We start from the raw sequence: 57,671 nt of genomic DNA, 5'->3' as shown, positions 1-57,671 counted from the left end.
CGGGTCGTCGGCATCATCCTGCTCGCCGTCATCGTGGCGCTCTTCGCAGTCGGCGGCATCGCCGGCATCCGCCGCCACCCGTACGGCGCGCTCTTCCGTCGCTTCGTCCGGCCGCGGCTCGCCCCGCCCGCCGAGCTCGAGGCCCCGAACCCCGACCTTCGCCCAGCAGGTCGGCCTGTTCGTCACCGCCGTCGCGCTGCTCCTCGCCCTGCTCGGCGTGCCGTACGCGGCACCGATCGGCGCCGCCGTCGCTCTGATCGCAGCCTTCCTCAACGCCGTGTTCGACGTCTGCATCGGCTGCCTGCTCTACGTGTGGCTGGTCCGCGCGGGCGTCTTCCGTCCGCGACGCGGCATCGCCTGACGGCGGTCGACCGGGAGGCCCGGCTCACCTCCGCCCCGCCACCCGCGCTGCCGACATGGTCGCCTCCAGAGCGGTGGGCCGGCCCCACGAGAACGACCAGCCCGACGGCGGAGGCCTCCCCATGGCAGCCTCCGACGCCGGCCCGGTCAGACGGCGAGCGCCTGCTCACTGAGCGCGACGAGGTCGTCGGCGCGCAGGTTCGGCCAGCCGTGCAGCAGCTCCCGCCACTGGGCCGGCAGCGTCGATGCGCCGTACAGCGCACCCGCGAGCCCGCCGGCGATCGCGGCGACGGTGTCGGTGTCGTTGCCGGTGCGGACTGCGCGGACCAGGGCGTCCTCGAGCGAGGAACTCTGGCGCACCGCGGCGTAGGCGGCCTGCAGCGCGGACACCACCCACCCGTTCGACTCCGTGAAGTCCACGGGCTGCGAGTGCTCGGCCGTGACGATCCGGTCCACCCACACTCGGCGCCGGTCGAGGTCGAGCAGGTCGACGCCACGCAGGAGGTCGAGCTCGCCGGTCAGCACCGCGTGCCGGATCGCCACGCACCAGAGCACACACGCGTCCCCGCGTCGGACTCGTAGTGCGTCAGGTCGCTGATCGCGCGAGCCGCCGCCGCGAGCCGTTCCTCTTCGCCGACGTCACCGCGCAGGTAGGCGAGCACCAATGGTGCGGTGCGCATGAGCGACCCGTTGCCGGCGGAGCGGCCCTTGTACTCGTGCTCCTGCCGGGCCGAAGCCCGCGCGACGGAGGCGATCCGCGCCTCCAGACCGGTCAACACGTTGCGCGTCTGGATGCCGACGTCGGGCGCGTTGACCGACCACGCTGCCCAGGCGGCCACCAGGCCGTCGAGGGCTGGCTCCGACGCTGGGTCGCCGCCGCGGGCGACCGTGCGGAGGATCGGAACGGCCATGCTCGTGTCGTCGGTCCACTCCCCGGCGCCCAGCCGAAGGAGCCGCCGCCGGTCATCGTGATCGGGGTCGGCTCGGGCACTGCCGGTCGGAACTCGTACCCGGCACCGAGGGCGTCGCCGGCGGCGGAGCCGAGGACGGCACCGACTGCTCGGTCGTGGATCTGCGGGGTGGTCATGTGGACCTCCGGATCAGGTTTGCGCGAGATTGCGTAAAACCGATCCTGCACCACTCGTCATGTTTGCGCAAGTGTGCGTAAACTCACCGGCATGACCGACGAGTACCGCGACGCGAGCGGCCGACGCCTGATGGACTACCCGCGACCCTCCGTCGCCGTGGACACCGCCGTGCTGACCGTCCCCACCGGCGGACCACTGTCCGTCGTGCAGGTCCGCGATGCCGCCGAGGGCGACTGGCGCCTGCCGGGGACGTTCGTGCACGAGGGCGAGCGGTTGGCGGACGCGGTGCTGCGGTCACTCCGCGAGAAGGCGGGCGTGAGCGGGCTCGCACCACAGCAGCTCCACGTGTTCGACGACCCGGCGCGGGACGACCGTGGGTGGGTGCTGTCGGTGGCGCACCTCGACGTGGTGCCGGCTCATGCTCTGGACCTGGACGAGCCCCAGGGACGACTCGCGCCAGTGATCGAGGCGCGCGGGATGGTGCACGGGCACGACGACATCCTCGGGTTCGCGGTCGCTCGGCTCCGTTCCGTCCACGGCGACGCTCCGGATCCACACGGGCTGCTCGACGAGCCGTTCACGATGTCGGAGTTGCGGCAGTTGCACGAGGCGGTCCTCGGCGAGCGCCTCCTGCCGGACTCGTTCCGGCGAGCCATGCTGCCGAAGTTGACCGCGACGGACACGAAGCGGGCGGACGGGCCAGGGAAGCCAGCGACGAGGTACACGGCGATCCGCTCGTAGGGTGGGGGCATGGGGGAACTCGAACTGACAGCACGGCGAGCCTGGCGACGGACGACCCTGCTCGCACTGATCGGAACCGTCGTCGGCGCCGTCATCGGCTGGTCGCTGGCCACGACCGAGTCGGGCGCCGTCGCCGTCGCAGTCCTCACCGTCGTCGGCTTCGGCGCGTCCGTCGGTGGCCTGACCGGTACCTTCTCGATCCTCGCCACGACGATCGGGATGTCGACCGCGATGCAGGCCACCACGGCGGGGCTCTCCCTGCCGGCAGGCGCATGGTGACGCAAGCGATCAAGACCGGCAGCCCGATCCAGCCACCCGAGTCCGACCTCGCCCTCCGAGCGCGCGAGCACGCACGACTGCTCTCCACCTACCAGCCGCTCGCCCTCGCCCAGTTCCTGCTGCTCTACGTCGGCATCGCCGGCATCCAGTTCCCGAGGCTCGCGGACGACGACGTCTTCGGCTCGGCGTTCTCGCGGTTCCTCTGCGCAGCACTGCTCATCACCGCACTGGTCATGACGCCGATCCTGCTGCGAGCGGTTCGTCGGTCGCGGCGGTACCTGCGGGCGGCGACCGTCGTGGCATCCCCGTCCCCGCGGGCCTGACGAGCACGACCACCCGGGTTCGCTTCCGCCGCTCATCGAGTGAGCAGAAAACGTCGAGTCCGCCGCGGCGACTCGACCTTTTCTGCTCACTGAACGCGCGAGCCCCGCCGCGCAGCCACCCCGCCACGCGTAACACGCAATTTACTTTCACCTCTGGCGTTCGCGTACGAAAGACGCTTTCATAGCGGGATGACGATCACCGAGCGGCCCGACCGGGTCGAGCGCGCCGACGCCTTCGCCCTCGTCCGCACCCAGTCGGTCACGATGCCGTCGAGCATGCGCGCCATCGCCGACGCCGTGCTCGAGGACCCGGCAGCCGCAGCCACCACGAACGCCGCCGAACTCGCCGGCCGCGCGGGTGTCTCCCCCGCCACCGTCTCCCGCTTCGCCCAGCACCTCGGCTTCGCGAACTTCGCCGGCCTGCAGCGCAGCATGACCCGGGCCGTCGAACGCGGCATCCACGAGCGCGAGCACACCGAGATCCACGCCGGGGTCGCCGTCGACGACGACGTCGCCACCGTCATCGCGAAGGTCACCGAGGACGTCCGCGCCGTGATGGCCGACACCCGCGCCGCGCTCGACCCGCACGCCCTCGAAGCCGCGGCCGCAGCGGTGAGCAGTGCCCGCCGCGTCGTCCTGTACGGCGTCGGCGCGAGCGGCATCGTCGCGCGGGACCTGCACCTCAAGCTCGAGCGCATCGGCGTCGTGAGCTCGATCGCCGACGACCCGCACAACGCCCTGACCCTCGCGAGCGTCATCGGTGAGCACGACGTCCTGGTGCTCGTCAGCCACTCGGGCTCCACCACCGAGACACTCGAGGTCGCCCACGCCGCCGCAGCCCAGCGGTCGACGATCGTCGCGATCACCGGCCACGCCAACGCCCCGCTCGCCACCGCGGCCCACCACGTCCTGCTCGGCGTCGCCGGTGCCGAGAGCGCCCTCCGCCCCGCCGCTATGGGCAGCCGCATGAGCCAACTCGCCATCGTCGACGCCCTCTTCATCGTCGTCGCGCAGCGCACCGACGAGCGATCCCAGCCGCTCCTCGCCCGCAGCCGCGACGCCGTCCGCACCCACCACCGGAACTGAGCACCACCATGACCACTAAGCACGACAGCCACGACGCCCTCCGCGACGAACTCGCCGCCCTCACCACCGAGGCGACCGACCACTCACTGGACGACATCGACACGATCTCCACGCTGGAAGCCGCCCAGCGCATGAACGCTGGAGACCGCAGCGTGCCCGCGGCACTGGAGCCGTGCCTCCCGGCCATCGCCCTGGCGGCAGACTCGATCGCCGCAGCCTTCGCGCGCGGCGGCAGACTCGTCTACGTCGGCGCCGGCACGCCGGGCCGGCTCGGCGTCCTCGACGCCAGCGAGTGCCCGCCCACCTTCAGCACCGACCCGAGCCAGGTGGTGGGGCTCATCGCCGGCGGCGACGTCGCCCTGACCACCGCCGTCGAGGGTGCGGAGGACGACGAAGCAGCGGCCGTCCGCGACCTCGCCGCGCTCGGCCTGACGGCCGACGACGTGGTCGTCGGGGTCAGCGCGTCCGGCAGGACGCCCTACGTGATCGCAGCCATCCTGGAGGCCCGGCGCCGCTCCGCCCTGTCGGTCTCCGTCGCGTGCAACCCCGACTCGGCCGCGGGGCGGGAGGCGGACATCGCGATCGACGTCGTCGTCGGCCCCGAGTTCATCGCCGGCTCGACCCGCCTGAAGGCGGGCACCGCGCAGAAGCTCGTGCTGAACATGCTCACCACGCTCGCGATGGTGCGCAGCCACAAGACGTACGGCAACCGCATGGTCGACGTGCGGGCCACGAACGCGAAGCTCGTCGCGCGGGCGTTCTCGCTCGTGCAGGACGTGACCGGCGCTGCTTCCGCCGACGTCCAGGCGGCGCTGGATGCCTCGGACGGCGAGGTGAAGACCGCCATCGCCGTGATCCTGACCGGCGCCTCGGCCGCTTCGGCCCGTGAGCGCCTCGTCGCTGCTTCCGGTTCGTTGCGCGCCGTGCTGTAGAGCTCTTTCCCCCTTTTCCGTTTCCTTTCCCCCGAGGAGCACAGCAATGCCCGATGCACAGCAACTCGCCCAGCAGATCCTCGACGCCGTCGGCGGTTCTGCGAACATCGCCGACGTCGAGAACTGCATGACCCGCCTGCGGGTCGAGGTCGTGTCCGACTCCTCCGTCGCGCTCGACGACCTGAAGGCCACCGACGGCGTCATGGCCGCCATCGCGGCCGGCTCGAACCTGCAGATCGTGCTCGGTCCGGGTCTCGTCGACCGCGTGGCCGACGGCCTGGAGGCCCTGCGCGCGGCCGCCCCGTCGGCTGCGGCTGGTGGGTCTGGTGCGTCGCCTGAGGAGCTCGCTGCTCGCGGCGCGTCCATCAAGGCGACCGCGCGGTCCCGTTCCGACGGCCGCACCATGCGCGCGATCCGGAAGATCTCCGCGATCTTCATCCCGCTCATCCCCGCGCTGATCGCCTGCGGGCTGATCGCCGGGATCAACGGGATCCTGACGAACCTGGGGTGGGTGCCTGCGCTGACGCCGTTCCTCGGCGTGCTCTCGTCCGGCTTCCTGTCCCTGCTCGCCGTCTTCGTCGGGATGAACGCCGCGAAGGAGTTCGGCGGCACGCCCATCCTCGGTGGCGCGGTCGGCGGCATCATCGTCGCGGCCGGCGTCGCGAACGTCACCGTGTTCGGCGAGACCCTGGCTCCCGGGCAGGGCGGAGTGCTCGGTGCACTGGCCGGTGGCATCCTCGCCGCCTACGTCGAGCGCTTCATGCGCCGGGTCACGCCGGACGTCATCGCGCTCATCGTGGTGCCGACCGTCACCGTGCTCGTCGCCGGTTCGGTGACGCTGGGGATCCTGATGTCCGTCGCCGGTGTCGTCTCGGTCGCGATCGGGACTGCTGCGACCTGGCTGCTCGCGAACGGTGGGGCCTTCGCCGGCTTCGTACTCGGAGGGCTCTTCCTGCCGCTCGTCATGACCGGCATGCACCAGGGGCTCATCCCCATCCACACCACGCTGATCGACCAGACCGGGTGGACCGTGCTGCTGCCCGTGCTGGCGATGGGTGGTGCCGGGCAGATCGGTGCCTGCATCGCGCTGTGGGTGCGGTTCCGGTCGAACGCCTCGCTGGTGCGGACCATCCGTGGTGCGCTGCCGGCCGGGTTTCTCGGCGTCGGAGAGCCCCTGATCTACGGTGTGACGCTCCCCTCGGGCGGCCGTTCATCACCGCGTGCATCGGTGGGGCGTTCGGCGGCGGTGTCGTCGGGCTGTTCGACCAGCTCGGGCACTCCGTCGGGGCGATCGCCATCGGGGCGTCGGACCTGTCGCTCATCCCGCTGCTGAACGGGTCGTCCGGCTACGGGTGGGCGTTGCTCGGGTACGGGTCGGGGCTCGTGGTGGCGTACGTCGTGGGGTTCGTGGCGACGTTGTTGTTCGGGGTGTCGGAGTCGGTGCGGGCTGACCTCGAGGCGCAGTCGGCTTCCCCGTCCGGCGACCCTGTCGCTCCAGACGCCCCGCTCGACGTGCAGGTCACGTCGGCTGACTCCGTGGGAGCTGCGCGCTGACGCGATTGGGCGCGAGCGCGTACCTGGCGCAAGGCCCGCTGACTGGTCCGACCTTCGAGGCCGCCGCGGCCGCCGCGGCCGCCGGAGCGACGCTCGCGTTCACCTCGTTGCACATCCCGGAGGACTCGCCTTCGGGCGCCCGAGCCGCTGCGACCGCGGGCGTGTCGGCTGCTGCGTCCTCGGGGTTGTCGGTCGTCGCGGACGTCTCCCCCAATACCGCACGGTTGCTCGGGGATTCGCCATGGGAGTTCCTGCGGTCGATCGGAGTGGCTCGGGCGCGGATCGACTTCGGGTTCTCGGTCCCTGAGATCCTCTCGATCGCTGCCGTCCTGCCGATCGCCCTCAACGCGAGCACGCTGCGGGCCGCCGACCTGGCGCCGTTCGCTGACCTGGACGTCGAGCTGATCCACAACTTCTACCCGCGAGAGTGGACCGGGCTGGCGCTGTCGTCCGTGGCTTCGTCGGTCGCCGATGCCCGGCAGTTCGGTTGGCGGGGAGACACTGCGGAGAAGTCCCGATCAAGCTCTGGGACCTTCCCCCGGATCGTCGATTCGCCCAGCCTGGGCGAGTTTCTTCGCTTCTGACAGAGCGAACCGACGGCTGCAATCCAGGCAGTCGGGCGCTTTCGATTCAGATTGGTACCGGTGGGAGTTGAACCCATAGGCCGCGGCCCCAGCACGCGGGCCAAGCGGCGCGATCCCTAAACTGGCTGGGAACATGGGCGGAGTTGCTCCCACCTTCACACTTCTCGAAACCGGCGTTCCGTTGGCTTTGTGACAACCCCCTGCTCAAGCAGGGCGTTACGAGCCGCCCAGTACTCGGAGTCAGACACGCCGAGGGTCTCTCGAAGCTCTCGGTTGGTTCGAGGAGTTCCATTTGCGGGAAGTAGTTCAACCAAACGGTCAGAGATGACCTCCTTGCTTGACGCCCCCGTCTTCCAGAACCCCGTACCGTGCCGCTTTTTTACCAAACCGCTTCCCCTCCCAAAATAAAGACATCAAAATGCGTTAGTCATGCCTATCACGAACCACAATTCCTCGCGGAACGGTTGATGATTGCCGCCGCGACGACCGCTAGCAGCTAGACAAACGTTCCAGTGCCGGAGGGTTTTTCGTCACCCTTGTATTCAGCACACGCGAACGCCGCCACAGGCGGTAGATCAAGAACGCCCCCACTGTCGACGCCGGTCGCCGACCTTGCCCATGCGAGCATAGTTGACGCTGGCTCGCTCAGTCATGGACGGGGCATACCCGGCACGAGGGCGACGAACCAGATAGACGGCTCGGCACCGGGAACAGTAGAGCTCTGGGACGCCCTGAGGTGGCGGTTGCTCACACCTTCCACGAGAAGCTCCGTTACCGCCCGCTTACCGGCGCAGCCGACGGGGTAGAGCGGGAGAGCCCCAGATGCCCGTAGTGACGGGGATCTGGAGCTCTTTGCGTTGGCGGGGCTTTTGGGATTCTCGTTTAGCCGGTATGGCAGCTGAGATGCACGAGAGCGCGCCAGGACGGTTGCATAGGGCGGAGGGGTGCTCTTGCATACGGACGAGGGTAGCGAATGGGCATTCCGGCCTAGGTTGGTCCCGCCATTTCAGCTGATCATCCGAGCAGGGACGCGAACTCTTCGTCGGTGAGGAACGTCCTGCCGCTCTCGGCGGCGTAGTCGACGTTGTCGACGATGATGCTTGCGCCCGCGGGATCGTAAGTGTCGTACCGGTGGTCGGGGCTCACGAGCACGCAGGCCGGGATGATGAACTCAGCAACTAGGGGCTCGGCTTCCGCCGCTCGGCGGAGAAAGCTCACACCGGAGATGCCCTCGATGAAGTGCTCGGAGGCGCCGAACGCAGGCAGGAGCCGTTCGACGATCTGCTGAATGAGTCGAACGGCCTCGAGCGCGATTGCGCGTGCGCCGGTGTCTTGCAACTCGGGAAGATTGAAATGTATGGCGTCATTGCGGAGGCGGTGCAGCATCCGGAAGTGTCGCTGCAGGTCGGTCGTGAGGACTCCCCAAGCAGCAAGTGTCCGGATCGCTTTAGCCCAGTTGTCGGTTGTCGCCTTCTTCACGTAGCGGGTCGCGGCGTGGTCGGCGAAGTGCGAATCACGCATCCGAAGGATGAGTTGGTTGAGCAGGCGTTCGCCGAGGGCACAGGCGGCGGTGAGTGCTGGGTAGTACGCCCCGATGACGAACGCTGCCCTGGCTTCGACGAGGAAGCGGGTATGCACTGACAGGATCGATAGTGTGGGCCCGAGCGCGAGGAAATCATCGAGTTTGCGCTGGGCGTCCTGTGATCCGAACTCCGCCTCAAGCCCGCCACGGAGCGTCTGCACGCTCTCCGAGTGAAGGTGGTGAGCCTCTTCTCCCCAGCCTTCGGTGGGCTCTAGTTGCAGCGTCCTGGCCCGCAAGTCGAAGAACATCTCGACCGGACGGTAGCGCCGCACTTCGTCGAGTTCAGATCGCGCAGCGCCCGCAACGACGGGTGAGTAGCTCATAGCGAGGATTGTCTCGGATCGAACGCTCGCAGGCGAGTCAACTGGCTTACCTACCCCCTGAGCGGCGAGAGGTCCGGCCGCGCGGCGCTCCCAAATTCTGCGTCCGCGGTCGTGCGGTGCGGGATCGGTCCTGCCCTGGATGCCGGCCGAGCCGAGGTCCCCCCCCCCCCCCCCGTGGGTGCTGCTGCCCACCTTCACTGATCGCCGTGCGAGCCGACTGGACGACATATGCGCAGGCCAGCGTTCACGGGCCATCTTGCGCCGACGTCGTCTTCACAGTACGGGCGCCTCGATGGCACCGCCGCCACGGCTGCCGTCCGGCGTACAAATCGGTTCGTGCGCCCGCTGAAACTTTCGATCAACCTCATCGCTTACGTTCAGAGGGGCAGATCCCCCCCCCCCGGGAACCGTCGGCGGCGACGCCGTCCCTCCCCGCCAATGCGGGGCGGCGGGGAACCGCGACAACCTATGATGAGGCAGTGACCGGCAGAGACGCCCCTAGTCAGCCCGCATCGCCTCCTGAGCGGCGGGCGGGGTCAAGTGGCGGCTCCGCGAATGACCTCGGAAGCGACCACCGCGCTGGCGTGGCTGCGTTCCTCGCTGCCGCAGCGCTGACGGACAACCCGGCTGTTGAGGATGAACCGGGGATCATCGGCGCAATCGATCTCGAAACCGATGAGCCTACGGATGACTTGCTCGTCACGATGCAGGACGGCAGGCGTTGGTTCGTCCAGGCGAAACGCTCTGGAACCATCGGTACTTCGCTTGACGAGACGGCATCGCAGTGGGCGGCGCAGGAGCTTCGTCCAGGCGACAGCCTTGTTATGGCTTCTGCGACGTTCTCCCAACCGCTTCTAGACGCGCAGGCCGTAATGGTGCACGACCGGTCCGGGCGCGGGGTACCGCCGAACACTGCCGCTCGTCAGAATCTCAAACGCGTCACCGATCGACTCGATGCAACTCAACCGGGCCTTGGGGCAAAAGCCCGCGACAACGCCCGCTTCTTTGAATGTGACACGTTCGACAACGGCCACCACGCAGCGATTGCAGCAGCTCGATTAGACAGCGTCGTTGGACACGGCAAGGGCCGCGCCGCGCTGAACGTGCTGATCCGCACCTTTCAGCGAGGCGCCGGCAGGCGGCAACGCACCGTGCTTGATGACTGGATCAGAGCGCTCGAGGATGGCCAGGTTCCAATCGTCGCCACAGCATCTGGGTCAGCCGGACAACGTCGCTCCCTTCATCGAAGCGTGCTCGCGGACTACCGCAGCACTCTCGCGGGACGAGTGGATCGACTGGATCTCGCAACGGTCGTTCCCGGAATGCGGCCGGTGACGATACTCAATCTGCTCCATTCGTGGGAGCTGGAGCGGCCCACACTCCGAAACCGTGGCCGCACCCTCACCGCGCCCATCGATGGCGTGTGTCGCCGCGAGCTTCGTGTACTCATCGAGGGACTCCCCGGCATGGGAAAGACCACCGCTCTAGAACAGCTCACCGCCCGGTTGGCCGCCGACCCGGACGCGCCGACTCCGCTCTGGGTGCGGTTCACTGCGCTTGCCGCCGAAACCGAACGACCCGAAGATGTCACTCTGCACCGACTCGCGGATATAGCCAGCCGACGGGCGAACACGCAGGATCAGCACGCAGTCCGAGACGCTCTGATCATCGCTGCCGAAGAAGGAGACGCCGTCTTCCTCATCGACGGCCTCGATGAGTCCTTCGCGAAGCTTCACTCGGTCGCCGCTGGACTGGAAGAACTCATCCCTGCGCTCGATCCCGAAAACGGCTGGATCGTAACCTCACGCCCCGACGCGGCACGGTATCTCAAGATCGACATCCTCGACATGGAGCGAACGCTGCTTCGGCACCGCGGCTCCCACGAAAAAGTCGTGAGCGCAATCTTGCACAACGCAGCCAAGGAACGAAGCGTGGCCGAGGCGGAACAGGCAGGCTGGGTGAGCCAACGCGCAGAATGGCAAACAAGCCCAGGCGAACGGCGCCGCGACCCGCTGCTTGAAACGCCAATGGTGGTCTCCCTCATCGCGTCCCACGCCGCGCGACATGACTCCCCTCCGAAGTCCGCGATCGACCTCCTACCTTCGGTCCTGTACGAACGTGCCGCGTCTCAGCCGACACTCCGTGGTGCCGCCGCGCCGGCGGAAGGTTGGAACTCGAACATCGCCGGGGACATGGCCCTTGACGTCCTCCTAGCCGTCGGACACCGCCTCGGCACAGCAGAAGCCATCTCATCTGCCGAGGCCATGCGCGAGGCGGTCACTTCGCTCGCTGCATGGGAACTGCCGAAACCGACAGCCAACGCCGTCGCCAAGCAACTGTTGTGGTTCTGGGACGAACGAGCGGCCGTGTTGCTGCGCGACAACGACGAGGTACGAGCGAGGTCCAGGCGGTGGATCGACGCGGCGGATGCGATTTGGGTTTCCCGACAGGACACCGCTGCGCTCAACGCCTGGGTGTCCGAACGGCTTACAGCGGCGGGTACTCTCGACGCCTTCCCACCCGCACTCGCTATCGACCCGCGCGTTCTGCAGGCCATCATCGAAGTCGCTGCGGAAGCAACGGACATCGGTGCGAGCGCAGCCGCGGTACTCGCCGATTGGGCAGCACGAGGCCGACTAGGCGCTGCAGATGCGGCTGCTGCGTTCTCCGCCCTCGTGTCGGCTCTCACCAGAAATGCGCCTCCTTCACCGGTCGGTGAAGTCTCCTCCCAAGAGGAGGAACCCGACCGGGTTCGACTGCGGTTGGTCGCGCTCGCAATCCCGCTTGAGCAGGCGGATCGAGCCGCCCGAGACACCTTCCTCAATGCCATCGCCGTCTCCGGCATGGACCAGCTCGTCCTGCGGGCGATCGCCGCTATGAGCGACGCCATCTCGGACCGTGCTTCCACGCCTCCGGCTGCCGCTTTGGAACTCATAGGGGCCGTTCACTTCCCTGAAAAGCGCGACCCGATGAAGCGCGATCAGCACACTGGCGTATACAGCTTCACGTCACGGCCACGACGCCCACCGGGACTGATCGACTTCGCCCGTCACCTTGTCGGCTCGGAGATTCAGATTGACGACGACCAAGCCCAGTGGCTGTTTCGTGCCGCCGGCACCGGATCGCCAGACGATTGGGTGCAGCTGACGACGGCGCTGCAGAATCGAGGATTCCGGAGCACGAGCCCGCTGATCGACATGAGCCTCTTCGAGCGCATCGCGAAGAGCCTGAAGTCACACGCCGAGCTGGTCTGGTACCTCAAACCGCTGACTCAACTCCGGGTGACGCAGCTACCACCAGACTGGCGACTACGCAGCCTGTCAGCCCTGCTTCGCGCGCTGTTTGAGCACGAGCCCTCCCGCATCACCGGCCAAGTAACCTCCCGGCTTCCCGCACAAATCGATGACTGGCTGACAACAGCCGCACGCTATTACGCTCTCTCGATCGACCAGCTCGCCGCGGACGCCAGCTATGTACTCGCGATGTCACTCGCTCCCGAAAGACGGGCTGCCCTCCTGCTCTGCGAAAGCAAGAACCCGCCTCAGGAACACCCGGAGGTGCTTGACCAAGATGACTGGAGCACCGTCGCGAGGCTGCTGTCAAGCGAGTCGGAGTGGATCAGTGACACCGCTCTGAGCATCCTCACCACTGCCAGACGCAGCCTCTCCCTTCCAACCGATCAAGCCACATCCCTGGCTCTTCCCGCGCACGTTGCATTCAACTACGCGCTGGCGCATGTGTGGGCTGCTCAGAACCCGCTGGACGCGGCCCGATCTCTGCTGGACGACGGGCGGCCCGCATACCGCCGAGCCGCCGCCGCTGCTCTTCGCGTCGTCACCGCGGACGATGCGTCTCGTACTGCACTCGCCGCGCTGAAAAGCGACCCGGATTGGTCCGTTCGGGTAGCTGCCGGCGCCGTCCAAGAGGAAGCCGAAGGAGCAGTCTTCTGGTCGTGCCCCGACTGCGATCACGAGAACCCTGGAACCGTCGCCGTCCCGTGCGAGCGATGTGGAGTGAGCGATCGACCAGACGCGGCCTACGAGCCGTTCTAGGTCTAAAAGGCTCGGCGGGCCTCTGAAGGGCGCAACCACGGCGGGCTGATGCGCTGATCGGCGTGATGAGACGGCTGTCGCAGACGCGGCCGTCTCATCACGAATTAGGGCGCCGTCTGAACGGCTGACGCGACACCGACAATCACCGCAGCGAATACGACGACGCCAACGAAGCTGTAGAGCGCCGACTGGAACGCCGCGAACTTCGCGTCCGCGATCCGCGCGAGCGCGCGCGCCTGCTCCCACGCCATCGACGCCGACGCGGCCTTGAACGTGTCGTCATCAGGACTGAAGAGCGCCACGCTCGGCCAGGCGAATGCGTTCCTGCCCCCGCTGACGTCACGCCGCGGCACCAACGCGCTGACGAGAAACCACAGCGTCACCACCGCTGATACAACAAAAGCGACGGCGACCACTGCGACCACGATCCGCCACCCTCAGATCCGCCGAAGATCGCCGTCAGGACTGCAGCCGTACGTGAAGCCGTGATCGTGGAAACGGCACCGAATCCGGCAGCGAGCACCGTCGCCTTCGTGTCAGCGTTCTTGATCCACGCGCCGAACTCGGTGATGGCGCTCTTCGCGTACTCGAACGCAAGCTTCTCGTCGGGAAGTGTTCTCGAAGTCCGGCTGGTGCGCATGCGCGAAGCCTACTTGCAAGTCGCGAGCACAGCGGTCAGAGCATCGCGTCCGGATCGTTGACCACCGTGAGGAGGTCCTCGTCCGGACCTACAGCATCGACGCGCCTTGACTGCTGCTCCTGCAACACGGCCTCGTCGAGTTCCGTTCGCCGTCGACGGAACGGTCCGTGATGCGCGTTGCCGAGGAACAGGTTCACCGGCGTCTCTCGCTGCAGACTCGCGGCATGCCCCAACGCGATGATGTGTTCGCAGCCCTGATCATCGACACCGTGCACGTCCCACAGCGCCTGGTCGTAGGCGTCGCCGCTATCGATACCGGACGGCTCGTTGCGGTGACGGTCCCGATCGATCGCGTACATCGGGTACCGTCGGCTGCCCCAAACGCCCTTGAGATCGTGTGACCCGAGCCAGGTCAGCGGCAGCCCCATGGGCAAGCCGGACACCTGCGCCTGCGCCAAGATCCAGGCTACCTCCAGCGAGAGCGTGAAGTGGCGCGGCGACCGCAGCGTTGACACGCGGAATCCGGTGTCGAAGCTCGGCCCGAGGTAGTCGTAGAAGTACTCTTCTACATCCTCGGCCGCGACCGCGCGAGCGGACTCGATGATGCCTGCTTCCTGAGGCGCGTGGATGTTCCCACGGGTCGTGTGTGAATCGAGCGTTGGCCGCAGTCGCGCGCCAACCTTCCGGTTTGGCCACGGTGTGACGGCAAGGAACGCGGACCCTTGGGCTAGTAGGTAATCCGAGGCGCCCTCTTCCTCGGCCTCAGCCGATCGGTCGCTGCGGTGCTTCCCGGTGTCAGTGGGGAGGCTGGTATCGGTCTCGCGGGCGATCGATACCTTCTTGCGACGGGTTTCGTCGTACTCGTCCATTGCCGTCAGCCACGCGGTGATGCTGACGATCACGTCTGTCTCTGATGAGACCGCGACCTCAAAAATCAGCTCATCGCCGACTGCTTTCCACAGTTGCGGTTCGAGGCTTGCGGCGGCTGGCGATCGCCTTAGCGCTCGGGCGAACGCTCCGGGGAACTCGGAGTAGAAGTCCAAGAACGAGGTGATCCACTCGTCGTTGCGCTCTTTGAATCGCGTCGAACCGACGAGGTCGCACGTCAGGAAGAGCCGCGAGCGCGGCTCCGGGAACACGTCACTCACGCCAGTTTCAGGCTCTGCGCTCGGATGTCAGCCGCCGCGGTCGAGACCTCGAACGCATCCGCAACCTGGAAGAGGTCACCGCCGAGCCGCTCCCAGGCTTCAACGAACCGAGCGCGCGGCATGAGCAGTGACGCCGCGAAATAGTTCGCTTCCGTTTCCGCACGGGAGCGTCCGAATCGCTTGTATCGCCGCTTCGGCATCTCCAGTTCGTCAATCTTGAAGAACCGGTAATGAAGGAAGTAGTGACCGAGTTCGTGCGCGATGGTGAACCGATCGCGTCGCCAGGACGTCAGCGCTGGCAAGTAGATGGTGAAGTCGCCCTTTGTGCGCACAACCAGGGACTCTTCCGTGTCGCCAACTTCCAGCTGACCGCCGAGCGTTTGCAGGAAGGCCTGCAGGTTCGCTGCGGCGCCCGTCGCGAAGAGTTGATGGTAGTCACCGAGACGGTCCGTGTACGTCTCGATCTGCGCGCGCGTGAGGCCAGCGCCGACGACCGAGGGATCATCGGGAGCCACCGTCGCGAAGGTCATGAGCGGAGTCTATGCCGGACCCCCGACGTTTCGGCCTGTCGCCCTGCAGTGGCGCCGATGAAAGCAGTCGAACCACGGTCACGCGGCGCGGTCTGATGATGCGGAGAGTTCGCACCGCGCCAACGGTCCCCCATGCGGCCGACACGCCGGGGTACGTCGTGAATGTCGGTGACTCACGTCAGGATGGACGTGACGAGAGGGCGCCGATGCTGTCAAACCAGAGCGAGTTCACAAGACACGTCCTCGAGGCGTACGACAACCGGAACACTGTGTTCGCGTCCGGGACCCGGGGTCCCCTCGCCAAGAGTCAGACATCGCTGCCACCCGAACTGCGTCACCTGAGCCTCGGAGACCGGGTGACGCGCCCGGTGGCGAACGTGTTCATCGATCTGCGAGAGTTCACGGCGCGGTCCTTCTGGGACGACCCCGAAGCTGTCGCGGACCTCGCAGACGCGGTCCTGTCGGGTGTCGCCATGGTCGTCGAAGACATGGGCGGCTGGGTCGTTGGACTCCGCGGAGATGGGTTGTACGCCGTCTTCGGACTCGACCCGTTCGTGAGCGAACAACTGTCGATCATCACCGCCGCGGCCTGTTGCGCTCGCGCGCTCTCGGAAGTACGCGACAACCTCAACCCCTGGTTGATCGCGCGGGCCATCGAACCAGTCCGGGTCCGGGCAGGCGCTGACTACGGTCCCGTCGTTTTCATCCGCAGCGGTACGCCCCACGCCAGCGAGGTGAACCCGGTCGGGTTCGCCGCCAACTTCGCATCCAAGTGCGAGAAGTACGCGCTCGCATGGGAAGTCGTCGTAGGAGAGCGTTTCTCGGGCAGCCTCGGCACCGCAACCACCCACCATGACAAGTCGCCGAAGGTGTACCAGCGCGGAGCAGAGCGTCGAACCTACAAGTTCTTCGACTTCAGCTGGGAACTCCTGGTCTCAGCACTCCCCGGATTCGCGGACGACGTCCGCGCCGTAACCCAGGACGCGGTCCGCTAAGACTCCGCACCGATTGGACTCTCATGACACTGCTTCAGGCTCTCCGCTCGATCGGCTACGACGCACCGCGATGGGTCTCCCCATCGGGACGCGTTGTGTTTTCCGACTCGGCTGCCGCCACACCAGTGAAGCCGCACACGTTCCATGGCGGCGCCACTCTCGTGGAAGCCGCACCCACGGCTACCGACACCTGGTGGAGCGACCCCGAATACATTGCTCGTGAGGCAACGGCCATGATGGCATTCCCCGGCTTCACCCAGGTGCAGTTCGACGACCAACCCCCCGGCTGGATCGGAACGATCGACACCGGCTACGGCCGTTTCGAGATTCTCGTCCAACACCGTCGAGATCACGGGCTGCCGCATGTGGTGCCGGTGAGCCCGCGTCGCCGTGAGCGGCCGCTCGGTCGCTCCATGATGCCCTCCGACCACTTGTACGACAATGGCAACCTTTGCGTCGCCGAAAGCGGCGACTGGGACGCATCGACGGACAGCACAGCGACCGTCGTGGCCTGGGCTGCGCACTGGCACGCCTGCTACGTGGCGTGGCGGTCCGGCGGCGGAGTGTGGCCGACGACCGGACTCCGAGCCCCGGATACGAACTGAGCTGGCGGGGCTTCGCAGCCGCGAGGCGTTCCAGACTCGACCCGGCAGCGCCAGACTGCGCGACCAAGTCCGTCGCCTACGACCGTCGCGACCTCCGGTCCGAGTCTGCGCTTGGTGGAGATTGCTCGGATTCTTCGCGAACGCCTCGGCAGCCGCGCTGCGAAGGCACCGCGACGGGAGATGCCGATCGTCGTCGCCCGCGCGCTTGCGCGATTCAACCCCGGCCTGCGATTGCTACTTCCGCAGCTCGGCTTCAATCTGAACTCCACGAGCGCGAAGGCGGAAGCGGTCCTCGGTTGGCGCCCGCGGCGGTAGCCGATTCCGTGCAAGACACCGCCGAAAGCATCCTCAGCCATCGGGCCGCTGCACGATCGGACGCACTCCCATACAACCGCGAGGGAGCGCCCCCCCCCCCAGAGTCGCATGTGGTCGCGCTACGCCGTCGCGGCGCGATCGAGGATGCTGTCGTAGTCGCCGGCGATGCCGAACGCGTGAACGAGATCTCCGACGAGCCGTTCGGCGATCTGATGGGGCGCTTCGACGATCTCGGTGCTGTTAGCGAGGGTCACGGCCTCGTAGGTCTCTTCGTCGTAGACCGGCAGCTGGTAGCTGTTGAAGCGACTGTTCCCAGTGTGTGCGCGGAGGCCGTCAAGGCCGTCGAGGCGGATCCCGAACCCCCACGGTCCGCGATAGGGAAGTACTCCAGCGAGGCGTGCCGCGTACCCGATGATCCGAAATGTCCACGCGACAGGAAGATCATCAATTAGGAACGGCACGTCGCCCGCGATGCGCGGAGCGTTCGCCGTGTAGCTCAGCCGAGACACCAAAACACGCACCGAGCCGGATATTTGCAGTTCGATGTCGGTCGGGTCTTCGCTCCCCATCCAGTCATGCGGTACGCGGCCGTTCGCGAGATTCGTCAGCGCGATGCCTTTCGCGCGCCGAACCGAAGCGTTCAACTCATGAGGACTTGGGGACGCGGACGCGACCCGTTCGGGAACCATCGCTTCAGCTGCGGTGATCAGCTCCAGTCCACGGCGTAGTTCACCACGGACCAGCGCTCGGCCGATGCCTGCTGGTGCGGCGAGCGGCTCCGCGACGAGAAACATCGTGGTCGATGGGATCGGGAGGGGTTGACGGTCACGCTCTTGCGCAAGCGCGTCGTGCACGACCGACTCGGACGTGTTTCGTGCAGCGTGCAACCTCACGACCTCGGCGTCTGCGAGTTGCCGCTTGGTGCGCTCCGAACGCCCGTAGTAGCGTCCGTCAACCATGTGGGGAGCGCCGGGACTGGGTGGAACCTCGATGACGAGGTAGCCATAACCCGGGCGGTCCAGACTCGATGACAGACGAGCGAACATGCAAGCTCGGCTCCGGACGGTTGTCGGCGATTTGCTCGGCCCGCTCGGACGCGTTCTGAAGCGGTATCGGGGACAGTGTGAAGGTGCCTGTACTGGTCTCGTCCACGCCAACGATAAGTACTCCCCGTCGAGCCCGAACGACGCGAGATCGCGAGCGGTCTCCTTCAACGCCTGCGGGCTGCTGCCCAGTTCGCGCTTAAAATCCAGGAAGTGACTCTCCTGCACACCACCCACCTCCAGCGAAGCGCGTAGTTCCGATTCTGATGTCGGTATCCAAGCCACGCATCAAATACTGCCGGAGCATGGCTTTCGACGCGCCCACCAGTGCGGCGCGAATCCACATGTTCTCGGGCAGGCTCGCTGGTCGGGCGCTTCAGCTCGGATAAGCGGCCTCGGTCGCCGACGGATGAACGTTCCGCGGGTCGAGCGCACGCAACGTCGGAGAAGCACAGCGGCGCCGTCGTGCGTCCTCCTCGCCGAGGCGGAGGACGACACGACGGAGCACGCCACCAGCTATTGCGACGAGCGGGTCCCGCTTTCGGCCGCCGAGCTGCCCTGCTCCAGCCTCGGGCTGGGCTGGGACGGGGTTCACCGTCTCGGCAGCTTCATCGGCCGGTGAATCGGTGGAGGACGACGCTGCATCGACCGCGGGAGCGGGGACGTCTGGCTCCGGTTCGGGGACGACCGTCATCGGGTTCTGAACGAACCGCGGTGCGGGCTGGGTGCGCGGGGCTCCTGCGAGCAGCGCGTCAGATCCGGCGAGCCGCTCCTGCAGAAGGTGCTTCTTCACGACGTCCGGTACCGTCCAGCCGTCGTGGTTCTGGATGGCTCGTGCGAAGCCGAGCACTCGGTCCTTAATTGACTGGAGCGTGTTTGGATCGACAACCTGCGTGCCTTCGGGGGCGTGCCGTTTGTGGCGTAGTAGTGAGAGGGGTGCACGAACACGGGGATTCCGGTCGACGACGGGTAATTTTGCTGGTACCAGCTCACATGCCCCGACGCTTGGTCCAGTTCATGCTTGATGATGCGGACATCTTCCCGCGTAACACCGGTCTTCAGTTCGACCAGGAGGTGCTTGTCCTCGGTGATGGCCCAGAGTACGTCGGGGCCGGTTCCGTAGATCTTGTGCTGGCCGCTCGGTTGTGAACCCGAGATGCCGTCCGAGTTCCTCGAACGCCGCCTCGGCCGAGTCGGTGCGGTCTTTGTCGTACTCCATGCGTTCGAGCAGGCCGTTGAACCCAAGCATGAGTTCAACTCCTGAGTCGTACTTGTCGGCGAGGTACTTTGCAGCGGCGTCCGCCTGCGCAGCGGAGGGACGCAGCGTCCGGATCGGGATCGCGGTCAACGGCATGGTCACATTGATGTTCGCTAGACGTGCTTCCATCAGGATCGTTTGAGCGCGGTCATGATCTTGCAGGTTCGCGTAGGCCGCTGCCTGCTCCTTGTACCAACCCTGCTCGTATGGCGGTAACGTTCTGATCCCGTCAAGGAGAGTTTGGGCTGCCCGATCGGGTTGGCCGGCGCGCGCGAGGTCGAACGCGCGCCTGGAAGCGGCGGACTCCGGCCCGATCAGCCCGGTTTTGTTATACTCGACGCCGGCCATTTCCCGGGTTGACACCTTCAACCACGCAGGGTCGCGGCGCAGGAACATATCGAGGGTTTCACGGATCGACTCCAGCCCCTCCCCTTGGATCTGAGCTGAGAGCTGCTGGCTGAGCTTGATTTGAGCCTCGGTAGCTGGTGAGTAATGCTTCCGCAGCTTCGTGGCACGAATCGACATCGCAAGAGTGCTGCCCATCAACAGGACTGCGCAGTGATCTTCAGCATCGCGGATACCGCGCCCCATCCCCTGCTCGATACGTTGCGTCTGCCGCGCGGCGAACGTGTCAGTCCCGTCGAGAGCCGCTGCCTCGCGAGACTCCCCCGGTGTGAGGGGGAACGGCACGCCATCGATGACGAGCAGGCGGCACGCATCGCCTGGCAGGTCAACCCCGTCGTACTTGTTGACAAGGACAACGACGCCCAGCCACTCGCCAGCGCGCAACCGCGGTGCGTTTTTCTTCAGGTCGTCTACGTGCCAGATGTGGTCTGCGCGGTCTCGCCACAGGTCGGCGCGGGAGTCAGACGGCACCAGCACGACAGCATTAAGCCGCTTCGTTTCCTCTTCTGCGCCGCTGCCGCTTCGCTTGCCGCGGGAGAAGTCATAGACGAGATCGCGGACCGCGTCCTCGGACAGCGTCGGGTTCAGGGCGAGCGGGGCAAGGATGAGCCGGTCGCCGAGGTCCGCTGCGCGTTCCGGGGTGACCGGAGTCTTGACATCGGCCTCCGTCGCGCCGAGGTCGGTGACGAGGACGCCGTCGTCGGCGAGTGTCGCGGTGAGGTAGACGCGACGCTTCGCGTTTGCGAAGGCGGGGATCAGCTCAACGGGCGAGCACGGCGGCCGGATTTCAAAGCTGGAAGCGGTGACGGTGGCGTTGCAAAGTTCGAGGACCTGATTGACCAGCGGCCATGAGAAGAACAGCCACTTCAGCTTGTCGTCGTCAGCGTGGTCTTCGAGAATGTCGCGAACCCGGTTGGTATTGGCCTGCCAGCTCCAGAACGGGACGGGCACCGGCGCGGACGGCTGCCCCTGGTCGATCGCCCGCCACCCGGAGGGGCTCTGCGCCTTCAATGCGTCGGCAAACAGATCGGTGATCTTCTTGAACGCCGCGTGACTGGAGGGCACCGTCGTGCGGAACTGTGCCTCAGCGATTGCGAGGGCGGAGTGCGCGTCGTCCACCACGACCGTTCCAAGCGATTGTGTCGGGCGCCCAGTTCCGGCGACGCCGAAGGAGCTGCGCCCATTGATCAGCTTCGCGAACGTGGTGACGAGCACCGCTTCGCCGACGCGGAAATCGTCGCTCCGCGCATCCTGTGTCGTCGGGATCTGCAGTCGCTTGGCTTCAGCGACCACCTGCTCCGCCAAGTAGGTGTCCGGGGTGAGGTAGACCGCGGGTCCGACACCTTCGTTCAAGCTGGACTGCGCGATCAGCAACCCGATGGTTGTCTTGCCGCCCCCGGTGTTCTGCTTGATGACAGTGTCGCGGCGGGTCCGCCGCTGGTACCAAGCCTTGAGCACCTCGCCTTGTTCGAGGCGCAACCGCGGGAAGGGTTTCGACGGTATGGCGGCGAAGATATCTCGCGGGTCAGTGACCACGTTGCCGGCCGCGTTGCCGAGCCTGTTGAGGTCGAGAGGCAAGGTGCCCTCCAGTTCGTCAGTTGCGCACGCGCGGACGCGTCGTGGCGCGAGGATGATTCAAGTATCGGATGCGACTAGCCGATACATGCCGAATTCGCAGCCGTGTCGACCAGACACCGCGCATCCCGGCTGCAGCCCGTGCCGGCCCACGATGACCGGCCCGTGCTGAGCGATCAGGGCTTGCGCACACCGATGGTCAGTAACAGGTTCTATCGAGCGCGCTGGTCGGCGGTGGCGATGACGACAGCCACCCGCGGACCACGTGCTGCAGCGTAGAACCCTTCCCGATCCAAGAGATCGAACAGAACGCCAGGAAGCGCGCGTCCCTACGCCGCGACAGCCGCTGTCTCCGACCCGTCGTCGACTGCCATCTCCGCGGCCCCCTCGAATGCAACTACCTGAGTCAGCGGTCCGCGCACATCATCCATAGCAAGGAGCCCCGGAGCGTAGTTCAAGAAGACGCGCTCGGCTGCAGCGGGCGCCCCTGTCCCGTGGGGGTAGTTGCCATCCGAGAGCAGCACCCTCGAACCGTGACCGATTCGGCCAAGGGCGCCCAACAGCTGCGGGTGGGTGATCGGGGTCAGTAGCATGCTCGCTCCCGTGGACTAACTCATGAATCGAGGATGGCACCCTGACTGCCGCCAGTCACCGCCTGCACTACTCGAGATTTCGCTCACTGGAAGAAGGCATCGCCGTACCCTGAGGGTTTGCCGCCGCCGGGACCGACATGCACCGCGTTTCAGTTCGGCGGCGGAGGCTAGGAATCGACGACTAGGCGAACGAACGGAGTCCGCTCCTGCCGACCCGGGACCGGTTAGTGCGCGGCCTCGTACGCCTCGAGGACTGCGCCGCTGATGCGTCCGCGGGGTGCGACCTCATGTCCGTTCGCAGCCGCCCACTCTCGGATCTTCGCCAGATCGGCCGAACTCGATCGGCGAGATCCGCCCGATGCCGCCGCTCGCCCGGAACGGCCACTGCCAGCGACGTCACGACGCAAGCAGGACGCGCCAATTGCTGCTGACATCCGATCTCGCCGACCGACACGCCCGGGCCAGCTACCACGAGTGGCCTTGGGCGTCGACGAATCAGGTCGTCGGTGGCCGCGGGTCCGCCGATCGTGACCAGTCAGTCAGGGCGCCCGACGTCGAACAGCCGTGTTTGGTCAGCGCTCGCACGAGTAAAGGTCGCCGGAAGTCCTCCTGAACCAGCGCTTCGTCTGAACTGCTCCGAGTCTGCGCAGCGCAATACTTTCCACTTAGAGGGGCTTTCTCGCAAAGTATTGCGCAGTCCGGGCCTTCTCGCTCGTCGCCAAGGATTCGGCAAGCGAATGACGGTCTGGTCGTCAGCACGTCCGAGCGCATCGTCGAGGATCGGGCACACACGCCGACACAACCAGCCAAGACCGACGATCAGCCGTACGAGGCGCTCCGCGCCAAGCGGGGCGAACTGCGCCTTCGCAACAGTTACATCGTTTCGGAGTCTGCTCCTACGGCGGCCAACCGCATCGTCCCGAGGAACTACGACTGGTCAGGAACTCCGCCCGCTCGGTTCAGTGCGTCTGTCCGGAGCGTCCGGGCATCGTCGTGCATCGTGACAGGGGTGATGTCAAGCACGCGCTCGATTATCATCCGGAGAAACGTGTTCGGGAGGAGGCGCCGATCGACAGCTTCGGTCTGGACGGTGACTGGCGGAAGGGACTGCAGTGCTGCGTCCACCTCACGGTCCGACAACGCAATGTGTTCTTCCTCATCGTCCAGCTCTGCGTCCGTACCCGCGTCTTGGACGATCCCGTCGGGTTCTTCCTGGTCTTCGTCGGGCACCGTGACATCTGACCCGTACTCCATGAGCAAGAAGCAGGTTGTGTGGTAAGCGTCCTCTTCGCGGCCGAGTTTCTGGATGAGGTCGTTGAGCCAGCGGAACGTGAGTTCATCGCGCTCATCTCGAATGTCCGAACGAACCGCCATTAGGAACCCGAGCGCTGCCAGTGGGTGACGCAGCCGCAGATTCTTCGCATCGCCGTACGATTCTTCAATGCGGTTGGGTGCGTTTTTTCCGTAGGACGAATCCATCCGCTTCGTCGAAATCAGCACTTCCGGCCCGGTTGCCCAGTCCGTCATGATGACATCAACCTGCTTCAGGTAGTTCTTCCCCAAGATCGAGGCGCTCGATGCGGTGACCTTTTTGATGGCGGACTTTCGAGTGAGCCGCTCCCGAAGTTCCGTCTGCTGCTTCTTCGGGAGGGACCGCAGCAGGGCCGACACCGGTCCCGGGAGGATCCGCGGGTGCTCTGCGCGCGGCCAAACCGCGTCGGGTACAAACCCAGCTCGACGCAGTTCGAAGGCGAGCCACACATCGAGAGCCAGCGCGGGCACCCCGGAGCGGACGGTCGCGCCCAAGTAGAGGGGGACAGCCAACAGGCGCTGCAACGTCTCGATGTCAGCCTCGTAGTCGAGACCCGTCGCCGTGCTCCGCCAAGGGTTGACGTACTCGCCATCTACCTTGGCGTCCTCAACGATCCGGTCGAAGATTGCCCACGCTTTGTCCTTCGCGGTCGGTGCGGCCACGTTTCCCCTCGTCGCACGACGTGTACTCAGGACTGCATGCGCTGTCCGGGCGTGCTGCACGTCGTTCTCGGTTAACTCGTTCGAGTCAAGCAAGAGTGCGGCGTCAACGAGCTGCACCGCGCCGAGAAGGTCGGCATCGGTCAGTCGCTTCTTCACGGTCGGGAGGATCGCCCGCAGCTGCTCAGCACGTCGCGTCACCAGCGCCAGTGACGGCATCAACCATCGGTCGGCTTCCTTCGGCTCCAGCTTTAGGATGCCGCCGCCATAGGCGCGTCCGACGATCTCGGCACTCAAGAGGGTGATCGAGTTCAGAGACGCGACCGGTAGGAGTTCCCGGCCCAGGTCGCGGACTTCTTCACGGAGGTAGACGCCGTGTACCGAGTTCAGATGGTAGGCACCAGCCTCATTTGTTGTCAGTCGTGCCGTGTCCGCGTTCATGCAGGTCAGCAGCAGATCCGCCGGTGGGACAAGCGGCACCTGGTGCCACACCTTGCGTGTGCGGCACTTGTAGCCCTGGTCGACGCCAGCGGCACTGCCAACACCGACATAGCTTCGGGCTGCATCTCGAAGGGGCACGCGTGGGCGGAACAGCCACGTAGCTTTGCCTTCCCGACCGAGTGCTCGCATGTCGGCGTCTGTGAGTTTCAGCCCTCGAAGATGGCCGCTGCCTGGTGGGGACACTCGCAGAAGGTCGTTTCGTTGCAGCCCAAGTGCTTGAACTCTCGCTGGGGAGAGTGTGAAAAACTTGTTGTTGCCCGTTACGATTCCGAGAGTTGTATCGCCCCAGCGCTCAAGGCATTCGAACTGCCCCTCGGAGACAACCCTCTCCAGGATGGCGTATGCCATCTCACTGACGAGGCCGCCTCCGGTCCACTTGCCGGATGGGTCAGCTGGAATCCACTGATCGTACTCATGCTGATCCGTAAGCGTGTCGGCGTTCCGAGTTTGGCGGATCGTCGTGTGCGCGGCGGGCCCCGCAGCGTACCCGTCTGCGAGGAGCAGAACGACGTCTGCTTCAGCTTCAGGGAAGACCTGCTCGTCGAACAGCACGATGTCGACAGTCGCGAATTTCTCGAACAAGAACCGCCGTACCGGTGCGGCGTAGTTCACGGAAAGCAGCTCGGCTGGCAGTACGAGACCAAGCCTCCCGCCCGGTGCGAGGAACATCGCGCTCTGTACGACGAACGCCGCCCAGCTCGATGCCAGGCCAGTGAGTGGAACTCCGGCTCGGAGCGCGGCTGCGCGCGACCGAGTCCGTGCTTCTCCGGACCAGTCTTGGAAGCGAACGTAGGGCGGATTGCCGACAACGGCGGTCGCGGTTCCCTCCGCGTCAAGCGCGAAGAAGTCGTCGACAGCGATACGTCCGTCTCCGCCCGCAGCTGCCACTCGTGCCGCGCCTACCTGAGCGCTGTGCTCGTGAATCTCGACGCCATGCACGACTGGCGTCCAAGACTGATCCGCGCGGAACGACCGAAGCCGACGAACCGCTTCCACGAGGAACTGTGCGTCACCCGCGGAGGGTTCAAACACCACCTCGTCCGCAGTCCTGACAGCCCAGTCCACGATGAACCGAGCGATTGGCTCTGGTGTGAAGAACGCTCCGCGAGCCTTTCGCAGGTCCGGTGTGTCCAGGGGTGAACCGACTCAGGGACCATGGCTCCATTGTGACGGGTTGCGCCGACATCGGCTGCGAGCTGCGCACACCAGTCCTCGGGTTTCGCGGGCCGCGCGAGCTGCGGCGGCTGCCTCAGTGTGGCTCGTCACTGCGCGTGCCCGCGGCGATCGTCCGTGCACACCTCGCGCCGTCACGCCGCCATCCTTCCTTCATCAGCAACCGCAGAGAGGTAAATGCCGACACGACGAGGGGCTGACCCAGCGATTCGGAGCGCATCCACCTTCAGGCCGAGAGCCCTGAGTCCCGCTCGCGCAACACGGGAATCACCTCGGATTCGTCGGGGAAAGTCCGGACCCGGCGAACCCGCTGCCTCCCACAGGACGCGGGCCGCGCCGCGCGTCACTTCCAGATACTGACTGCACCCGAAGCCGAGATCCACAGCGCCATCCGCGAAGTCAGCTTGAAAGGCAATCACCTGCTCGTCTGCGACAAGCATGCGAGGTTCCTCCCCGAACCGCTGTCGAATCTCGTCAGAAAGGTGCTGGCCCACGAGGTGCTTCCGGATCATCGGTTCGGGCTCCAGCCCCGAGTCCGGAACGCAGCCCACGGCCGTCAATTCAAAGACCCCAGTCACCGTCTTACGCCCCACAACTGGCAACGACAGTCTCTCAACCCAGGCTTCTCTTTTGGGACCCGCAGCGGTCACTTCCGAGATCACAATCACCCCAACCGGCCGCTCGCGTTCGACATCTGCAACGAGAAGTCGCAGGCGCCGAACGGCTTGAGAAGCCGGCGGGATCACAATCGTCTGCGAGGCCGACAGCCAGTCGGCGCCGCCCGCCGCACCGATCGCGACTCGGTGCAAACGAAGCCGCCTGTCCGAGCCCTCAGAGCTTGAATTCCTTGCGGCCGGTTTCTGCAGATCCCTGGGGCTCGCACGCAGCACCGCGCCGAACGCAGTCAGCCGCACTCCTTGTCGACGCAACTCCCTGCGGAACGCCATCTGCGGAGAGAGGCGCCTCGGCGATTCATTCAGCCTCTTGCTCGTGCGCGGAAGTCCCAAAGCCCGCACAGCATCGCCGCCAAGCCGCTCAATGGCGCGGCCGCATCGCGTCTCCCTCACGGTACCCGTCGCGATGAGAACCGCGAAGGCCGAGCCAACCTCGAACGAAGCAGTCGCTTCCGCCCTCCCCTCGCGACACCAGCGGCGACCACGGCCTGCGCAGCAGCATGGGGTCGCCGCGCCGATCAACCGCCTTGCATACGACCGCCGTCCACGACAGCTCCGCACGAAAACCCCAGATCAGAAAGGACTGGTAGGCCCTTTTTCGAGTGAACGCGCTTGGCACTCGACTCAGCGTCTCGAACGGGAAGGGAGAGCACCCAACTCTGCCGTTCTGGTCTCCGAGTGGCGCAGGGCCTGGGGCGTGCAGGCCAACTACCAGATCGGTGAGGCTGCAACTACCAAAAGCCTCTTGGCGGTACCGGTGGGATTCGAACCCATCGGCATGGCCCTCACTTCTTCGACGCCCAGCGAGGCCATCTTTCACCTCGATTTCTTGCCTCGGGCGTGTCGAATCAGCCACTGTTGTGCCCGCGAAGCGGCCTCCCCTCAGGCGTGGGGCCGCCGCTGAAGCATTGCGCCTCGTGGGATGCAAGTGAGTGGATTGCGCAGGTCGGTGCTCTCACCGTTCAACTCCAGCGCTGCACGCCGGATGATCGGTCCGTCCGTTACGTGGACGACATCGACGTCACACTCACCAGCTGCGTAGACGAGCCGCCCTTCCCCCAACCCGAATCTCCGGCAGTACGCCGCCATCTGGTAAAGATCAGCGTTCGGGTACTGCCCGTGCTTCTCGACCTTGTACTTCACGTCGATGCACGCCCGCACCTCGCCGTCGACGAGCCGCACGAGGTCAGGCGTGATTTTCACCGTCCCCTCGACGTCGAGCGTCGACTTGTACTGCGACACCAGCACTCCCCCGTACGGCTTGAACGCCTCTCGGAGCGCAGCCGACAGGAAGTCCTCGAACACCGACCACATGTCGACAAGGAACCCCGACGCGACGACTGACCCGGCGCGCTGCTCGACCGACGACCCCGACAGCACGAGCGACGCCAACGCCAGCGCCGACGAGTACCGCGCGTTCCGCCGATCCGCCCGGACCACGGGCACGGGCGCCCCGACCGGGATCACCGATACCCCGTCGAGCACACGCACGATCCGCCGCAGCGCCCCGAGCACATCGGCCGGTACACCCGGAAGGCGCAACAACCGCGTCGCTGCGGTCAGCAGCACCTGGTTCTCCGCGATGTCCTCGACGTAGTCGTCGAACGAGACCTCGACCGGCAGCGGCTGTCCGCCCCGCCGCGTCAGCTGGTCAGCGATTCGCCACCGACCGCGGACGAGCGGCAGCGCATCCTCGCGCGTGACATACCCACGGAGCGGGCCACCGGCCAACGCCCGCGAGGCCTGCCGCACGAACGCGTGCGCCAACGCCGGCACGAGGTCCTCGTCTTCCTCGAACTCGAAGTCATCCTCGGTCCAGATCGGACTCCCCGCCCGCGCGTACCCGAGCATCGCGAACAACCGGCGCATCGGCGTCTTCGGCTTCAGCCACACGGTGTGCCCGGCAATCCTCACGACGCCGACCTTCCGCACACCGCTCACGCGGTACTCGTCGGCGCCGAGCGTCGGCGCGACCGTCGCGATGTTCCTCGACGCGAGTTCGACAGCCACCGCCCGGCGAAACCGGTCCGGGAGGTGACGGGCGACCCGTTGCGTCCGTCCACCATCTCGGATGCTCGGGGCGTGGACGCGATCATCTTCCGCGACAACACCGGCGCAGGATGGCACCGAGCCGCCCGGGGTGAGCTGACGAGGACCCCCTGACCGTCGCCGCCGAGCGCCCCAGAACGGGTGCTCCCGAGTCGGCCCGGCATCCACGAGGATGGTTCAGCACTAGACGTCCCGGGGACGACGAGTGGTCCGCACAGTCAGCATTTCGAGGGGCAACACCATGACGATGGCCGGAGAATCCGCAGGGGTCGAGGCACACCGCCAGCGCAGCCACGCACGAGAACTCCGCCGCCAGGCGGACGACGCCGAGCAGCGTGCCGCCCGCTTCGAGATCGCGCATCGCACCGAAAGCGAGACCGCCCGCATCCTCGCGCCACTCGCCGGCATCGGCTACCACCTCCTCGCCGACCGCCGCTGGCCAGGCAGCCGCACAGCGCAGGTCGACATGGTCGTCGTCGGCCGCGCCGGCGTCTTCATCGTCGACACGAAGGCCTGGCGCGAGGTCGCGGTCCACGGCGACCGGATCACCCGCGGCCAAGAGGACGTCACCGACGACATCGCCCGCCTCGCTGACCTCGCGTACAGCACCGAGGCAGCATTGGCGGACACGGGACTGGCGCCCGGCGAGGTCCATGCGGTTGCCGCACTCGCCGGCCAGAAGCGGATGCACGCTCGCGTCGCATCGGTCGACGTGATCGGTGCGCACGACCTCGTCGGGCACATCACCAAGCGCGGCGCGCGACTGTCGGCGTCCCGCGTCGACGAGGTCCTCGCCGCGATGCTGCACCACTTCCCCGTGATCGGCGACGGCGGGGCAATACCGCCCCAGGTCGTCGTCCCGGCACCGGTACTCCCCCGCGAACCTGACGTCCTCGTCCCGACGATCGACACCACGGACGAGGAGCTGCCCGACCAGCTCCTCGACGGCGTGCTCGAAGCACCGATCGAGGACTGGATGGCGTTCCTCGACCCGGCACAGGCCAAGCTCGTCCGCCGCAGCTTCAACGGCCCGGCCCGCATCCGCGGCGCTGCCGGCACCGGCAAGACCGTCGTCGGCCTGCACCGCGCCGCGTACCTCGCACGCGCGACCAGCGGCCGCGTGCTGTTCACGACGTACATCAGCACCCTGCCGAAGGTCCTCGAGTCGCTCCTTGAACGCCTCGCGCCCGACATGGTCGGTCGCGTCGACTTCATGGGCGTCCACGCGTTCGCGTCTCGACTCCCTGAAGGAACGCGGCATCGCGTTCCGCGCTCCTGGACGGGAGGCCCAGCTCGCGTTCGACGACGCGTGGAACGCGATCCGCGCCTCCAGTCCATTGCGGTCGTCGCGATTCTCGCGCTCGTACTGGGAAGACGAGATCAAGCACGTCATCAAGGGCCGCGGCCTGACGCGGTTCGACGAGTACGCGGACCTGGCCCGCGTCGGGCGCAAGCACGCGCTCCCACTGGAGACGCGACAGGCCGTCTGGGACCTGTACGAGGCGTACGCGCGCAACCTGCGCGAGCGCCGGGCGCACGACTGGCAGGACATCGTCCTGCTCGCCCGCGACGCGGTGCGCGCGGTGCCGCTCGAGCGGTACGACGCGGTCATCGTGGACGAGGCGCAGGACCTGTCCTGCGCGATGGTCGCGCTGGTGCACCAGCTCGTGGGTGACCGGACCGACGGCCTGACGCTCATCGGCGACGGCCAGCAGACGATCTACCCCGGCGGGTACACGCTCGGCGAGGTCGGCATCAACCTGTCGGGTCGAGGCGTGGTGCTCGACGTCAACCACCGGAACACGGCCGAGATCCTCGAGTTCGCGAAGGAGATGGTGGCGGACGATCAGTTCGTGGACATCGAGGGTGTCGACGGGGTCGGTGACGCGGTGTCCGACGTCTCGCGGTCCGGTGCGGCTCCGACGATGACGCACTTCACCAGTCGTGCGGATCACGATCAGGCGATGCTCGACCGGCTGACCGAGGTCCTCCGGCTGGTCGGGACCGGTCACGGTGACGTCGGCATCCTCACGGCGACGAACCGGCAGGCGGACGACGTCATCGAGGCATTGGGGCGAGCCGGCGTGCCGACCGTCTCCCTGCAGCAGTACGCGGGGCGGAGTTCCGACGCGGTCCGCGTCGGGACCGTGAAGCGTGCGAAGGGCCTCGAGTTCAAGCAGGTGCTGCTCGCGCACGTCGACCCAAGGCTGCTCGATGCTGCCCCGGCGGACCCGTCGGAGACCGAACGGGAGCGGCGGGAGCGGGGCCGCCGGGAGATCTACGTGGGGATGACCCGGGCGCGGGACGGCTTGTGGGTCGGTGCGCGCGCCTGACGAGCGCTAGCGCCGCGGGCGCGCCTGTGCGCGCCCGCGGCCTGACCCTCAGCGCACTGCCCGACCAGCAGCGACAACGCTCCAAAGCGCGCCGATCACGAGCGGCCCTGCGCTGACGACGACCGACAGCGGGTCGTTCATTCGCCCAACGGCGATCGACACCAGACCTGCGACGATCGTGACGCCCGCGGCGATGGTCGTCGGCAATACGGCAGCCCGATGCCCGATCTGCCAGGCGGCGTCGTCGCGCATGGTCGCGCGAGTTCGGACACCGACGAATGCGTTCCTGCGGATCATTCCCTTCGCGGGAAGCACCGCGAACACTATGGTCGTCACCGCCGCGACGAGTTCGATCACGATCATGGTTTTACTCCTTCCATCAGGGCAGGCTGTGTCGACCGAGGTAGGACCCCGATGAAGAAGAGCCGACCGGATTGCAGCGCTCGGCACAGCAACAGCGCTCCTGCCATGGTGATGCCGAACGACCAGAGGCCCAGCACGAAAGCGATCGCGGCATGGAAACCGATCCCGGCGTCAAGCCACGCCCGCGAGATTCGTCCCTTCGTCCAGATCGCCATGACCAAGCCGAGCTCGAACACCAAGACGGCGTAGGTCGCTGGCACCATCACGATCGGCTGCTGCAGCACGGGGGCGATCCCCGCGAACACATCGGGCGGCAGTCCGAACGTCGGAACTTGAAGCCAGTACCAGAACGCAGTGCCGTCAGCCCATTGCGGCACAGCGAACTTCGCAACCGCGGCGATCGCGTACACGAGGGCGAGCTGCACCCGGATGAGCTCGGCCGCTCCGTACGCGAACGCGTTCTCCCGCAGGACTGGCATGTACGGCGATGCTGGCGAGTACGCGTTGCCTCGAGGCATCGCCAGAAGCCAGGGGATCAGCAGTAGCGTCATCGCAGCGTTGACCTGGTCACCGCCTTCCACGAGGACGACGTTCTGCGAGATGCTCCACGCGACGTAGAAGTGCGGTACTGCCAGTATTCGCGGGCCGAATCCGCTCAGGACCCCGATGAGGACGATGAGCGAGATCACCGTGCCGATCAGCCGGCCGCCGGTCGCCGCCTCCGATACGCAGAACACGCCGAACTGACCGATCCCCACGCACCTCGACAGAGCAGCGTTGGGGAGGAACGTCAAGAACAGCGCACGTTCATCGGTGAGCAACAGGGTCGACAGGCTTCCGAGGGCGAGCACACCGCGAGCGATCCCGACCGGATGCAGGTCTCGGAGCCAGCGGCCCCGGTCACGAAGGACACGCGGCACGCACGATCACCACCTTCGAAGGCATCGATGACACTCGTGTTCCGTACGCGAACGGGACTGGTTCCATGCGGCGGAGCAAGACCGGTTCGCACAGCGGTGGCCTGACCTGTTCAAACTGCCGACGCACGTGTGGAGCCTCGGTCGCGCATTGCTGCACGTCGGCGCCCGCCGCACAAGAAGAGAATCGGCCGTCAGCCGCCGCCGCCAGTGCAGCGATCTCTGCATCAATGGCACGAGCATGCCGCGACCATCCGACCGCGTCCGTGAACGGCAACGCATCGACAACGGGCGCCCAAGTCCCGTCGCGGCGTACGTACGCGATGTCGGCGACTTCGCTCGGGTCCTTCGTGAAGAATGCCCAGCCCTGAGGAAGGGCAACGGAGATCGCTCTGATCGGACGCACGATGTCGACCGGGAGGTAGCGCGACGACGGAAGGGCGGAGAGTGCGACCGCGGTCACGACGAGTCCGAAGACCACGGCCGCACTCCTCGCGTACTTCACGCCTGACCGAGGTCCGACAACCGGGCCGAGATCACCTCAGCGTCAGCTTCGTTCTCGACCTGGTAGGTCACGACCCAGGTCACGAACGCAACGGCAACGGCGACCCCGACGTTGATCACCACCGCGAGGTTTCCTGCAAGGACCAAGCTGACCGTCGCACACAGCGCGCCGTTCTCGATCGTGGGCGCGCTCTCCAGGTACGTCTCCTGGAGCGTGTGCTGGAGGGACTTCACTGCTTCGTGGACTCTGATCGGGTCACCAGAGCGAAAAGCAGCGATAGCGCGATCGGTGGCTTCGGTGCGTTCCGCCCGAAACTCCGCGACGAATTGCTCAGCGAGCTTCTCGAAGTCATCCGGCAGGGGAGTCTCGTCCTCGACGTGAATGCCGAGCGCATCCGCCGCCGGGCCGGTCCCGACCAGCACAGCCATCAGGAGCTGATCGTCGCTGAACTTCGGACCGGACTGCACCGGAGCGGGGGCTCCGCCTCGGACTGCGTCGCGGAAGCTGGTCCTGCCTGGGCGATCGCGCCTCCGGCAAGCACCAGGGCTGCTGCGGCGAAGAGCGCTAGGGGCTTCAGGGTCAACATTGATCCTCCTTTGTCGAGCGTGTTGTCACGCAGACAGAACGCTACCGTTGATACTTCTCATGTCAACCTGTCATGCGCTTGTTAAACAGAAGAGGCACGATGCCACCCGGCACCGTGCCTCCCGTCCCTCACACCGTCGTCAACTCACCAAGTGAGCACGAACCGCCCCCGCGTCCCCCCAGCCTCCAACCGCTCATGCGCCTCCCCAGCCCGCGAGGCCGGCAACACCTCCGCCACCCGCGGCACCACCGTCCCTCCTTCGACCGCATGCCGCAGCTGCTCGAGCTTGTCGAACGACCGGTACTCCGAGAACACCGCGACCTGCTCGAACCGGATCCCCCGCGAGCCGTCCCCCGACCATCCCCGCACGTCCATGAACACTCCCCCGTCTCGAACAGCATCGACGACGACCCCACGCTGCACCGCACCATCGGCGAGCGCATCGACCCCGTCGGGCACGAGCGCACGGACCGCGGCAGCGAACCCATCGCCACGCGGCACGATGTGCGCCGGCCCGAGCGACCGCACCAGCGCCTCGTCCGCCGGAGCAGCATCTGCGATCACGGTCAACCCAGCGGCGACGGCGAGCTGCACCACGTAGTTCCCGAGCAACCCAGCAGCCCCGGTCACAGCGAGTGTGTCCCCACGCGACAGCCCGGCGAGCGACAGGATCTGCAACGCGGTCAGCCCGTTCATCGGCACTGTGGAGGCGAGCGGAAGAGACGTCCCACGAGGGATCCGCGTGAACGACCCCCACCGGCGCTACGAGCTCCTGCACGTAGGCCCCACCGTGCGTGCTGAGCGGCAACGCGATCGCCATGACCTCGTCGCCGACCTCCCACCCGGTGACGTCGGGCCCGACCTCGTCGATGACCCCGGCGGCGTCCATCCCCGGCACGTACGGCCGCGAGGCCTGCGAGCTGTCCCGCTGCCCGGCACGCACCCCCGTGTCGGTCGGGTTCACGGCGAACGCCTGCACCCGATCCGCACGGATCCCGCACCGGCGTGCGGCTCCGGCACCTCGTGGACGGCGAGGGCCTCCGGCCCTCCGAACTGTTCGACTCCGACGACCTGCATCCTCCCGGTCTACGCGGACGTTGCTTGACGCAACCCGACGCGACCCACCATCGGACGGGAGGCACCGTGCCAGCCCGCCACGGGCCCCCAGACAGAAGACGGTGGCGTCCACCGCCCAGCGCAACCATGCAAGAAACGCGATATCGCGATACGCCATGACCGCCGAAAACGAAACATGCCTCCCCGTGCGCGAGCACCCGGCAGGGAAACCACGCCATCCCCCGATCGGAGGATGCAGCACCACCGCCCCCACCGATCCCCCGCGGCGCCCCACCGGCCAGGCTGGACCCATGCCCGAGTCCCCCGCCATCGAGGTCCAGCACCTCAGCAAGACCTACGTCACCGGCAAGGTCGCCGTCGATGACGTCAGCTTCGTCATCCAGCCCGGCGAGACCTTCGCCCTCCTCGGCCCGAACGGCGCCGGCAAGTCCACGACGGTCGAGATCCTCGAGGGGTACCGGTCGCGCACCGCCGGCGAGGTCCGCGTCCTCGGTCACGACCCCGCACGCACAAGCCGCAGCCACAACGCACGCATCGGCATCGTCCTGCAGACCAGCGCCGAGTCCCCGAACGTCACCGTTGCCGAGCAGCTGAACCACTTCGCGACGCTGTACCCGAAGCACCGCGCCACCGAGGAACTCCTCGCAGCGACCGGCCTCGAGCAGCAGCGCAACACCCGCATCGCTCGCTTGAGTGGCGGCCAGCGCCGCCGCGTCGACGTCGCCCTCGGCATCATCGGCCGCCCCGAGGTCCTGTTCCTCGACGAACCGACCACGGGCTTCGACCCCGAGGCCCGTCGCCAGTTCTGGGACCTCCTGCGCCAGGTGCAGGCCGAGGGCACGACGATCTTGCTCACCACGCACTACCTCGACGAAGCCGCCCAGCTCGCCGACCGGGCAGCGGTGATCGCCGACGGAAAGCTGCTCGACATCGCCCTGATCGACGAGATCGGCGGCGCCGAAGCCCGCACACCACGAGTCCGCTGGCGTGACGACGACGGCGACCTGCACGACGAGCGGACGACCGACCCGACCGCACTCGTCCGCAGCGGCACCACGGCCATGCACGACCTCGAAGTCATCCGCCCGTCCCTCGAGGACGTCTACCTCGGAATGGTGGGCCAGAAGTGAACACCGCGACCAGCCGCATCTCGTACGAGATCCGCTCCTACTTCCGCGCCCCCGACGCGGTCTTCTTCACGTTCCTCTTCCCCATCATCATGCTGGCGCTCTTCTCGGTGGCGTTCGCGGACGCCGACCTGATCCGCGCCGTCGCCAGCAACGGCCGACCGATCAGCGTCGACTACGCCACCTACTACCTGCCGGGCCTGGTCGCGACGGGCATCCTGCTCTCCGGCACCCAGTCCCTCGGCGTCGACATCGCGACCGAACGCAGCGACGGCACGCTGAAGCGCCTCGGCGGCACACCGCTGCCGGTGCTGAGCTACTTCGTCGGCAAGATCGGCATGGTGCTCGTCACGACCATCGTGCAGACGGCGCTGCTGCTCGGGATCGCGAGCCTGGTGTTCGGCGTCGACCTGCCGACCGACGCGAGCAACTGGGGTGTCTTCGCGGGCGTGATGGTCCTCGGCATCGCCACCAGCTGCGTCCTCGGCATCGCGATCTCGGCGCTCCCCGCGAGGGCCGCCGCGCCACGGCGACGATCGTCCCCATCGTCCTGGTCCTGCAGTTCATCTCCGGCGTCTACCTCCCCTTCACGCAACTGCCCGACTGGCTGCAGAACGTCGCGTCGGTCTTCCCCCTGCGCTGGATGGCGTCCGGCATGCGGTCCGTCTTCCTACCCGACGCGTTCGCGTCCGCCGAGCCGGGAGGCGCGTGGCACCTCGGCTCCTCGGAACGCTCGTGTTGGTCGCGTGGCTGGTCGGGGGCACGGTGGCCTGCGCGCTCACCTTCCGCTGGAACCGCAAGGACTCCTGATGGGCCTGTGGAGAACCGCTCCGCGGTCCTGCATCGATGGGATGCTGTGGTCGCGAGCGGCGAGACGTGGGTGCGGGGCCGGTGGTTGCACGTGTTCTTCGCGGGCACGATGCTCCTCACCGCCGTGATCACCGCGCTCGGCTGGTCCCCGTGGTCGGCCCGCTGGCCCGCGTACCTCGCGGTCGTGGTCCTCGTCGTGGCGTACATCGCGTACGGGCACCGCGGCTACGACAGCCCCCGAGCCGCCGCCGCGTTCCTGCCGCTCGTCGTCGCCGCCGCCCTCGTGCTGCCGGCCGTCGTCCCGAGCACCGCGTTCGTGCAGTGCATCGTGTTCCCGCTGGTGTGGGTGCAGACGGAGCGCGTCCGCACCGCGGTCCTGCTGTCCATCGCTGTGGGGGTCGCGAGCGGCATCGGCCTGCAACTGTCGAGCGGCCCGGACGCGCTGGTCAGCACCCTGCTCATCGAGGGCATCAGCGTGATCGGCGCCTGTGCGATGGGCGTGTGGATCTCGAGCGTCGCCGGTCTGTCCGAGGAGCGCCGCCAGCTCGTCGAGGAACTCCGCGCCACCCAGCAGTCCCTCGCCGACGCGAACCGCACGGCGGGCATCGCGAGCGAACGGGAGCGCCTGGCCCGCGAGATCCACGACACCGTCGCCCAGAACCTCGCCGGCATCGTCATGCTCACCGAACGGGCCCGTGGCGACCTGGCGAACGCCCGCTCCGATGCGCTGGAAGAACGACTCACCGTCCTCGAGGAGTCCGCCCGCGCTGCCCTCGAGGAATCCCGCACCCTCGTCGCAGCCGGGGCCGCCGGCATGACCCGCGACAGCCTTGCCGGTGCCCTCCACCGCCTCGCCGAACGGCACACCCGCGAAACGGAGACGCTGGTCACGGTCGACGCCGCGTCCGACTGCACGCTGGACCGTGATGCGCAGGTGGTCCTGCTCCGCGTCGCGCAAGAGGCCCTCTCGAACGTCCGCGCGCACGCCGGCTCCGCCACGGCGCAGGTCCGTCTGCTCGCCGAGGAGGGGCAGACGGTGCTGCGGATCACCGACGACGGCACCGGGTTCGACCCCGAGCAGCCCACCGCCGGGCACGGGCTGCGCGGGTTGCGGGAGCGCCTCGCCCTCGCTGGCGGCACCTGCACGATCACGAGCGCCCTGGGCCGGGGCACCGTCGTCGAGGCGAACCTGCCCACCGGAGCCGCACCGGGCCTCCCGTCCGCCGTTCGTCACCCCGTGGCGGAGGTGACCCGGTGATCCGCGTCGTGGTCGCCGACGATCACCCGATCGTCCGCTCGGGCATCGTCGCGCTCTTGCAGGACGCCGACGACATCGACGTGGTGGGCCAGGCCAGCGACGGTCGTGCAGCGGTGTCGGTCGTGCTGGCCGAGCGCCCCGACGTCGTGCTGATGGACCTGCGGATGCCCGAGCTCGACGGGGATGCGGCGACGGCGGAGATCCTCGCGGCCGAACCGGACGTCCGTGTCCTGATCCTGACGACGTACGAGTCCGACGACCAGATCCTCGCCGCCATCGAGGCCGGCGCCACCGGCTACCTGCTCAAGGCCGCCCCGGAGTCCGAGATCCTCGCGGGGGTGCGGGCGACCGCGCGGGGCGAGACCGCACTCGCTCCCTCGGCTGCCGCTGCGCTGGTCCGACGAGCAACGGGTTCGTCGGCCGTGGCTGCCGGCCCGTCGCTGACCCCGCGCGAACTCGAGGTCCTGCAGCTCGTCGCCCAGGGCAACTCGAACCCGGCGATCGGCCGCGCCCTGTTCCTCAGCGAGACGACGGTGAAGACGCACCTCGGCCACGTGTTCGAGAAGCTCGGCGTGAACGACCGCACCCGTGCCGTGACCCGCGCGATGGAGCTCCGCCTGCTCCCCTGATCCCCGGCGCACTTCGTGAGCAGAAATGGTCGGGTACCGGCACCGGGACCCGACCATTTCTGCTCACCATGTGACGCGCGCCCTGCCATCGCGACGCGCGCCCCGCTCAGTGCTCCGCGCCTGCCCCTCCGGTCGGACGCGGAGCACCGCGCTGTGGGGTCGCCCCGCCGTTGGCGACCTCGAGCGAGCCCGAGGCGGCGTCCCACGCCACGGACCACGACCCGAGCGCCGTCGGGAACAGCGGCTCGACGACGACCGCCTGCCCGGCGAACGCCGGAAGCGGCAACGACACCGACGAGCCAGCCCCGGGCAGCGACCACACCGACAAGTACAGATCGCCCGACGTAGCCCGCAAGCCGAGCGCGAGCCAGAGGGTCCTCCCAGGCCGGCAGCCCGAGCGGCCACACCGGCACCGACGACTCGATGACCTCGAGCACTGTCCGGTGGGCCTCGATCGCAGAACGCACGACCGCCCGCTGCGATGTGCTCATCGAGTTGAGGTAGCCCGACAGGTACATCCGCCCGAGCACCCCGTTCACGAGCGACAGGTCGAACAGGTCGGGCGACATCGACGGTGCCGGGTAGGCCCAGTTCCCGGCCTGCTCGGGCAGCATCGCGGCGGGGGCAGCAGCCGCGATCGATGCCGACAGCACCGGGTCCTGCTGGTCCGAGGTCGACTGCATGTGCAGCCGGGACAGCATCGCGGAGTCGGCGCGCATCGCTCCCGAGGCGCAGTTCTCGATGAGCAGTGCCGGGTACCGATCCTGCACCGCGTCGATCCAGTCGAGCAGCGCACGCTGGTGGTCGAGCATCCCGGTGAACGGCCCGGTCATCGTGTTGTTGTCCATCTTGCAGAACGTCACGCCGAGCGACCCGACCAGTCGATCGACGACCGCGTCGAGGTGCGCCCGCGCGGCCGGTGACCGGAGGTCCAGCAGGTGCCGTCCGTGCTCGGCGACCCGCACGCCGTGGTGGTGCACGAAGGCGTCGTCCGGCAGGGTCGCGGCCAGCGGCGAGTGGATGCCGATGACCTCGGGCTCGAGCCACAGCCCGGCCTGCATCCCCCGCGACCGGATGTGGTCGATGACGAACCCGAGCCCGGTCGGGAACCGCGAAGCAGCTTCCTCCCAGGCTCCGACGGTGTCCCACCAGTGCCCCTCGGCGTACCAGCCGGCGTCGATGCAGAACAGGTCCGCTCCGGCATCGGCAGCGGCGTCGATCAACGGCAGCAGCTTCTCGGTGGTCGGGTCGCCCATGAGCGTGTTCATGTAGTCGTTGAACACGAGCGGCAGGGCTCGATCGGCCTCGCGCACGTGCCGGAACGCCCGACGCTGCGCCGTGAGCACCGCGAACGCCCCACCGACCGAGCCGGCGATCCCCACCGACACCGGCACGGACACGAACGGCTGCCCCGGAGCCACGACCGCCGTCCACTGGTGCTCCTGGTCGGTCGGCCCGCTCAGCAGCACGTACGCGTGCCGTCGGGTCTCGCCGAGCTCGTACAGCCACGGCCCGTTGTCGCTCGACCTGCCAGACGAGCGCGTAGGGCACGGCACCAGCGGACACAGCAGGCGTCGGCACGCCGATCGGGAGCGCCTCACCGGTCGACCACGACCCGCGGTTCTGCACGACGGCGCGGCTGCGGGGCGGGTGGTGCTGCGCCTCGCGGTCGATCGCTGCGAGTCCTATCGACCGCAGCGGATCGGTCCGCCACCGGCTCTCGGCCGCCCAGTCGTTGTCCGCGTGCACGAGGGCCAGGTCGTCGACGCCGACCCCGGAGTCGGTCAGGAACGCCCCGGTCGCGAACGACGAGACGAAGTCCACGACGTGCTCGCCGTCGCCGGCGGACACCTCGGTCCACGTCCGGAAGCCCGGGACGTCGGCGCGCGCCCGGAAGACCGACTCGACCTGGAGGCCCGTGGCCGCGTCCGACTGCACGATCCGGAACCACGGATCGGCCGCGTCGTCGGACGCACGCCACGACACGGGTCGCAGTCGCGCCCCGATCGTGGAGTCCACGTGCCGGTACCCACCCGGGAACCGCCCGTGTCCGATCGTCGTCAGCTCCACCAGGGGCTGCGGATCGTCGGGTCCGTCGGCGAGCGCTCCACCGCTCGCCACGAACGACACGAGGGCGGCGGGCTGGTCGTCGCCGATCCGGAACCGTGCCGAGAACCCGGGCGTGACCCAGTCGGCGAAGGCTCCGCTCACCGTGCGCCGACCGGAGCGGGCGCGCTCGACACCCACGCCCCGACGCCGTGGTCGTAGCAGGTGGTGTTGTCGATCTTCGAGCGGTCGAGGGCGCTGCCCGAGGTCACCTTGCGGTCGGTGCGCTCCGGGTCGGGGGCGGCCTCGGCGAGCAGCCGGGTGTAGTCGTGCTGCGGGTCGAGGATGACGGCGTCGGACGGCCCGCGTTCGACGACCCGGCCGCGGTAGAGCACCAGGATCTCGTCGGAGAAGTGCCGTGCGGTCGCCAGGTCGTGCGTGATGTAGAGCACGGCGAGGTGGTCCTCGCGCTGCAGGCGGCCCATCAGGTTGAGCACGCTGAGCCGGATCGACACGTCGAGCATCGACACCGGTTCGTCGGCGATGAGCACCTGGGCTCCGGGGGCGAGTGCGCGGGCGATGGCGACGCGTTGCCGTTGCCCGCCGGAGAGCTCGTGCGGGCGGCGGCTCGCGAAGTCCTCGTCGAGGTTGACGCGGCCGAGCAGTTCCCGCACCTTCTCGGCGGTCTTGTCGGCACCTCGGGCTCGGTGGTGCAGCTGCAGCGGCCGGGCGATGTGGTGCTCGATCGAGTGGAACGGGTTGAGCGACGCGAAGGGGTCCTGGAACACCATCTGCACGTGCCGGCGGTACATGCTGCCGACGACGGGGGTGCCGTCCTCGAGCCGCACGTCGATCGAGCCGCGGGTGGTGCTCTCGAGCTTGGCGAGCATCCGGGCGATGGTGGACTTGCCCGAGCCGGACTCCCCACCAACGCCACGGTCTTCCCGGGCAGCAGCTCGAACGACACGTCGTCGACGGCGTGCAGGGTGGTCCGCTTGAGGCCCTTGCGGGTGTGGAAGTCCTTGCCGAGGTGGCTGACGGTCACGCTGGTCATCGGATCTCCTCGTGGACTGCTGCCGCGTGGTCGTCGACGCCGGAGCGGATGAACGCGCCGCGCTCCCCCGACAGGCTCGGGAACGACTGCAGCAGCTTCTGCGTGTACGGGTGCTTCGGGTCGTGCTGGATGACCGAGGCCCGGTCGCACTCGACGACCTCGCCGCGCAGCATGATCGCGATGCGGTCGCTGATCTCGAGCAGCAGCGGCAGGTCGTGCGTGATGAACACGACGGCGAACCCGAGCTCGTCGCGCAGTCGGACGATCTCGCGCAGGATCTCGCGCTGCACCACGACGTCGAGGGCGGTGGTGGGCTCGTCCATGATCATGATCTGCGGTTCGAGCAGCATCGCCATCGCGATCATCACGCGCTGCCGCATGCCGCCGGACAGCTCGTGCGGGTACGCGGTGATGCGGGACGGGTCGACGCCGACGCGGCTCAGGGCGTCCTCGGCGATCGCGCGCCGTTCCTTGCGGCCCAGGTCGCGCCGGTGTTCCTTCAGGGCGTCGTCGAGCTGCGCCCGGATGGTGGTGACCGGGTTGAGGGCGTTCATCGCGCCTTGGAACACCATCGACAGCTTCGACCAGCGCACGGCCCGCAGCTGTTCGTGCGGCAGGCCGAGCAGGTCGATGTCGGTGCCGTCGCGGTCGTGGAACGTGATGCTGCCCGAGGCGACCTTCGCCGGCGGTCGGTGCAGCCGGGTGATGGCGTAGGCCAGGGTCGTCTTGCCGCAGCCGGACTCCCCCGCGAGCCCGAGGATCTCGCCGGGGGCCAGGGTGAGCGACACGTCCTTGACGGCGTGCACGGGGTGTTCGGTCTCGTAGACGACGTCGAGGTGGTCGATCGTCAGCACGGCTTCGGCACTCATCGGACGAACTCCTTCGTGGTGCGTGCGGACCGCGAGGCGCGGGCGGCCGCTTGGCGCGACGTTCGCGCCGCCGCTGGGCGCGCACGTTCGCGAGTCGCGGGTTGATGACCTCGTCGATCGAGAAGTTCACCAGGGACAGCCCCATGCCGAGCAGGGCGATGAGCAGGCCGGGCGGCACGAACCACCACCACGCGCCGTTCGCCAGCGCGAAGCCGTTCTGGGCGTAGAAGAGCATGGTGCCGAGTGTCGACGAGTTCGACGCTCCGAGGCCGAGGAACGACAGCCCCGCTTCCCCGAGGATCGCGGCGATCACCGCGAACACGAACTGCGATGCCAGGACGGGCAGCAGGTTCGGCAGGATCTCGACGGCGATGACGCGCCAGGGTCGTTCGCCGGCGACACGGGCGGCGGAGACGTAGTCGCGGTTCCGGATCGACATCGTCTGCGCACGGAGCACCCGCGCGGAGCCCGCCCACGAGGTGATCGCGAGGACGACGGCGATGGTCCAGAGCTCGCGGGCCTCGCGCGGGACCAGGCCGGAGATGACGATGACGAGCGGCAGGCCGGGGATCACGAGGAACACGTTCGAGAACAGCGAGAACGCCTCGTCCATGATCCCGCCGAGGTACGCGCCGAGGATCCCGAAGAACGCGGACAGCACCGTGGCGAGGACGCCGACGATCAGGCCGATCTGCAGGCTGCCGCGGGTGGCGTAGGCGAGCTGGGCGAGCACGTCCTGCCCGGTCTGGGTCGTCCCGAGCAGGTTCTCGCCGCTCGGTCCCTGCAGTCCGGAGTCGCGGATGGTGGTCGGGTCGCCGACGAGCAGCGGCCCGACGACGCCGAACAGCGTGACGCCGGCGACGAGGGCGACGCCCGTGATGAGCCACGGGGTCAGGGTCGGCAGGAAACGGCGGATGCCGCCCTTCGGTCGTGACGCTCGGGCCGTGGCGATGCTCCGCGTCGACCCGGCGTCGGCTTCCTCGGCGAGTGCGCCGATGGTGGGTTCGGTGTCCTGCTGGATGTTGGTCATGGCGTGTCCTCCCTAGCTCCGCGCCCGCGTCCGCGGGTCGATGAGCCCGTACAGCAGGTCGACGACGAGGTTCGCGCCGAGGACCGCCAGGGTGATGAACAGGAAGATCCCCTGCATGAGCGCGTAGTCGTTGTTGGTCACGGCGGACAGCAGCTTCGACCCGATGCCCGGGTACGAGAACACCTGCTCGGTGACGACGGAACCGGACACGATGAACCCGAGGGAGATCGCGAAGCCGGCGACGGAGGGCAGCACGGCGTTCCGGGCGGCGTAGTTCCGCAGGATCTTGCCGTCGGACAGCCCCTTGGCCTGGGCGGTGGTGATGTAGTCCTCGGACAGCGTCGACACCATCATGTTGCGCATGCCGAGCAGCCAGCCGCCCAGCGATGCGAGCACGATCGTCACGGCCGGCAGCACCCCGTACTGGATCGCCGAGGCGATGAAGTCCCAGTTGAACCCGGGGGTCAGGATGACGTCGTAGCCGCCCTGCGCCGGGAACAGGTGGATGCCGGTGGCGAAGAAGTACACCAGGATCAGTGCGAGCCAGAAGTACGGCACCGCGGCGAGCAGGGTGGTGGCCGGCACGAACGAGTCGAGCCAGGTGCCCGGACGCCAGCCGACGAAGGCGCCGAGGCCGACGCCGATGATGGCGGCCAGGATGGTGGCGATGCCGACCAGAGCGATGGTCCACGGCAGCGAGCTCGCGATGACCTCGGTGACGGGGGCCGGGAAGTAGCTGACGGACACCCCGAGGTCACCGCGGAACACGTTGACCAGGTAGTGGCCGTACTGGGAGATCAGCGGCTCCGAGGAATCGCCACCGAGGAGCAGCTCGTACGCCTGCCGTGTCGCCGGGGTCACCTGCCCGCCGCGCTGCTGGAGCTTGGCGAGCAGGATGTCCACCGGGTTCCCGGGCAGCAGCCGCGGGATGATGAAGTTCAGCGTCAGTGCCGCCCACAGCGCGACGATGTAGAAGCCGATCTTGCGCAGGAAGTAGGTCATCGTCGAGTGCTCCTCGGTCGCGATCCCATCGTGGTCAGCCCTTCGCCGGCTTCAGTGCCTTGAAGATCTCGGCGTTGTCCGGGCTCGCCCAGACCGCCGGGAAGGCGTAGAGGTCGTCCTTCGTCGGCCAGCCGGTGAACTTCGCCGCGTGGAACTCACTCGTCGTACCGCCGGTCATCACGGGGATGTACGGCAGGTCCTCGACGATGTGCTGCTGGATCGTGTCGAGCTCCGGCTGCGTCGCGGCGGTGTCCTCGGGGTTGATCGTGGCGAGTTTCGCGATGGCCTTGTCCACGTCGGGGTTGCTGTACCGCGAGATGTTCATCGGGGCCGCTGCACCGACCTTCGCGGTGTTCGCCGTCGTGAAGTAGTTGTTGTACAGGTAGTACGGGTTCGCCGTCGGGCCCTGGCCGAGCGAGTCGATCGCGAGCTCGAAGTTGCCCTTGGTCTTCTTGTCGGTCCACTCGTTCCACGACGACTGCTGCGCCTTGAGCTCGATGCCCGCGGCCTTGAGCTGCTGCGTCATCGTGTCGATCGCGGTGATGTAGTCCGTCCAGCCGGTGACGACCTCGACGGTCAGGGACAGCTTCTTGCCGTCCTTGGCGTAGATGCCGTCCGAGCCCTTCTTCCACCCGGCGCTCCTCGAGCGACGACGCGGCGGCGCCTTGTCGGCGGTCTCCGGCATCACGGCCGGCTCGATGTCCTTCGAGATCGTGTCCTTCTGCGTCGTGGTGAGCGCGAAGGTCGGCGAGATCTCGCTCGCGGTGTTCTCGAACGCCAGCGAGTTGAGCTGCTTGCGGTTGATCGCGTCGGCGATTGCGTGCCGGACGGCCGGGTCGGTCTGCGGGCCGGTGCAGCCGAGGTCGGTGTTCGCGCAGGTGAGCAGCGCCATCTGGTTCTGGCCGACGGTGATGCCGTCGTAGCCGTTGTAGTTGCCGGCGATGTCGTCCATGTTCGGCACCGGGCCGGTCTGCCAGTCGATCGAACCCTGCTTGAGCGCGTCGGCACCGGCGGTGTTGCCGGAGAGCGACAGGTAGCGGATGGTCTTCACGGCCGGGGCGCCGTCCCAGTACTTCTTGTTCGCCTCGAGGGTGAAGGCCTGCGCCTTGAAGGTGCCGAGCGTGTACGGACCGGTGCCGACGGGCTCGCGCACGACGTCGGTGGTCGGGTCGATGTCCTTCCACAGGTGCTCGGGCACGATCCAGGTCTTGCCGAGCAGGTTCGGGCCGAGCACGAACGACGGCTTGTCGAAGGTGACGACGACCTTGGAGTCGCCGTCGGCCTTCGCGGTGCCGTCGTAGCCGATCGAGTTCAGGGCCTTCTGCTTCTTGAGCATGTCGAGCGTGAACACGACGTCCTTCGAGGTGAAGGGCTCGCCGTCGCTCCAGGTCGCCCCCTCGCGCAGCGTGATGGTGAGCTGCGTGCCGTCGGTGTTCCACTCGTACGACTTGCCGAGCAGCGGCTTCGGGTCGTTCGTGTTGACGTTGGTGATGAAGAACAGCGACTCGTAGATCGTGCCGACGCCGCCGATGTTCGACGGTGACCACGGGTTGAAGTTGATCTGGTAGTCGCCGGACTGACCGGTGTAGGCGACCAGGGTCGAGGCGGCGTCGTCCTTCGTGCTGGCGTTGCCGCTCGCGCTGCAGCCGCTCAGCGCGAGGCCGGCGGCGAGGAGGACGGCGGCGCCGATGGCGAGCCGTGAACGGGTTGGGTTGAACATCGTTGTCCTCTCGGTCTGCGTCGTCGCAGGATCCACGTTGTGAGCGTGATTGTTACACGCGTAAACTAAGGCGGTCAAGGGGTCGGGTCACGGCCCCGTCACGATTGAGGAGACGCAATGGAGCGGACCACCCTGGACGGCACGTGGACGGTCGAGGCGGTGCACGGCCCGGCGAAGGCCGATGCACACCGGGAGCCGGTCGCTGCGATCGTCCCCGGCTGCGTGCACACCGACCTGCTGCGGGCGGGCCGGATCCCCGACCCGTTCGACGGCGACAACGAGGCCGCGACCCAGTGGATCGGCGACACGGTCTGGCGGTACCGCCGCACCTTCACGTGGTCGGGCGAGACCGGCACGGGCCCGACCACGGACGACCGCCACGACCTCGTCGCCGACGGACTCGACACCCTCGCGACGATCGAGCTGAACGGCATCGTCGTCGCCACCACCGCGAACCAGCACCGCGCGTACCGGTTCCCCGTCGGGCACCTGCTGCGCCCCGGTACGAACGAGCTCGTGATCACCTTCGACGCACCGGTCCCCGCGGCCGAGCGGCTGTCCGCCCTGCACGGCGGCGAACTCCCCCACGTCAACCACCACCCGTACAACGCGCTCCGCAAGAACGCGTCGAACTTCGGCTGGGACTGGGGCATCGACGTCGCCACGAGCGGCATCTGGAAGTCGATCGGCATCGAGTCCTGGAGTGGCGCCCGCATCGCGGCCGTCCGCCCCCTGGTAGACGTCGACGGCACCACCGGCGTGCTCACCGCGCACGTCGACGTCGAGTCCGCAGGTTCCACCGGGGCCTTCTCCCAGCACATCGGGTCGGCTCCGGTCGCAGGGGTGTCCGGTCGGGCCGGCCTGGAGGCGCGGGTCACCCTGACCCCGCACGTCACCCCCGGCGGGGTCGACGGCCACGGCGCCGCCCTGGCCGAGCAGAACACGTCCGCCCCCGGCGCGAGCGGCACCGAGGCGGCGGCGACGCCCGTCGGGTCCGGCACCGTGCCTCCCGGCCGCCCGTCCACGCCGGGCGCGACGTCCGTCACCAGCGTGCGCGCCGTCGTCGACGGCTCCGCCGTCGTGCGGCTCGAGGTCCCCGACGTCGCCGTCTGGCGGCCGCGCGGCGAGGGCGAGCAGCCGTTGTACGACGTCCGCGTCGAGGTCGGCGACGACGTCTGGACCGGCCGCGTCGGGTTCCGCACCGTGACGCTCGACACCGCCGCCGACGCCGGCGGAGCCCTGTTCCTGCTCCGGGTGAACGACCGACCCGTGATCGTGCGGGTGCGAACTGGATCCCCGACCACGCGTACCTGACCGAGATGACGCCCGAGCGGTACGCCGACCGGATCGACGACGCGATCGAGGCGAACGTCAACCTGCTCCGCATCTGGGGCGGCGGGATCTACGAGTCCGACGACCTGTACGACCGCTGCGACGAGCTCGGCGTGCTCGTCTGGCAGGACTTCCTGTTCGCCTGTGCCGCCTACGCCGAGGAGCCCTGGCTCGCCGACGAGGTCGAGCCCGAGGTCCGCGAAGCCGTCACCCGGCTCAGCCCGCACCCGTCGCTCGTGGTGTGGAACGGCAACAACGAGAACCTCGTCGCCTACGCCGAGTGGGGCTGGCGGCCCTCGCTCGTCGGCCGGACCTGGGGCAACGGCTACTACCGCTCGCTGCTGCCGTCGATCGTCGCCGAGCTCGACCCGACCCGTCCGTACACGCCGGGCAGCCCGTTCTCGTTCGACGAGTACCTGACGCCGAACGACGAGCGGAACGGCAGCGTGCACATCTGGGACGTCTGGAACCGGCTCGACTACCGCGCCTACGCCGACTGGAACCCGCGGTTCGTCGCGGAGTTCGGGTTCCAGGGGCCGCCCGCCTGGTCGACCCTGACCGCCGTGGTGCACGACGAGCCGCTCGACCCCGACGGCCACGAGATGCTCGTGCACCAGAAGGCCGACCAGGGCAACCGGAAGCTCGCCGACGGCATGCGTGGGCACCTGCCGACGCCGACGAGCATCGAGGACTGGCACTGGGCGTCACAGCTCAACCAGGCGCACGCGATCCGCTTCGGCATGGAGTGGTTCCGGTCCCGCACGCCCGACAACACCGGCATGATCGTCTGGCAGCTCAACGACGACTGGCCCGTGGTGTCCTGGGCGCTCGTCGACCACGCGGGCATCCGGAAGCCCGTCTGGTACGCGGTGCGGCAGGCCTACCAGCCGGTGCTGCTCACCGTGCAGCCGTCTGCTGCCGGGGCTGCGGGCGCGGCCGGGGCTGCGGGCGCGGCCGGGGCTGCGGGCGCGGCCGGCACTGCTGGTGGGCTCGACGTCGTGCTCGTGAACGCGTCCGGGGCACCGGTCGCCGACGAGGTCACGGTCGCCCGCATCGCGTTCGACGGCACGGTGCTCGACTCCTCGTCGTTCTCGCTCGCGGCCGGACCCGCCGACGCCGACCGGGTCACGCTGCCGGCCTCGCTCGCCGTCCCCGGAGACGCCGGGTCCGAGGTGCTCGTCGTCACCGGAGCCGGAACCCGCACGGTGTTCGACTTCACCGAGGTCGTCGACCAGGTGCTCGCCCGCTCACCGCTGTCCACGTCGGTCACGGGGACGGACGACGGGGCGGTCGTCACGGTGACGGCGGCGTCCTACGCGCGGGACGTCTCGCTGTTCCCGGACCGCGTGGACCCCGCCGCTCGGGTCGACGACGGACTGGTGTCCCTGCTGGCCGGCGAGTCGGTGACCTTCACGGTGACGGGTGCCCCGGGCATCGACCCCGAGGCGCTCGTCGGCCCGCTCGTCCTCCGCCACGCGGGCTCGCTCCTCCCCTGACGCGGGCCGCCCGCCGTCGTCGACGGCGGGCGATCCGCGAGCGGGTCAGTCGAGGGCGTGCAGCTCGAACACGATCGCGGTCGCGGGGGCCAGCAACGGCAGCCGCGCCCCGACGTCCTCGAGCACCGCACCCGACAGCTCCAGGTGCCCGCGCACGAGCCACGCCGGCGGCACCATGTCGAGTCCGTGCGGCACCCGCAGCCCCGTGACGGGGGCGAGCCGGTAGCGCCGAGCCCGGTCGAGCCCCCGCATCCGGAGCGGCACCGGCAGCGACTGCGGCCCGGTCTCGGTCCGCGCGACCCGCACCAGCGCCCGCGACCGGTCGACGGCCACGACCGAGGTCGCCACGAGCCCGGGGTCGCCGAGCTCCAGGTGCCGCAGCCGGCCGGTGTGCAGCAGCCCACGCTCCCGCTTGTACAACGCCGTCCACGCCCGCAGCCGGTCGAGCTCCGCGGGCGCCAGTCGGGTGACGTCGGTCTCGATGCCGGCGGACCCGAACAGCGACACCGCCATCCGGAAGTCCAGGTCGAGGTGCCGGCCGGTGGTGTGTGAGACCTCGGGGCCGACGTGCGAGCCGATCAGCTCGAGCGGCAGCAGTGCTTCGGTCCAGCGCTGGATCGGCAGCCGTTCGAACGCGTCGTTCGAGTCCGACGGCCACACCGGTCGGTGCGCTCCAGCACGCCGAGGTCGACCCGGGCGCCGCCGCTCGCGCACGCCTCGATCTCGAGCCACGGGTGCCGGGCGCGCAGGGCGTCCATCAGCGTCCAGACCCCGCGGGTGTGCGCGTCGATGCCGGCACGTCCGGCGTGGACCGCGTGCACGATGTCGCGGTTCTGGTCCCACTTCACGAAGTCGACGTGGTGCGCCCCGATGACGGCGGACATCGCCTCGAGCACGTACGCCCGCGCGAGCGGGTTCGCCATGTCGAGCACGTACTGGTTCCGCCAGGTGCGGACGTCGTCCTCGGGGCGCTGCAGCAGCCACTCGGGGTGCGCGGCCGCGAGCTCGGACACCGGGCTCACCATCTCGGGCTCGAACCACAGCCCGAACTCCATGCCGAGTCCGCGGACCCGGTCGACGAGCGGTCCGAGGCCGTCCGGCCACACCGTCGGGTCGACGCGCCAGTCCCCCAGCGACGTCGAGTCCGAGCGGCGCCCGAGGAACCAGCCGTCGTCGAGCACGAACCGCTCGACGCCGATGTCCGCAGCGGTCTCGGCCAGGGCGACCAGGGGCGCGAGGCCCTGCCGGTAGTAGACGGCCTCCCACGTGTTGAGCACCACCGGCCGGGGGCGCTTCGGGTGGCCGGGACGGCTGCGGAGCGAGTCGTGCAGCCGGTCGGACAGGCCGTCGAGCCCGGCGTCGCTCCAGACGAAGACGGCGTCGGGCGCGGCGAAGGACTCCTGCCCGAGGACGACCTCGCCGGCGCGCAGGAGCTCCCCGGCACCGAGCAGCGGTCGCGCCTCGGCGAGCAGGTCGTACCGGTGCACCGAGTCGGCGCTCCAGGCCAGGTGCACGCCCCAGACCTCACCGGAAGCGTCCGAGAACCCCGGCGTCCCGAGCACGAGCAGCGTCGGGGCGTCGTGGCCGGTGCGACCGCGGCGGCTCTCCCGCGCGTGGCTGCCGGCGGTCAGGGTCCGGCGCTGCGGGGTGCGCTCCCGGGTCCAGCGTCCGGCCAGGTCGAGCACCTCGCCGACCCGTTCGCCCACGGGCAGCGTCGCCTCGAGTGCCTGCAGGTGCACGGGCACGGCGGCCCCGTTCGTCACGGTGTGCCCGACGCGCAGCACCCCCGCGGCGTCGAGCCGGAAGGCACTCCGCAGCAGCAGTTCGTCGGACACCGCGGTCACGACCAGCGCGCCCGGTTCCGCGGTCACCTCGACGTCGCGCCACCGCGGCACGAGCGGCAGCCCGTCGACGTGCCCGGCGATCGCGGGTCGTCCTTCCCACCCGTCGCGTTCGGTCGGCAGCACGGTCAGTGGCCAGGCTGCATCGAGGGCGCTCGGCCCGAGCGGCCGTCCGAGCGCGAGCAGCAGTTCGGCGCCGTCGCCGTCCGTGACGGGTCCGACGTCGCGGCCCCAGTGCAGCACCTCGGGCAGCCCGTCGTCGGCGGTCGCCAGCACGAGCGACACCCCGCCGCCGCGCAGGACCTGCACCTGCCGTCCGTCGAGTGCGCGCGCCGGCGCCGGGTCGCGGTCCACGACGGTCACGACGCACGCTCCTCGCGCAGGACGCGGACGCGACCGGCGGGCACGACGGTCTCCGGCCCGTGGCCGGAGCCGTCGAGCAGGTCCGTACCGGACGCGACGACCGTCACGTCGTCCGCGCGGTGGTTGACGAGGAACAGGAACACGGAACCGTCGTCGTGGACGCGGCGCACCGCCTCCAGGCCGGGAGGCGCGGTGACCGTCCGCGGGAGCGCGCGCTCCTCGATGACCCGGTCCACGAGCCGCTGGGTGCTCTGGGCAGGCAGCATCGCGGACACGTACCAGGCACCGCCGCCGACGGCGCGGCGGGTGACCGCTGCGCGGTCCGCGAGCGGTCCGTCCGTGTACCGGAGCACGACGTCGGCGTCGTCGACCACGACGGCCTCGGCCCAGTCGGTGACGGTACCGCCGTCGTCGAGCGTGCGGGTCTCGTCGCGCTGCAGCGGGGTGAACTCCTCGCTCCAGGCGCCGAGCACCTGCCGGAACGCGCCCGGGTAGCCGCCGGCGCGGATGCGGGCGGTCTCGTCGGCGACGCCGGACAGGTAGGTGACGATGAGGGTCGCGCCGCGGTCGACCACCGCGGCGATCCGTGCGGCGGTGGCGTCGTCGACGATGAGCATCGTGGGGACGACCACCACGTCGTAGCCGTCGAGGTCGGCGTCCGAGGGCACGACGTCGGTGAGCACCTGCCGGTCGTGGAAGGCGGCGTACCAGGCACGGAGCTCCCGCGAGTACCGCAGTCCCCGGTGCGGCTTCAGCCCGGACTGCAGTGCCCAGCCGGACGGCTCGTCGACGACGATCGCGACCCGGGCCGGTTCGACGCGGCTGCCCTGTACGGGGGCGAGGTCGCGGAGTGCCCGGCCGAGCGCGACGACCTCGCGCCAGATCCGGGTGCGGGTGCCAGCGTGCGGGACCATCGCGGAGTGGAACTGCTCGGCCCCCGCGGTGGAGGCCCGCCACTGGAAGAACAGTGCGCCGTCGGACCCGCGGGCGACGTGCACGAGCGAGTTCCGCAGGATCTCGCCCGGTTCCTTCGCCCGGTTGCGCTGCCGCCAGCTCGGGCCGCCCGTCGAGTGCTCCATGAGCAACCAGGGGGTACGGCCGGCGGTGATGCCGCGCATCCGGTCCGCGGCGAGGGCGAGGTCCTGTTCGCGGTGCGGGTCGTCGACGAGCGTGTAGTGGTCGTTCGCCGGGATCGCGACGTGCTTCGCCCACGCGGCGTAGTCGACGACCTGCGATCCCGCACCGACCATGAAGTTCGTCGTGACGGGGACGTCCGAGTGCCGCTCGATGACGGCCTTCTCGGCGTCGAAGTGCCGGAGCAGGGCGTCGGACGAGTACCGCTCGAAGTCCAGGAAGAGGCCGGGGTTCGGTGCGCCGCCGACGCCACGCGGGGCTGAGACCTCGTCGAAGGACGTGTAGGTGTGCCCCCAGAAGGCCGTTCCCCACGCGGCGTTCGCGGTGTCGACGTCCCCGTACCGGTCGGCGAGCCAGCGTCGGAAGTCCGCTGCCGACTCCTCGCAGTAGCAGCGGCCGTTCCCGCCACCGAGCTCGTTGCTCACGTGCCACAGCCGGACCGCCGGGTGGTGACCGTAGCGTTCGGCCAGGGCACCGACGATCCGCAGTGCGTGCTCGCGGAAGACCGTCGACGCCGCACACCACCCGAGGCGTCCACCCGGGCGCTCCCGACGCTCCGTGGCGTCCACCGGCAGCACCTCGGGGTGGGCGGTCAGCAGCCAGTTCGGCGGGGCGGCGGTCGGCGTCGCGAGGTCCACGGCGATGCCGTTGTCGTGCAGCAGGGCGATGACGTCGTCGAGCCAGTCGAAGGTGTACTCCCCCGGCGACCGCTCGAGCAGCGCCCACGAGAAGACCCCGATCGTGACCAGGTTCACCCCGGCCTCGCGCATCAGGCGGACGTCCTCGAGCCAGACCTCGCGCGGCCACTGTTCAGGGCTGTAGTCGCCGCCGAACGACAGGCCGTCGGTCGGCCACGGGACGGTGGGGGCAGCGGTCACGGCCTCTCCTTCGATGGGTGGACCGCACCAGCCTCCCGTCTCCGGCAGTGTTTGTCAACGTGTGTAACTAACGCGCTGTCAGTGGTGCCGCATCAGGTCTCGAGCAGCTGTCGGATCGCCAGGACCGCCCCCGCTCGCGCCCACTCCGAGAACTCGAACGGCTGCACCTCGACGGTCACCGGCTGCCGGTACGGAGCCAGGGCCGCACGGAGCGACTCGTCCACCGTGGTCCGCGCCAGGTCGTACACCGGCAGCCCGTCGCCGGTCAGGACGATCGCGGCAGGGTCGGCGATGTGCACCGCGGTGGCCAGGACGACACCGAGTGCTCGTCCGGCGTCCTCGAACGCCGCCACGGCCTGCTCGTCACCGTTCCGCGCGAGCTCGACCACCTGCTCGTACGACGATCCCTCGCGCCCCGCGTTCCGCACGATCACCGGACTCGGCAGGTAGCTCGAAGCACACCCCGCGTGCCCGATGCCGCAGTCGGGCCCACCACCGAGGACCGGCAGGTGCCCGATCCGACCGAGCCGCCCGTGCTCGCCGGTGGAGACCTGCCCGTTCACGATGAGCCCGAGACCGAGCCCCTCGCCCACGGTGACCAGCGCCATGGACCCGCGGCCGGCGCCGGCACCGAACCAGTGCTCCTTGACGGTCAGGGCGTGGACGTCGTTCGCCGTGAAGGCTGCGAGCCCCGTTCGCTCCCGGACCATCCGTGCGAACGGGACGTCGGTCCACCCGAGGAACGGCGACGACGCCACGACGGCCTCTCCGCCCCGGGTGAGGACGTCACCGGGCAGGGACAACCCGACGGCACAGATCGCAGGGTGCACGGCACGGAGGCGCTCGTGCACAGTGCTGATCTGGTCGGCCAGGTCCTCCGGCACGGTCGACGGGACGGTCTCCTCATGGAGGGCGAGCACGCGTCCGCCCAGGTCGGTCACCGCGGCGTACAGACGCTCCCGGGTCAGCTTGACGCCGAGGAACTCCCACTGCCCTGAACTCGACTGCAGCAGCTCCGACGGCCGGCCCGTGGCCCCACGCACGTCGGTGCCGACCTCGACCACGAGCCGGTGCGCCACGAGGATCCGCATCGCCCGGGTCAAGCTCGCTCGCGACAGCCCGAGCGACCGCGCGATCTCCGCCCGCGAGAGCGTCCCGTGGATGAGGATCTCCCGCAGTGCCAAGCGGGAACCCTCGGGCAGTGCCGGCCAGGCTTCGGTCATCGTTCCTCCGTCGTCGGCTGATCCTACGGCTCAGCCTGGAAACGCCAGAAAACCCCTGACCGGATCGGTCAGGGGTTCCCTGGTGTTGCGTACGTTAAGTCCGGCGGCGTCCTACTCTCCCACAAGGTCCCCCTTGCAGTACCATCGGCGCTGAGAGGCTTAGCTTCCGGGTTCGGAATGTGACCGGGCGTTTCCCTCTCGCTATGACCACCGGAACACTTTCGACCATGATCTGGTCTCAAACATGTCCCAGCTGTAGCTGAGTTATTTAGTTTGATTCCCGATCGTCTGTCGGGAACCACAAAGTGGACGCGAGCCCGTGCAACACGTGCACGGAAATCAGTGTGTTATCAAGTCTTCGGCTTATTAGTACCGGTCAGCTCCACGGGTCGTTAGTCCCCGCTTCCACATCCGGCCTATCAACCCAGTAGTCTGCTGGGAGCCTCTCACACTCAAGGTGCATGGAAATCTCATCTCGAAGACGGCTTCCCGCTTAGATGCTTTCAGCGGTTATCCGGTCCGAACGTAGCTAATCAGCGGTGCCCTTGGCAGAACAACTGACACACCAGAGGTTCGTCCATCCCGGTCCTCTCGTACTAGGGATAGATCTTCTCAAATTTCCAACGCGCGCAGCGGATAGGGACCGAACTGTCTCACGACGTTCTAAACCCAGCTCGCGTACCGCTTTAATGGGCGAACAGCCCAACCCTTGGGACCTACTCCAGCCCCAGGATGCGACGAGCCGACATCGAGGTGCCAAACCATGCCGTCGATATGGACTCTTGGGCAAGATCAGCCTGTTATCCCCGAGGTACCTTTTATCCGTTGAGCGACAGCGCTTCCACAAGCCACTGCCGGATCACTAGTCCCGACTTTCGTCCCTGCTCGACCTGTCAGTCTCACAGTCAAGCTCCCTTGTGCACTTACACTCGCCACCTGATTGCCAACCAGGTTGAGGGAACCTTTGGGCGCCTCCGTTACTCTTTGGGAGGCAACCGCCCCAGTTAAACTACCCATCAGGCACTGTCCATGAACCCGATCAGGGTCCTACGTTAGACATCCAGAGTGACCAGAGTGGTATTTCAACAATGACTCCACGAACACTAGCGTGCCCGCTTCACAGTCTCCCACCTATCCTACACAAGCCACACCGAACACCAATACCAAACTGTAGTAAAGGTCACGGGGTCTTTCCGTCCTGCTGCGCGTAACGAGCATCTTTACTCGTAGTGCAATTTCGCCGAGTTCGCGGTTGAGACAGCTGGGAAGTCGTTACGCCATTCGTGCAGGTCGGAACTTACCCGACAAGGAATTTCGCTACCTTAGGATGGTTATAGTTACCACCGCCGTTTACTGGGGCTTAAATTCAGAGCTTCGCCCAAAGGCTAACCCTTCCTCTTAACCTTCCAGCACCGGGCAGGCGTCAGTCCGTATACATCGTCTTGCGACTTCGCACGGACCTGTGTTTTTAGTAAACAGTCGCTTCCCACTGGTCTCTGCGGCCTTCAACGCTCACGGAGCAAAGTCCGGTCACGTGTCCGGCCCCCTTCTCCCGAAGTTACGGGGGCATTTTGCCGAGTTCCTTAACCACGATTCTCTCGATCTCCTTGGTATTCTCTACCTGACCACCTGAGTCGGTTTCGGGTACGGGCGGCTGCAACCTCGCGTCGATGCTTTTCTCGGCAGCATAGGATCACTGATTTCCCCTTACGGGTACGCGTCGGATCTCAGGCGTACAGACGACGGATTTGCCTATCGTCAGCCCTACATCCTTACACCAGGTTCACCTTACGGATACCATCGCCTGGCTCAGCTACCTTCCTGCGTCACACCTGTTCATACGCTAACCGCACCAGCATGGGGTCGAGCGTTAGACCGGCCACCATCACCCCGAAGGGATCCGGTTGATCCGGGTTAGGACTCTTAGCACCACTGGATTAGCTTGGGCGGTTGTTCGCCGGTACGGGAATATCAACCCGTTGTCCATCGACTACGCCTGTCGGCCTCGCCTTAGGTCCCGACTTACCCAGGGCGGATTAACCTGGCCCTGGAACCCTTGGTCTTTCGGAGGACGGGTTTCTCACCCGTCTTTCGCTACTCATGCCTGCATTCTCACTCGTGTAGCGTCCACGGCTGGATCACTCCGCCGCTTCACTCGCCACACGACGCTCTCCTACCACTCCGCACGACTGAACCACGAAGGCTTGTCTAGTGTGCGAAATCTACAACTTCGGTGGTGTGCTTGAGCCCCGTTACATTGTCGGCGCGGAATCACTTGACCAGTGAGCTATTACGCACTCTTTCAAGGGTGGCTGCTTCTAAGCCAACCTCCTGGTTGTCTATGCAACTCCACATCCTTTCCCACTTAGCACACGCTTAGGGACCTTAGTTGGTAGTCTGGGTTGTTTCCCTCTCGACGATGAAGCTTATCCCCCACCGTCTCACTGCTGCGCTCTCACTCACCGGCATTCGGAGTTTGGCTGACGTCAGTAACCTGTTGAGGCCCATCGGCCATCCAGTAGCTCTACCTCCGGCGAGAAACACGCAACGCTGCACCTAAATGCATTTCGGAGAGAACCAGCTATCACGAAGTTTGATTGGCCTTTCACCCCTATCCACAGCTCATCCCCTCCATTTTCAACTGAAGTGGGTTCGGTCCTCCACGACGTCTTACCGTCGCTTCAACCTGGCCATGGATAGATCACTTCGCTTCGGGTCTAGAACATGCGACTCAAACGCCCTATTCAGACTCGCTTTCGCTACGGCTGCCCCACACGGGTTAACCTCGCCACATATCACTAACTCGCAGGCTCATTCTTCAAAGGCACGCCGTCACCCCTACTAAGGAGGCTCCGACGGTTTGTAAGCAAACGGTTTCAGGTACTATTTCACTCCCCTCCCGGGGTACTTTTCACCTTTCCCTCACGGTACTTGTCCGCTATCGGTCATCTGGGAGTATTTAGGCTTATCAGGTGGTCCTGACAGATTCACACGGGATTTCTCGGGCCCCGTGCTACTTGGGATACACATCCGGCCATAACACCATTTCGTCTACGGGGCTGGCACCCACTACGGCCCGGCTTTCAAACCGGTTCGACTATGATGCGCTGTAACCGCCCCAGTCCGGCAGAACTGAGTGACGTGTCCCACAACCCCGACCATGCAACGCCCGCCGGCTATCACACATGATCGGTTTAGCCTCATCCGCTTTCGCTCGCCACTACTCACGGAATCACATGTTGTTTTCTCTTCCTGTGGGTACTGAGATGTTTCACTTCCCCACGTTCCCTCTACCCGCCCTATATATTCAGGCGGGAGTCACCAGGTCACAAAAGCGCCCAGCGGGGTTTCCCCATTCGGAAATCCTCGGATCAGGGCTCGATTATCAGCTCCCCGAGGCTTATCGCAGATTTCTACGTCCTTCTTCGGCTCCAGATGCCAAGGCATCCACCGTTTGCTCTTAGAAACTTGACCACAAAGATTAAAATTGCGATCCGTCATCACCCACAACACGAACACCAAAAGTGCCCGGTCGATTGGATGACGCGAATCAAAGATGCTCGCGTCCACTGTGTAGTTCTCAACATACGATCGGCACCACACTCCCCACCGTCCAGTGACAGTGCTTCATGCGGCCCGGCGAAGGACCCGTAGGCCCAACCCCCAACCCACCTCACGGCAGATCAGGAAGCCTGGTCC

The 57,671-nt window shown here is 67.5% G+C and carries 43 protein-coding genes, 2 rRNA genes and 9 pseudogenes (1 of these 54 running past the window's edge); 21 read left to right on the top strand and 33 right to left on the bottom strand.

The window, feature by feature from the left end; translation table 11 throughout:
- A pseudogene (locus ACZZ0J_RS00270) lies at positions 1-361 on the top strand (DUF4395 domain-containing protein); it begins 114 nt to the left of the window's first position.
- 146 nt (positions 362-507) lie between these two features.
- Here the strand turns inward: ACZZ0J_RS00270 and ACZZ0J_RS00265 are convergent.
- Both ACZZ0J_RS00265 and ACZZ0J_RS00260 read right to left on the bottom strand, forming a co-directional pair.
- Positions 508-903 carry an ADP-ribosylglycohydrolase family protein gene (locus ACZZ0J_RS00265; protein WP_463434013.1) on the bottom strand — a complete coding sequence of 132 codons (396 nt, stop codon included), beginning with the start codon at positions 901-903 and terminating at the stop codon, positions 508-510.
- Positions 879-1,271 (bottom strand): ADP-ribosylglycohydrolase family protein, encoded by a 393-nt coding sequence (locus tag ACZZ0J_RS00260; RefSeq protein WP_463434011.1) that lies wholly within the window; start codon positions 1,269-1,271, stop codon positions 879-881. Before ACZZ0J_RS00260 ends, ACZZ0J_RS00265 begins: the two co-directional genes overlap by 25 nt.
- Positions 1,272-1,538: 267 nt before the next feature.
- On the opposite strand from ACZZ0J_RS00260, the gene ACZZ0J_RS00255 reads away from it, so the two are divergent.
- The 6 genes from ACZZ0J_RS00255 (at position 1,539) to ACZZ0J_RS00230 (ending at position 6,142) form a co-directional block, all read left to right on the top strand.
- Positions 1,539-2,189: an NUDIX hydrolase gene (locus ACZZ0J_RS00255; RefSeq protein WP_463434009.1), complete on the top strand. Its 651-nt coding sequence runs from the start codon at positions 1,539-1,541 to the stop codon at positions 2,187-2,189.
- A 9-nt stretch (positions 2,190-2,198) separates the two neighbouring features.
- Positions 2,199-2,468: a hypothetical protein gene (locus ACZZ0J_RS00250; RefSeq protein WP_463434007.1), complete on the top strand. Its 270-nt coding sequence runs from the start codon at positions 2,199-2,201 to the stop codon at positions 2,466-2,468.
- On the top strand, positions 2,462-2,791 hold the full coding sequence (locus ACZZ0J_RS00245; protein ID WP_463434005.1) for a hypothetical protein: 330 nt from the start codon (positions 2,462-2,464) through the stop codon (positions 2,789-2,791). The genes ACZZ0J_RS00250 and ACZZ0J_RS00245 overlap by 7 nt, the downstream gene beginning before the upstream one ends.
- A gap of 189 nt (positions 2,792-2,980) precedes the next feature.
- The gene (locus ACZZ0J_RS00240) at positions 2,981-3,877 is read left to right on the top strand and encodes a MurR/RpiR family transcriptional regulator (protein ID WP_463434003.1); all 897 of its coding nucleotides are present in this window, start codon (positions 2,981-2,983) and stop codon (positions 3,875-3,877) included.
- 8 nt (positions 3,878-3,885) lie between these two features.
- Complete coding sequence (murQ, locus tag ACZZ0J_RS00235) at positions 3,886-4,809, top strand: N-acetylmuramic acid 6-phosphate etherase (RefSeq protein WP_463434001.1); 924 nt, start codon at positions 3,886-3,888, stop codon at positions 4,807-4,809.
- A gap of 46 nt (positions 4,810-4,855) precedes the next feature.
- The gene (locus ACZZ0J_RS00230) at positions 4,856-6,142 is read left to right on the top strand and encodes a PTS transporter subunit EIIC (protein ID WP_463433999.1); all 1,287 of its coding nucleotides are present in this window, start codon (positions 4,856-4,858) and stop codon (positions 6,140-6,142) included.
- A 13-nt stretch (positions 6,143-6,155) separates the two neighbouring features.
- Here the strand turns inward: ACZZ0J_RS00230 and ACZZ0J_RS00225 are convergent, their stop codons facing one another.
- On the bottom strand, positions 6,156-6,332 hold the full coding sequence (locus ACZZ0J_RS00225; protein WP_463433997.1) for a hypothetical protein: 177 nt from the start codon (positions 6,330-6,332) through the stop codon (positions 6,156-6,158).
- Positions 6,333-6,368: 36 nt separating this feature from the next.
- On the opposite strand from ACZZ0J_RS00225, the gene ACZZ0J_RS00220 reads away from it, so the two are divergent.
- Entirely contained in the window at positions 6,369-6,947 is a 579-nt protein-coding gene (locus ACZZ0J_RS00220; RefSeq protein WP_463433995.1) for a MupG family TIM beta-alpha barrel fold protein, read from the top strand.
- 1,014 nt (positions 6,948-7,961) lie between these two features.
- Here the strand turns inward: ACZZ0J_RS00220 and ACZZ0J_RS00215 are convergent.
- Complete coding sequence (locus ACZZ0J_RS00215) at positions 7,962-8,852, bottom strand: hypothetical protein (protein ID WP_463433993.1); 891 nt, start codon at positions 8,850-8,852, stop codon at positions 7,962-7,964.
- A gap of 584 nt (positions 8,853-9,436) precedes the next feature.
- Here ACZZ0J_RS00215 and ACZZ0J_RS00210 point away from each other — a divergent pair.
- Positions 9,437-12,904 carry an NACHT domain-containing protein gene (locus ACZZ0J_RS00210; protein ID WP_463433991.1) on the top strand — a complete coding sequence of 1,156 codons (3,468 nt, stop codon included), beginning with the start codon at positions 9,437-9,439 and terminating at the stop codon, positions 12,902-12,904.
- A 104-nt stretch (positions 12,905-13,008) separates the two neighbouring features.
- Here the strand turns inward: ACZZ0J_RS00210 and ACZZ0J_RS00205 are convergent, their stop codons facing one another.
- From ACZZ0J_RS00205 to ACZZ0J_RS00190, 4 genes are read right to left on the bottom strand one after another with little or no spacing between them, the layout of a single operon-like run.
- Positions 13,009-13,320 carry a hypothetical protein gene (locus tag ACZZ0J_RS00205; RefSeq protein ID WP_463433989.1) on the bottom strand — a complete coding sequence of 104 codons (312 nt, stop codon included), beginning with the start codon at positions 13,318-13,320 and terminating at the stop codon, positions 13,009-13,011.
- Positions 13,284-13,544, bottom strand: a complete 261-nt coding sequence (locus ACZZ0J_RS00200) for a hypothetical protein (protein ID WP_463433987.1) — start codon at positions 13,542-13,544, stop codon at positions 13,284-13,286. Before ACZZ0J_RS00200 ends, ACZZ0J_RS00205 begins: the two co-directional genes overlap by 37 nt.
- Positions 13,545-13,579: 35 nt before the next feature.
- Positions 13,580-14,692 (bottom strand): hypothetical protein, encoded by a 1,113-nt coding sequence (locus ACZZ0J_RS00195; RefSeq protein WP_463433985.1) that lies wholly within the window; start codon positions 14,690-14,692, stop codon positions 13,580-13,582.
- Positions 14,689-15,222, bottom strand: coding sequence for an ImmA/IrrE family metallo-endopeptidase (locus ACZZ0J_RS00190; protein WP_463433983.1), 534 nt, complete (start codon positions 15,220-15,222; stop codon positions 14,689-14,691). The genes ACZZ0J_RS00195 and ACZZ0J_RS00190 overlap by 4 nt, the downstream gene beginning before the upstream one ends.
- Positions 15,223-15,428: 206 nt before the next feature.
- Here ACZZ0J_RS00190 and ACZZ0J_RS00185 point away from each other — a divergent pair, with 206 nt between their 5' ends.
- A complete protein-coding gene (locus ACZZ0J_RS00185) occupies positions 15,429-16,217 on the top strand; it encodes an adenylate/guanylate cyclase domain-containing protein (protein ID WP_463433981.1) in 789 nt (262 codons plus the stop codon).
- Positions 16,218-16,240: 23 nt separating this feature from the next.
- Entirely contained in the window at positions 16,241-16,822 is a 582-nt protein-coding gene (locus ACZZ0J_RS00180; protein ID WP_463433979.1) for a hypothetical protein, read from the top strand.
- A gap of 434 nt (positions 16,823-17,256) precedes the next feature.
- Here the strand turns inward: ACZZ0J_RS00180 and ACZZ0J_RS00175 are convergent, their stop codons facing one another.
- Positions 17,257-18,183, bottom strand: coding sequence for a hypothetical protein (locus tag ACZZ0J_RS00175; RefSeq protein WP_463433977.1), 927 nt, complete (start codon positions 18,181-18,183; stop codon positions 17,257-17,259).
- A 406-nt stretch (positions 18,184-18,589) separates the two neighbouring features.
- Here ACZZ0J_RS00175 and ACZZ0J_RS00170 point away from each other — a divergent pair, with 406 nt between their 5' ends.
- Entirely contained in the window at positions 18,590-18,802 is a 213-nt protein-coding gene (locus tag ACZZ0J_RS00170) for a hypothetical protein (protein ID WP_463433975.1), read from the top strand.
- A gap of 393 nt (positions 18,803-19,195) precedes the next feature.
- Here ACZZ0J_RS00170 and ACZZ0J_RS00165 read toward each other — a convergent pair whose 3' ends face one another.
- The 6 genes from ACZZ0J_RS00165 to ACZZ0J_RS00140 all read right to left on the bottom strand — a co-directional run bounded on the left by ACZZ0J_RS00165 (position 19,196) and on the right by ACZZ0J_RS00140 (position 28,457).
- Positions 19,196-21,421, bottom strand: coding sequence for a DEAD/DEAH box helicase (locus ACZZ0J_RS00165; protein ID WP_463433973.1), 2,226 nt, complete (start codon positions 21,419-21,421; stop codon positions 19,196-19,198).
- Between the two features lie 326 nt (positions 21,422-21,747).
- Positions 21,748-22,011, bottom strand: coding sequence for an RbsD/FucU domain-containing protein (locus ACZZ0J_RS00160; protein WP_463433971.1), 264 nt, complete (start codon positions 22,009-22,011; stop codon positions 21,748-21,750).
- A gap of 224 nt (positions 22,012-22,235) precedes the next feature.
- A complete protein-coding gene (locus tag ACZZ0J_RS00155; RefSeq protein ID WP_463433969.1) occupies positions 22,236-22,445 on the bottom strand; it encodes an Lsr2 family DNA-binding protein in 210 nt (69 codons plus the stop codon).
- 493 nt (positions 22,446-22,938) lie between these two features.
- Entirely contained in the window at positions 22,939-25,602 is a 2,664-nt protein-coding gene (locus ACZZ0J_RS00150; protein ID WP_463438110.1) for an HsdM family class I SAM-dependent methyltransferase, read from the bottom strand.
- Between the two features lie 188 nt (positions 25,603-25,790).
- Positions 25,791-26,603 carry a hypothetical protein gene (locus ACZZ0J_RS00145; protein WP_463433967.1) on the bottom strand — a complete coding sequence of 271 codons (813 nt, stop codon included), beginning with the start codon at positions 26,601-26,603 and terminating at the stop codon, positions 25,791-25,793.
- Positions 26,604-27,212: 609 nt separating this feature from the next.
- Positions 27,213-28,457: an McrC family protein gene (locus tag ACZZ0J_RS00140; RefSeq protein ID WP_463433965.1), complete on the bottom strand. Its 1,245-nt coding sequence runs from the start codon at positions 28,455-28,457 to the stop codon at positions 27,213-27,215.
- Between the two features lie 163 nt (positions 28,458-28,620).
- Here ACZZ0J_RS00140 and ACZZ0J_RS00135 point away from each other — a divergent pair.
- Together ACZZ0J_RS00135 and ACZZ0J_RS00130 are read left to right on the top strand one after the other, a co-directional pair.
- A pseudogene (locus ACZZ0J_RS00135) lies at positions 28,621-28,869 on the top strand (hypothetical protein); the annotation flags it as partial.
- Between the two features lie 682 nt (positions 28,870-29,551).
- Positions 29,552-30,712, top strand: coding sequence for a 3'-5' exonuclease (locus ACZZ0J_RS00130; RefSeq protein WP_463433963.1), 1,161 nt, complete (start codon positions 29,552-29,554; stop codon positions 30,710-30,712).
- A 48-nt stretch (positions 30,713-30,760) separates the two neighbouring features.
- On the opposite strand, the gene ACZZ0J_RS00125 is transcribed toward ACZZ0J_RS00130, so the two are convergent.
- From ACZZ0J_RS00125 to ACZZ0J_RS00100, 6 genes and pseudogenes are all read right to left on the bottom strand, one after another.
- Positions 30,761-31,075 carry an SdpI family protein gene (locus tag ACZZ0J_RS00125; protein WP_463433961.1) on the bottom strand — a complete coding sequence of 105 codons (315 nt, stop codon included), beginning with the start codon at positions 31,073-31,075 and terminating at the stop codon, positions 30,761-30,763.
- Entirely contained in the window at positions 31,072-31,926 is an 855-nt protein-coding gene (locus tag ACZZ0J_RS00120) for a hypothetical protein (RefSeq protein ID WP_463433959.1), read from the bottom strand. The genes ACZZ0J_RS00125 and ACZZ0J_RS00120 overlap by 4 nt, the downstream gene beginning before the upstream one ends.
- 49 nt (positions 31,927-31,975) lie before the next feature.
- On the bottom strand, positions 31,976-32,473 hold the full coding sequence (locus ACZZ0J_RS00115) for a hypothetical protein (protein ID WP_463433957.1): 498 nt from the start codon (positions 32,471-32,473) through the stop codon (positions 31,976-31,978).
- 20 nt (positions 32,474-32,493) lie between these two features.
- Entirely contained in the window at positions 32,494-32,964 is a 471-nt protein-coding gene (locus ACZZ0J_RS00110) for a hypothetical protein (protein WP_463433956.1), read from the bottom strand.
- Between the two features lie 263 nt (positions 32,965-33,227).
- The gene (locus ACZZ0J_RS00105; protein ID WP_463433954.1) at positions 33,228-33,779 is read right to left on the bottom strand and encodes a zinc-binding dehydrogenase; all 552 of its coding nucleotides are present in this window, start codon (positions 33,777-33,779) and stop codon (positions 33,228-33,230) included.
- Between the two features lie 172 nt (positions 33,780-33,951).
- Positions 33,952-34,317, bottom strand: a pseudogene (locus ACZZ0J_RS00100) (hypothetical protein); the annotation flags it as partial.
- Between the two features lie 133 nt (positions 34,318-34,450).
- On the opposite strand from ACZZ0J_RS00100, the gene ACZZ0J_RS00095 reads away from it, so the two are divergent.
- The 5 genes and pseudogenes from ACZZ0J_RS00095 to ACZZ0J_RS00075 all read left to right on the top strand — a co-directional run bounded on the left by ACZZ0J_RS00095 (position 34,451) and on the right by ACZZ0J_RS00075 (position 37,984).
- The gene (locus tag ACZZ0J_RS00095; RefSeq protein WP_463433952.1) at positions 34,451-35,290 is read left to right on the top strand and encodes an ABC transporter ATP-binding protein; all 840 of its coding nucleotides are present in this window, start codon (positions 34,451-34,453) and stop codon (positions 35,288-35,290) included.
- Positions 35,287-35,742, top strand: a pseudogene (locus ACZZ0J_RS00090) (ABC transporter permease); the annotation flags it as partial. The gene ACZZ0J_RS00095 and the pseudogene ACZZ0J_RS00090, both read left to right, overlap by 4 nt.
- Positions 35,718-35,900: pseudogene (locus tag ACZZ0J_RS00085) on the top strand (hypothetical protein); the annotation flags it as partial. The pseudogenes ACZZ0J_RS00090 and ACZZ0J_RS00085, both read left to right, overlap by 25 nt.
- 243 nt (positions 35,901-36,143) lie before the next feature.
- Positions 36,144-37,355: a sensor histidine kinase gene (locus ACZZ0J_RS00080; protein ID WP_463438109.1), complete on the top strand. Its 1,212-nt coding sequence runs from the start codon at positions 36,144-36,146 to the stop codon at positions 37,353-37,355.
- Positions 37,352-37,984 (top strand): response regulator transcription factor, encoded by a 633-nt coding sequence (locus tag ACZZ0J_RS00075; RefSeq protein WP_248703572.1) that lies wholly within the window; start codon positions 37,352-37,354, stop codon positions 37,982-37,984. The genes ACZZ0J_RS00080 and ACZZ0J_RS00075 overlap by 4 nt, the downstream gene beginning before the upstream one ends.
- A gap of 641 nt (positions 37,985-38,625) precedes the next feature.
- Here ACZZ0J_RS00075 and ACZZ0J_RS00070 read toward each other — a convergent pair.
- The 6 genes and pseudogenes from ACZZ0J_RS00070 to ACZZ0J_RS00045 form a co-directional block, all read right to left on the bottom strand.
- Positions 38,626-39,297 (bottom strand): annotated as a pseudogene (locus tag ACZZ0J_RS00070) (glycoside hydrolase family 36 protein); the annotation flags it as partial.
- Between the two features lie 894 nt (positions 39,298-40,191).
- Positions 40,192-41,084, bottom strand: a pseudogene (locus ACZZ0J_RS00065) (ABC transporter ATP-binding protein).
- Positions 41,081-41,953 (bottom strand): ABC transporter ATP-binding protein, encoded by an 873-nt coding sequence (locus ACZZ0J_RS00060; RefSeq protein ID WP_181437678.1) that lies wholly within the window; start codon positions 41,951-41,953, stop codon positions 41,081-41,083. Before ACZZ0J_RS00060 ends, ACZZ0J_RS00065 begins: the two are co-directional and overlap by 4 nt.
- Positions 41,954-42,101: 148 nt before the next feature.
- Positions 42,102-42,566, bottom strand: a pseudogene (locus ACZZ0J_RS00055) (ABC transporter permease); the annotation flags it as partial.
- Between the two features lie 429 nt (positions 42,567-42,995).
- Positions 42,996-43,985 carry an ABC transporter permease gene (locus ACZZ0J_RS00050; RefSeq protein WP_111086984.1) on the bottom strand — a complete coding sequence of 330 codons (990 nt, stop codon included), beginning with the start codon at positions 43,983-43,985 and terminating at the stop codon, positions 42,996-42,998.
- Between the two features lie 34 nt (positions 43,986-44,019).
- Positions 44,020-45,705: an ABC transporter substrate-binding protein gene (locus tag ACZZ0J_RS00045; RefSeq protein WP_463433943.1), complete on the bottom strand. Its 1,686-nt coding sequence runs from the start codon at positions 45,703-45,705 to the stop codon at positions 44,020-44,022.
- A gap of 117 nt (positions 45,706-45,822) precedes the next feature.
- Here ACZZ0J_RS00045 and ACZZ0J_RS00040 point away from each other — a divergent pair, with 117 nt between their 5' ends.
- The gene (locus ACZZ0J_RS00040; protein WP_463433941.1) at positions 45,823-47,019 is read left to right on the top strand and encodes a glycosyl hydrolase 2 galactose-binding domain-containing protein; all 1,197 of its coding nucleotides are present in this window, start codon (positions 45,823-45,825) and stop codon (positions 47,017-47,019) included.
- Positions 47,020-47,024: 5 nt separating this feature from the next.
- Entirely contained in the window at positions 47,025-48,533 is a 1,509-nt protein-coding gene (locus tag ACZZ0J_RS00035) for a glycoside hydrolase family 2 protein (RefSeq protein ID WP_463433939.1), read from the top strand.
- Between the two features lie 45 nt (positions 48,534-48,578).
- On the opposite strand, the gene ACZZ0J_RS00030 is transcribed toward ACZZ0J_RS00035, so the two are convergent.
- The 6 genes and pseudogenes from ACZZ0J_RS00030 to ACZZ0J_RS00005 form a co-directional block, all read right to left on the bottom strand.
- A complete protein-coding gene (locus ACZZ0J_RS00030; RefSeq protein WP_463438108.1) occupies positions 48,579-48,839 on the bottom strand; it encodes a hypothetical protein in 261 nt (86 codons plus the stop codon).
- A 138-nt stretch (positions 48,840-48,977) separates the two neighbouring features.
- Positions 48,978-50,617, bottom strand: a pseudogene (locus tag ACZZ0J_RS00025) (alpha-galactosidase); the annotation flags it as partial.
- 116 nt (positions 50,618-50,733) lie between these two features.
- Positions 50,734-52,749: a beta-galactosidase gene (locus tag ACZZ0J_RS00020; RefSeq protein WP_463433937.1), complete on the bottom strand. Its 2,016-nt coding sequence runs from the start codon at positions 52,747-52,749 to the stop codon at positions 50,734-50,736.
- A 92-nt stretch (positions 52,750-52,841) separates the two neighbouring features.
- Positions 52,842-53,972: an ROK family protein gene (locus ACZZ0J_RS00015; RefSeq protein WP_463433935.1), complete on the bottom strand. Its 1,131-nt coding sequence runs from the start codon at positions 53,970-53,972 to the stop codon at positions 52,842-52,844.
- 98 nt (positions 53,973-54,070) lie between these two features.
- Positions 54,071-54,187: ribosomal RNA gene (gene rrf / locus ACZZ0J_RS00010) — 5S ribosomal RNA — on the bottom strand.
- A 131-nt stretch (positions 54,188-54,318) separates the two neighbouring features.
- Positions 54,319-57,446, bottom strand: a 23S ribosomal RNA gene (locus ACZZ0J_RS00005).
- Between the last annotated feature and the right edge of the window lie 225 nt (positions 57,447-57,671).

This window comes from Curtobacterium sp. AC272, assembly GCF_979258155.1.
The sequence above is the reverse complement of the archived record's forward strand: the minus strand, read 5'-3'. Positions and strand labels throughout refer to the sequence as shown.

What these genes read in the sequence shown, in the direction of transcription:
- ACZZ0J_RS00260 (WP_463434011.1), bottom strand. Translation starts at nt 1,271, where the DNA reads ATGGCCGTTCCGATCCTCCGCACGGTCGCCCGCGGCGGCGACCCAGCG.
- ACZZ0J_RS00255 (WP_463434009.1), top strand. Translation starts at nt 1,539, where the DNA reads ATGACCGACGAGTACCGCGACGCGAGCGGCCGACGCCTGATGGACTAC.
- ACZZ0J_RS00250 (WP_463434007.1), top strand. Translation starts at nt 2,199, where the DNA reads ATGGGGGAACTCGAACTGACAGCACGGCGAGCCTGGCGACGGACGACC.
- ACZZ0J_RS00245 (WP_463434005.1), top strand. Translation starts at nt 2,462, where the DNA reads ATGGTGACGCAAGCGATCAAGACCGGCAGCCCGATCCAGCCACCCGAG.
- ACZZ0J_RS00240 (WP_463434003.1), top strand. Translation starts at nt 2,981, where the DNA reads ATGACGATCACCGAGCGGCCCGACCGGGTCGAGCGCGCCGACGCCTTC.
- murQ (WP_463434001.1), top strand. Translation starts at nt 3,886, where the DNA reads ATGACCACTAAGCACGACAGCCACGACGCCCTCCGCGACGAACTCGCC.
- ACZZ0J_RS00230 (WP_463433999.1), top strand. Translation starts at nt 4,856, where the DNA reads ATGCCCGATGCACAGCAACTCGCCCAGCAGATCCTCGACGCCGTCGGC.
- ACZZ0J_RS00215 (WP_463433993.1), bottom strand. Translation starts at nt 8,852, where the DNA reads ATGAGCTACTCACCCGTCGTTGCGGGCGCTGCGCGATCTGAACTCGAC.
- ACZZ0J_RS00200 (WP_463433987.1), bottom strand. Translation starts at nt 13,544, where the DNA reads ATGCGCACCAGCCGGACTTCGAGAACACTTCCCGACGAGAAGCTTGCG.
- ACZZ0J_RS00190 (WP_463433983.1), bottom strand. Translation starts at nt 15,222, where the DNA reads ATGACCTTCGCGACGGTGGCTCCCGATGATCCCTCGGTCGTCGGCGCT.
- ACZZ0J_RS00185 (WP_463433981.1), top strand. Translation starts at nt 15,429, where the DNA reads ATGCTGTCAAACCAGAGCGAGTTCACAAGACACGTCCTCGAGGCGTAC.
- ACZZ0J_RS00180 (WP_463433979.1), top strand. Translation starts at nt 16,241, where the DNA reads ATGACACTGCTTCAGGCTCTCCGCTCGATCGGCTACGACGCACCGCGA.
- ACZZ0J_RS00175 (WP_463433977.1), bottom strand. Translation starts at nt 18,183, where the DNA reads ATGTTCGCTCGTCTGTCATCGAGTCTGGACCGCCCGGGTTATGGCTAC.
- ACZZ0J_RS00170 (WP_463433975.1), top strand. Translation starts at nt 18,590, where the DNA reads ATGAACGTTCCGCGGGTCGAGCGCACGCAACGTCGGAGAAGCACAGCG.
- ACZZ0J_RS00160 (WP_463433971.1), bottom strand. Translation starts at nt 22,011, where the DNA reads ATGCTACTGACCCCGATCACCCACCCGCAGCTGTTGGGCGCCCTTGGC.
- ACZZ0J_RS00155 (WP_463433969.1), bottom strand. Translation starts at nt 22,445, where the DNA reads ATGTCAGCAGCAATTGGCGCGTCCTGCTTGCGTCGTGACGTCGCTGGC.
- ACZZ0J_RS00145 (WP_463433967.1), bottom strand. Translation starts at nt 26,603, where the DNA reads ATGGCGTTCCGCAGGGAGTTGCGTCGACAAGGAGTGCGGCTGACTGCG.
- ACZZ0J_RS00125 (WP_463433961.1), bottom strand. Translation starts at nt 31,075, where the DNA reads ATGATCGTGATCGAACTCGTCGCGGCGGTGACGACCATAGTGTTCGCG.
- ACZZ0J_RS00105 (WP_463433954.1), bottom strand. Translation starts at nt 33,779, where the DNA reads ATGAACGGGCTGACCGCGTTGCAGATCCTGTCGCTCGCCGGGCTGTCG.
- ACZZ0J_RS00095 (WP_463433952.1), top strand. Translation starts at nt 34,451, where the DNA reads ATGCCCGAGTCCCCCGCCATCGAGGTCCAGCACCTCAGCAAGACCTAC.
- ACZZ0J_RS00060 (WP_181437678.1), bottom strand. Translation starts at nt 41,953, where the DNA reads ATGAGTGCCGAAGCCGTGCTGACGATCGACCACCTCGACGTCGTCTAC.
- ACZZ0J_RS00050 (WP_111086984.1), bottom strand. Translation starts at nt 43,985, where the DNA reads ATGACCTACTTCCTGCGCAAGATCGGCTTCTACATCGTCGCGCTGTGG.
- ACZZ0J_RS00045 (WP_463433943.1), bottom strand. Translation starts at nt 45,705, where the DNA reads ATGTTCAACCCAACCCGTTCACGGCTCGCCATCGGCGCCGCCGTCCTC.
- ACZZ0J_RS00040 (WP_463433941.1), top strand. Translation starts at nt 45,823, where the DNA reads ATGGAGCGGACCACCCTGGACGGCACGTGGACGGTCGAGGCGGTGCAC.
- ACZZ0J_RS00035 (WP_463433939.1), top strand. Translation starts at nt 47,025, where the DNA reads ATGACGCCCGAGCGGTACGCCGACCGGATCGACGACGCGATCGAGGCG.
- ACZZ0J_RS00015 (WP_463433935.1), bottom strand. Translation starts at nt 53,972, where the DNA reads ATGACCGAAGCCTGGCCGGCACTGCCCGAGGGTTCCCGCTTGGCACTG.